Source organism: Mesorhizobium sp. B2-5-11 (genome assembly GCF_006440835.1).
Taxonomy (GTDB): Bacteria; Pseudomonadota; Alphaproteobacteria; order Rhizobiales; family Rhizobiaceae; genus Mesorhizobium.
The window spans coordinates 109,604-164,523 of sequence record NZ_VFUK01000004.1 but is presented as its reverse complement, the minus strand read 5'-3'; the positions used below and the strand labels follow the sequence as shown (position 1 = coordinate 164,523).

Here is a 54,920-nt window from a genome sequence, read left to right as displayed (position 1 = left end):
CGGCCAGCAACAACTATGCGTTCGCCGCTGGCTACGGATCCGTAGCAAGCGGGCTGCGCAGCACTGCGATTGGGCAGTTCGCAGGGGCGTCCGGGCTGGATGCTGTTGCACAAGGCACCAGCACCGTTGCGAACAGCCAAAATGCCGTCGCCGTCGGCTTCCAGTCGACCGCAACCGCGATAAACGCCGTCTATCTCGGCTCGCGCACCGCTGCCGGGACGGGAGCCTTGGCCCAGAGCGCCGTTGCTATCGGTACGGACGTGACGGCGTCTCAGGTCGACACCACCGCAATCGGACGCCAAAGCAAGGCAACGGGAACGGGCGCCACGGCGATGGGTAAGAACGCCAGCGCCTGGGGCAATCAGTCCATTGCATTCGGTGTGGGCGCGCAGGCAGGCGTGCAGGCCGACACGGCCGTGCCCAACAGCATCGCCATCGGCACCAGCGCGCTTGCGAATAAGAACAACGCGATGGCGCTCGGCACGCTGGCCAATGCCACGGAGGACGGTGCCATCGCCATGGGCTCCTCTACCAACGCGACAGCCACGCAGGCCGTGGCGCTTGGCGTTTCCGTCAACGCCACTGGCGCCGGCGCCACCGTGGTGGGCAGCGCAGGCTCCACTGCGTCCGGCGCCTACTCCATTGTGGTAGGCGCCACCAGTACCGCGAGCGGAGCCAATTCCATCGCCATCGGCCCCTCGACCAACGCGACGGCGGCTAACACCATCGCCTTGGGCGCCAGCGCCAAGGCGGATTCCGCCGAAGCGGTCGCCATGGGCACCAATGCGGTGGCGACCGGCGGCAAGGCCGTCTCCATCGGCTCCGGCAACACCGCCTATGGCGACGGCGCGGTGTCGATCGGCGATCCGAGCTATGCCAGCGGCACCGGCGCCTTCACCGGCGGCGCCAACAACATCGCCAACAGCGACGGCACGGCGACCGCCACCGCGGCCAACATGGCCAACGGCGCCGTCGCGATCGGCAACAGCAACAAGGCGATCGGGCAAGGTTCCGTGGCGCTGGGCAACGGCTCGACGGCGGGCGCGGCCGGCCTCGCCGGAAATGTCGCGCTCGGCGATGGCGCGACGGCGGCGGCAAGCTCCGGCGACGTGGCGCTCGGCTCGGGCTCGGTGACCACCACGGCGGTCGGCACGGCCAGCGGGGTGGTCAACGGCACCACCTACGCCTTCCAGGGCACCAACCCGACCTCGACGGTCAGCATCGGCGCGGTCGGCGCGGAACGCACCATCACCAACCTGGCGGCTGGGCGGATCAGCGCGCTCTCCACCGACGCCATCAACGGCTCGCAGCTCTTCGCCACCAACCAGGCGGTCGATGCCATCGGCGCCGTCGTCAACAACATCAATGTCGGCGGCGGCATCAAGTATTTCCATGCCAACTCGACGCTGGCGGATTCGCAGGCGCTGGGAGCCGATTCCGTCGCTGTCGGCCCGAATGCGGTCGCCAACAATGCCGGCGATGTCGCGATCGGCCTGAATTCGACGTCGGGCGCCACGACCAATGTCGGCGGCACGACGATCGGCGGCGTCAACTATACCTTCGCCGGCGGCACGCCGGCGGGCGCCTTCTCGGTCGGCTCGGCCGGCGCCGAGCGCCAGATCCAGAACGTCGCGGCCGGACAGTTGAACGGCGGTTCGACCGATGCCGTCAACGGCTCGCAGCTCTTCGCCACCAACCAGCAGGTGACCCAGAACACGACCGACATTGCCAATATCGGCGCTGGCGTGACCAATCTCGGCAACACGATCAACAACATCACCGGCGACACGTCGACCGTCTTCACCGACGCCAATGGCGAAGGCATCCGCTATGCCCGTACCAACGAGTTCGGGCTGGCGCAGACCGATTCCTTCGCCCAAGGCGTCGGTTCCACGGCGGTCGGCTACAATGCGACCGCGACCGGCGTCAGCGCGCTGGCGCTCGGCCGCGACAGCAATGCCAGCATCGACGGCGGCGTGGCGCTCGGCTCGGGTTCGCTCTCCGATCGTCCGATCGCTCCGGCTACCGGGCAACTGCCCGCCGGCCCATCCAACTTCATCGAGTACAACACCACCGACAAGGCGCTGCTCGGCGCCGTTTCGGTCGGCAACGCCACCTCCTACCGGCAGATCACCAATGTCGCCGACGGTACGCAGGACCAGGACGCGGTGACGGTGCGCCAGCTCGCCGGCGCCATCGCCGCCGTGTCGGCCACCTCGACCAAGTATTTCCATGCCAATTCGGTGGCGGCCGACTCGCTGGCGGTCGGCGCGGAATCGGTCGCGATCGGTCCGACCACGGTCGTCAACGGCGATAACGGCATCGGCATCGGTAACGGCGCCATCGTCGACCAGACGGCGCCCGGCGGAACCGCCATCGGCCAGAACGCCCATGTGATGCTGGCGGACGGCCTTGCCTTCGGCACCAATTCGCTCGCCTCCGGCATCCAGTCGGTGGCGCTCGGCGCCGGCGCCCAAAGCACCTTCATCAACAGCGTGGCGCTGGGCGCGCAGTCCATCACCTCGGTCGGTGCGCAGGCCGGCTACGCGGCCTTTGCCCTGACCGCTCCGCAGACCTCGGTGGGCGAGGTGTCGATCGGCGACGCCGGAGCTGAACGCAAGCTCACCAATGTCGCGGCGGGCTCGGCCGACACCGACGGCGTCAACGTCTCGCAGCTGCGCGGCGTGTCGCAAAACGTGACCAACCTGTTCGGCGGCACCACCACGCTCAACCCCGACGGCTCGATCACCGGGCCGACCTACACCGTCCAGGGCAACACCTACACGACCGTCTATGACGGGCTCACGGCGGTCGACAATGCCTTGACCACCATCAGCAATGGCGGCGGCATCAAGTACTTCCACGCCAATTCGTCGCTGGCCGACAGTATCGCCGGCGGCACCGACGCCGTGGCGATCGGGCCCGAAAGCGTGGCGAGCGGCAACGACAGCCTGGCCGCCGGCCATGGCTCTACGGCTACCGGGGCGGGCGCCGTCGCGCTCGGCCAGGGCGCGCAGGCCAACAACGCCAACGATGTGGCGCTCGGCTCCGGCTCGGTGACGCAGACCGCCGTCGGCACCTCCAGCACCGTCATCAACGGCAAGACCTATGCCTTTGCCGGCACGACGCCGACCGGGACAGTCAGCGTCGGCGATGCCGGCGCGGAGAGGACGATCACCAATGTCGCTGCCGGACGGATCGCCGCCGACAGCACCGACGCGATCAACGGTTCGCAACTCTTCGCCTCCAACCAGGCGATCGAGGCCCTGCAAACCGGCGTCGGAAATCTCAACCAGAATGCGGTGACGTATGACACGCAGGGCGGCGCCAAGACGAACACCATCACGCTGCAAGGCGGCGACGTCAACGCGCCGGTCGTCATCTCCAATGTCGGACCCGGCGTCGCCGGCACCGACGCGGTCAATGTCAACCAGCTGACCAAGGGCCTGGACACCGCCATCAGCACATCCAACAGCTATACCGACAAGGTGGCGGCCACGACCCTGCAACAGGCCAACGACTATACCGACCAGAAACTCGGCCAGCTGAATTCGGACATCAGCGGCATCCGCGACGAAGCCCGGCAAGCGGCGGCAATCGGCCTTGCCGCAGCCTCGCTGCGCTACGACGACCGTCCCGGAAAGCTGAGCGTCGCGGCGGGCGGCGGCTTCTGGCGGGACGCCAGCGCCTTTGCCTTCGGCGCGGGCTACACCAGCGAGGACGGCCGCATCCGCGGCAACGTCTCGGGCACGGCGGCGGGCGGAAATGTCGGTGTCGGCGCCGGCCTGAGCTTCACGTTGAACTGAGGCGGGAATGAACGGGGCAACCAGCCGTCATGCCCGGCTTTTCCTCCTGACCTGCCTGGCGCTTGCCGGCGGCCTGTCCTTGGCCGCCGCGCCAGCCGCCGCGCAAGCGACCGCGCCCTACAGGATCAAGCCATCCGACGTGGCGGTGCCGCCGGATGTGAAGCTGGGCCAATACCAGCGCACCATCCGGCCCTTCGAGAACTGGACGCTGATCTGCGACGAGAACCTCAAGGCGCGCAAGAAGGTCTGCAATGTCTCGCAGGTGATCGAGGACGGGGCCGGCAAGATGGCCTTCAGCTGGTCGCTCGCGGCCACGCAGGACGGCAAGCCCTACATGATCCTGCGCACCGCGCCGAACGCGAAAAGCGACGGCCTGGTGTCGCTGAAGTTCGACGGGCGCGACCCGATCGACGTCCACTTGAATGGCTGCAACGAAGTGGTCTGCGTCGGCATGCTGCCGGTGGGGCCCATCATGCGCCAGCAGATCGTGCAGAAAGCGACGCCGGCGATCTCCTACAAGACCGTCGACGGCCAGACGATTACCGTGACCGCAACGCTCAAGGGGCTGTCCGAGGCCCTTGCGCCAATCAAATAACCGAGGCAGCACCGTGAGCCAGCAAGACCCGTTCATCTCCCCAGCGCGCGGCCCGAGTGTGGAGCCGGACCGCAAGAGGATCGTCGAGCCCGATCGCAAGAGGGGCGCCGAGCCGCAGCGGCGGTGGCCGCGCGTCCTGGGCTTCTCGCTGCTGGGGCTGGCCATGATCGGCATCGGCTTCGCTGCCGCCAACTATGCCGCGATCGCCGGTCTCGTCGGCACCCCGACGGCCGCACAGGCCGGGACGGCGCCGCCCGCATTGCCGGACTCGCCCTTCCTCGAACATGTCAAACAGGCCGGGGTGCAGGCCTGCTCGACGATCTTTCCCGTGCTCGGACAGGTGCTGACGACGGGTTCTAAATACAGCGTCAAATCCTTGTGGAACGACCAGGCCGCCGACAAGCACGCCGTGCAGGCCCTCGTCGGCATGGATTATGCGACGGAAAAATACAGCGGACCGGCCGCCGGCGTGGTTTTCGCATCGCCCACCGCTTCCGGCTGCGAAGGCGCGATGGTGCGGGTGGCACCGTTCGCCAGCCCGTGTTCGGAGATCCCGTCCGTTCTTCCGCAAGGCAGCAAGATCACCGACCATCTCGGCCAGGTAGAAGTGTATGAGCTGGGCGGCAATTCGGGCGAAGCGCTTCTGCTGCCGACCGGCAATAGCTGCGTGGTGATTTCCATAGCGTCGGCGTCGAAGTGAGACACGGGATAGGCGAATGGGCGAGGGCTCCTGGAAAGGATTGCAGACCATGATATCGCGACGTCTGGCAGTTTTGTGCATGGCCCTGCTGTGGAGCGGGCAGGTTGTCTCGGCCGACCTTGTGGCGCCGCCGGAGCCGGAGCCGAAGGAGGAAAAGGGCATCTGGGGGGCGATCGCCTATTCCAGCATCGATACCAAGCACGGCTTCTTCTGGGGCGCCGACAAGCGCCAGGAGGCGAAGGACGCCGCGATGAAATATTGCGAGAACGCCGGCGGCAAGGGCTGCACTGTTGTCACGGTGTTCCGCAATCATCGCCATTGGACAGACGACGACGAGACCGGCTTTCCCTACAAGCACTGCGGCGCCCTGGCTGTGGCTAAGGAGAAGCAGGGCGACCGGCTGACGCCGTGGGGCGCGAACTCCGCCGAGACCCGCAAAGACGCGGAAGACCTCGCTCTGCATGCCTGCGAGGCGGCGGGAACCGAATGCAAGGTCCGCGAGTGGGTCTGTACCTGAAGCGCGCCGCGCTCACACGGCGCGCTTTGGAATTGCTTTTGCACGCTGCGTGAGGCAGATGACCATGCCCGCGGCCCCGAAAATCCCATCCGGTTTTCGGGTCACGCGCGTGAACCCCGAAAGAGAAGGTCGCCATCGTTGTTTGACAGATTTGTTCTTCTGAAGGCGGCCGCAATCTGCGCGGCGGCGCTGCCCGCATCGAGTGCCTGTGCGCAACAGCAGCAGGCGGCCACGCTTCCAAACGGCGCGTCGTCGCTCCAGGAGACCTATCAGGACTGGAGCCTGGCCTGCACCATCCAGGACAATGCACGCGCCTGCTCGGTTTCGCAGGACCAGACGCAGAAGAACGGCCAGAGGCTGCTGGCGGTGGAGTTGCGGGCGGGGCCGAAGGGTGGATTGACCGGAACCCTGCTTCTGCCGTTCGGTATCCTGTTCGACCCAGGCGTGACGATCCAGATCGACGACCAGCCGCCCCTCGGCCAGTTGCGGTTCCGCACCTGCCTGCCGAACGGATGCGTGGCGCAGTTTCCGATCGATCGGGCGCTTGCGCAGAAGCTGAAGGCGGGCGGCGTATTGACGCTCAACGTCATCACCGACGCCGAGACCAAGCTCAACTTCCCCGTCTCCCTGAAAGGCCTCGGCGCCGCCCTCGACCGCGTCGCGGCGCTGAGCGGGCGCTGAGGAGGGGCGAAGTCGGCTTTAGTCCAGCTCGCGCGGCCTTTGGGCCGCAGCGCCGGAGCCCCACAAGGCGCGCCTGAGCAGGTTCCGTCCGCCCTTGCGCGGGACAAGATTAATATCGCTGACAAGCTTTGCGCCGCCCTCGCGCCGCTCCAATGTGATCTTACGGCTGTGGAAGGCTTCCAGCTCGGCGCGATGCGCCACACTTATGATGGTCACCTTCGGCAATTCATGGATGACCGTCTCCATCATCTTGTCCTGGCTCTTCTCATCGAGCGCCGAGGTCGCTTCGTCCAGAACGACGATATCGGGATGGTGCAGCAGGAGGCGCGCGAAGGCGAGCCGCTGCTTTTCGCCACCCGACAGGGTCTGGTCCCAGGGCGCGTCTTCCTCGATCCGGTGCTTGAGATAATCGAGCCCCACCTTGTCGAGGGCGGCGTTGATCTTCTCCAGCGTCCAGTTGTCGGCGGCGGCCGGATAGGCGACCGCGCGGCGCAGCGTCCCGGAGGGGATGTAGGGACGTTGCGGCAGCATGAACAGCCGCCTGCCGGGGTGGAAGTCGACGCTGCCGCCACCCCACGGCCAAAGGCCCGCGACGGCCCGCACCAGCGTGCTCTTGCCCGAACCGGATTCGCCGGCCACCAGCACCCGCTCGCCAGGCTCGATCTCGACCTCGGTTTCCTTGACCACGCCGGTGCCGTCGTCGAGCGATACCGAGAGATTGTCCAGGCTGAGCATCGCACCGTCTTCGGTTTCGCCGTGCCTGATGCGGCCCAGCGCGTCGCTGCGTTCGGCGCGCTCCAGCCCGTCAAGCGACATCATCAGCGAGGCAATACGCCGTGCCGAGGCGTTCCAGTCGGCGAGGCGGGGATAGTTGTCGACCAGCCATCCGAACGCGGCCTGCACGATGGCGAAGGCTGAGGCAGCCTGCATGATCTGTCCAAGGGTCATGCTGCCTTCGAGAAATTTTGGCGCGCAAAGCAAGATCGGCACGACCGGCGCAAACAGGCTCGACCCCTGCGACACCAGCGCTGTGCGCATGTGCTGGCCTGTCAGCAGCGCCCATTGCCGGAGCACCGTGCCGAACGTCTTGTCGATGCCGCTGCGCTCCTCCTCCTCGCCGCCGAGCAAGGCGATGCTCTCGCCGTTTTCGCGCACGCGCGTCAGCGTGTAGCGGAAATCGGCTTCCGCCTGGTTCTTCTGCTCGGAGAGCCGCACGAAATGGCGGCCGATGACCACCATCGAAGTGGAGGTGATGGCGGCGTAGATCACCGCGGTCACGACCAGGAAGCCGGGAATGGTGACGCTCCAGCTTCCGATCGGCAAAGTCAGCGCCCCGCCGATCGTCCACAGCACCACGATGAAAGTGGAGGCCGACAAAAACGCGTTGATCACGCCGGAGATGAAATCGACGGGCGATTCCGTGGCGATCCGCAAATCCTCCGCGATGCGTGCCTCGGGGTTCGTGTGGTCGCCGCCCACGAGGTTCAGCTGATAGTAGCGGCCGCTTGCGAGCCAGCGCGCGATGATGGCGGTGGTCGACCAGGAACGCCAGCGGCGCTGGATCGTCATGCGAAGGTAGACTTGCGCGACGACAAGGCTTGCGCTTCCAACCACGAGCGGCGGGAACACGGCGCTGAGCACATAGACGGTGTGGGCGTTGCGCTGCTCGATGGCGTCGAAGATCGAGCGGTTCCAGATGTTGATCCCATACTGGAAGCCGACATTGATGCATATCAGCATCAACAGCCCGAGCGTGAACGGCCAGGCCAGCTTGTCGCCGCGCGTGCTCCAGTAGCCGCGCGCGCTGATCCAGAAGCGCCTCAGCAGGTATCGCTTGCGCGCCTGCTCGGCCTCCTGCGGCGTCAGCTCCGGACCGGGTTCGATGGCCCCGGGCGGTGGCGCAGCCTCGCCCACGACCTCGGACGCAACTTCGACTGTCGAGGCCTTCTCCTGGTGCGACTTCTCTGCCTTGCGCCGCCTGGCGCCGTCGACCGTTTTCGGCATGAGTTCAGCCTCGGATGTAACGGCGACAACGGCCTAAAAATCAAAAAGTTTCACCAGGCCCGCTCCAGACGGCGCCATGGGTCTCCCCGTGCTCCCCTGCTCGACCCGCGATGCCGCCAGCCGCCGCTGGACAATTCGCCAGCCGGCGGGCCCGTTTCGCGACGGTCTCCTCGCAGCCGGAACGAGACCGTGTGCTTGGAACCAATGATGGGCGAGACTGTTTAGCCATGAACTTCGATGCGACGCCGACGTCCCGGCCCGGTCGGGTGAGCAGCGACCTTGAGGAGCCCGTTGTCATGAAGATTTCGTCCAGATTTCGTTCAGTCGCCATCGCCGTGATCACTGCCGCGGGCGTTGGCTTTGCCAGTGTCGCGCACGCCGACACCGGAACGATCCGCTTCTCCATCTACAAGGCGGCCTTCTTCATCGGCGGCGCCGGAGGCGAGGGCACGCTGACCTTCCATGGCCGCCGGTATCCGATCTCGGTCGGCGGCATTTCGGGCGGCCTCGCCTTCGGTGCCTCCAAGACCTATTTCCGGGGCACCGTGCGCCATATCAAGCGCGCCCGGGACGTGACGGGTGTGTACGGCGCGGCGGGCGGCGGCGGCGCGCTCGGCAAGGGCGCCCAGGTGATCGTCATGACCAACGACAAGGGCGCCCAGCTCGAGCTCACGGGCAGGCAGGTAGGGCTGCAAGTCAACGCCGATCTCAGCGGCATGAGCATCACGGTGAAGTGAGGGCGGTCACTGCGTCGGTGTTTCGAGGGATGAGCCGGCGGCCCCTCCCTACCGCTCCTCCACGATCCGCAGATAGGCCGCCGTCACGAACAGCACGATCAGGCCGAACAGGATCCTTCTTGCCCCCTCCGGCATCTGCAAAATCGTCAGCAGCGTCGTCAGCACGGTCAGGATCAAGGCACCGATGATGGTGCCGGTATAGCCGCCGCGGCCGCCGAAGATGGAGGTGCCGCCGATGACGGCGGCGGCCACGGAGGGCAGCACCAGCGGTTCGGCGAGGGACAGGGAAGGGGCCTTGATCAAGCCGATATAGAGCAAGCCGGTGATGCCGGCGAGCAGGCTGGAGAGGACGTAGAGCGCGGTGATGACCTGCCAGTAGCGCACGCCGGAAAGGCGGGTCGCGCGCTCATTGTCGCCGACGGCGTAGAGCAGGCGGCCGAAACCGGTGCGGTTGAGGCCGAAGACGATCAGCACCGCGACGGGGACGAACAGAAGCAGCGCGTTGGGAAACCCTGCGGTCACGCCGGTGCCGAGCCAGGCGAGGAAATCGGGGATCTTGGCGCCCGAGGCGATCACCGTGCGTTGATAGACCTGCAGGAAGCCGGTGCCGATCAGGCTGGTGCCCAGCGTCATGATCAGCGGATGGACGCGGAAGACGCCGACGCCGATGCCGTTGACGAGGCCGATCAGCACCGCCGGCATCATCGCCAGGAGGAAGGCCACGGCTGGCTCCTGGTTGACGGCTTGCGTAGCCATGATGAAGGCGCTCATCGTCGCCACCGTGCCGACAGAGAGATCGATGCCGCCGGTCAGCATGGTCATGGTCTGGCAGCCGGCAAGGATCGCCAAGGGAATGGCGAATTTGATGGTGTTGGCGATCCAGCGCTCGTTGACGATGCCGGGGCGCAGGATCTGCAAAATCACAACCAGGATGACCAGCAGGATGACCAGCGGAATCAGCGGCCGGTCGGCCATGAAGCGTTTGACACGGCGGCCGAAGGGGACGGGTTGGGGCGTGACCGCTGACGTGCTCATGGGGTGGCTCTTGTCTGCAAATGTAGCACCCTACGGCGCCCCCCTCTGTCCTGCCGGACATCTCCCCCTCCAGGGGGGAGATCGGACGGGGTGACGGCTTTCGCAAATTGTCGGCGTTGCAAGAATGAGCGAGACGCCGAAGCTGCCAATCTCCCCCCTTGAGGGGGAGATGTCCGGCAGGACAGAGGGGGGCCTCGTAGAGCGCTGCGCCACATTTCACGCCCACTCATCATTGCCGCCCCCGCATCGTAATGAAAGCCCCGAACATCACCACGGCGACCATGATCAGGCCCTCGATGATGGCGGTGACGTTGGGATCAATGGCGAGCAGGGTGAGATCGGTGCGCACCAGGCGCAGCACGAAGACGGCGACGATGGGGCCGAGCAGGCCGCCCTTGCCGCCGCCCAGCGCCACGCCGCCCAGCACCACGGCCGCGACGCTGGCGAGCAGATAGGGGCCGGGAATAGGAGCGCCGATGCCGGTGCTCATGGTCAGCGCCAGGCCGCCCATGGCCGCGAACAGGCCCGACAACGCATAGGCGATGATGCGGGTGCGCTTGACTGGCACGCCGCTGCGGAACGCCGCCAGCTCGCTCGAGCCGATGGCGTAGATGGACAGGCCGAGGCGCGAGCGCCGCAGCGGTATCCAGACGATGCAGAGACAGATGATCAGCACCAGCAGCGCCTTCGGCAGCCAGGCGTCGATGCTCTGCGGCAGGCCGGGTATCGGGACCGTGCCTGAAATCATCGCCTTCAGCCATTCGGCGGCGGCGCCGCCCGGCGCGCCGAGCACCAGAAGGGCCGCCCCTTGCAGCACGAACAGCATGGCGAGCGTCACCACGATGTCGGGGACGCGGGTGACGACAATGAGCAGGCCGTTGAGCGCGCCAAGCACAAAACCCATGGTCAGCACGAAAGGCACCACGAACAGCGCGTATTCTTCCGAGGCGCCGGCCATCATCGAGGCGGCGGTGACGCTGGTCAGCGCCATCATGGCGGCGACCGACAGGTCGATGCCGCCGGCGATGACGACGACGGTCTGCGCGGCCACGGCAAAGGCGTAGGGCAAGACGGCCCGCGCGAGCGAGCCGAAATCGCCGCTGCCATAGCCGGGCTGGATCAGCTTGGTGACGACGAACAGCACGACGAGGAGGGCGAACAGGCCGGCGACCCAGCCCTGGCGGCGCAGGAGATGGCTCATGGCGTCGCCTCCGGTGCATCCGGGGTATTTGCTGTGGGGTCCGCCAAAATGCCGACATCGGCCTTGGCGCCGCGCGGCAGGCCGTAGGCGGCGCGCATCAGTGCCGGCTCGTCCGCCTCCTCGACCGGGAAGATATCGACGACGCGGCCGCCGAAGATGACGATGACGCGATCGCAGACGCGCTGCACCTCTTCGAGTTCCGAGGTGTAGAACAGCACCGACTTGCCGTGGCCGGCGAGCTCGCGCAGCAATTTATAGATCTCCTGCTTGGTGCCGACATCGATGCCGCGCGTCGGGTCGAAGCACAGGATGGTGCGGGCATCCGCCGCTATCCAGCGGGCGATGGTCACCTTCTGCTGGTTGCCGCCGGACAGGCGCTGCACCTCGCCTTGCGCGCGGGTGTCGATCTGGAGGCGCGCGATGGCGCTCGCCACCGTGGCGCGCTCCTTGCGCATGGCGATCGGCCCCCAGTTGCGCAAGGCGGCGCTGAAGGGCAGCGCGATGTTCTCGCGCACCGAGCGCTGCATGGCGAGGGCTTCGGAACGGTCGCCCGGCACATAGGCGATGCCGGCGCGGATGGCGTCGATCGGATGGGTGAATTTCGCCGGCTGGGCGTCGACCTCGATCGTGCCGCCGGACGGTTTGATCGAGCCGGCAAGGGCGGCGAACAATTCATCCTGGCCCTGGCCTTCGAGCGCGACGACGCCGGCGACCTCGCCGTCGGCGAGATCGAAGGAGACGTCGTTGAGCTTGGTGCCGACGCGCAGATTGCGCACGGCGAGACGCGGGCGGGCAGGGGCCGATGTGGCGGCCTGGCCGGCGGCGCGGGCGGTCACCTTGGTCTTCTCGATGCGGGCGCCGAGCATCAGCTCGACGATCTTTTCCTCCACGCCGGGCTCGATGTCGAGAACGCCGACGGTCGCGCCGTCGCGCAGCACGGTGGCGCGGTCGCAGAGCGCCGAGATCTCGACGAAGCGGTGCGAGATGAAGATCACGGCGCGGCCGCTGTCGCCCTGGCGACGCACGACTTCCAGTACCTTTTCGGCAAGATTTGCGGGGAGCGCCGCGGTCATCTCGTCGAGCAGCAGCACGTCGGGCTCGACGGCGAGCGCCCGCGCCAGGTCGAGCACGCGCAGCACCGCCAGCGGAATGTCGCGCGCGGTGTCGCGCAGGTCGAGGTCGGGAATGCCAAGTTCGCGCACCCAGGCGCGGAACGGCTCGACGGGCGTGCCGGTCAGCCGCAGATTGGACAGTATGTCGAGATCGGGGATCAGCGACGGTTCCTGGTACACGGGCAAAAGGCCAGCGCGACGCGCGGCGGCGGGCGAGCGTATGTCGCGCGCCTCGCCACGGATCAGCACGCGCCCGGCCGAGGCAGGAACCGCGCCGGTCAGGATCTTCACCAGCGTCGACTTGCCGGCGCCATTGGCGCCCATCAGGGCATGCACCTCACCCGGCAGCACGGACAGCGACGCGTCGCGCAGCGCGGCAACCGCACCGTAATTCTTGGCGACGCCGGAGGCGTCGAGGAGGGGACTGGTGGTCAAATTGCTGTCCGTATCAGAAACTGAATTGCTGGCGCTCTACGGCGCCCCCCTCTGTCCTGCCGGACATCTCCCCCACAAGGGGGGATTGGCCGTAACTTCGGCTTTCGCCAATTTTCAACGTGGCAAGACGAGAGCCGGCGCCGAAACTGCCAATCTCCCCCCAAATGGGGGAGATGTCCGGCAGGGCAGAGGGGGGCGCCGTAGAGCGCTAACCTATCAAACCTTTGGTTGGCGGGGACGGCAAACGCCATCCTCGCTAGCCAGTCAAAATAGCCCTTACTCCCCCGGCCCCTTGCACGCTACGATCTGGTCCTTGGTGTAGGTCGTCCAGTCCGGGATCGAGATCGAGACCGGCCATTCCGGGCTGAGCGACGGATCGGCGGCGGCCTTCAGCTTGGCCTTGCCTTCCTCGGTGGCGTTTTCCCAGAGCTGCGGCTCGACCAGAACGGTCTGCTGCGCCGGCTTCTTGCCGTCGAGGATCTGGAGCGCGAGCGTCACGCCGGCGCCGCCGATCGAGCCGGGATTGGTCACGGCGGCCCCGACCAGGTCCTTGACCGAATTCAGCTGGCCGACGAAGCCGGCATTGTCGGCGCCGACCACGGGCACCATCGGCGCCTGCGATTCCACCAGCGCGTCGACGATGACGTTGTCGATGCCCGAGGTCCACACGCCGTTGAACGGTGTGCCGGTGGCGAGGAAGGACAGCATCTGCTGCTTGGCCTGGTCCTGCTGCCAGCCGGTGAACACTTCCTGCGCGACCTTCACGTCGGGGAATTCGGCCAGCGCCTTCTTGAAGCCCTTGTCGCGATCCGAGTCGGCGGAGGCGCCGGCGGCGCCGCGCATGTAAAACACCTCACCCTTGCCGCCCATCTGCTGGAACAGCCATTTGGCGCCGAGATAGGCATATTGTTCCTGGTTGTTGGAGATGATGTAGGCCGAGGGTTCGGTGACCGCCTGGTCGACGGCGACGACAACGATGCCGGCCTTGGTGGCTTCCTCCAGCCCCGCCTTGATGCCGGCGGGATCAGCCGGATTGACGACGATGGCGTCGACCTTGGCGCTGATCAGGTTGCGGATGTCCTCGAGCTGCCCGGCGGCGTCGGTGTTGCGGTGGGCGATGTTGAGCTTGGTCACTTCGCCGGAGGCCAGCGCCTGCGCCTTCATGGCGCAGACCATCTCCTCGCGCCAGCCATTGCCCTGCACGGTGTTGGAGATGCCGATCGTGTATTTGCCCTCGGCGGACGAGGCGCCCATCGAGGCCAGCAAGGCAGCACCGGCAAGGAGCGGAACAATGGGCAGCGGCACCATGGTCAGGTATTTCTTCATTTCAGATTTCCTCCACTTTGATTTTCATTTCGATTCCAAGTCGTTACACGGGGCCGCGCAGAAAGAGATAGGCGGCGCCTCGATGTTGTTTTTCCGCCTTCATTTGACGAAGGGACGCAGCACGTCGCGGGCAAGCAGGAAACCGCGCTTGACCTTATCGTCGCTGCCCTCGAACCACCGGTCCTCGTGCTCGATGATGATCGGGCCGTCATAGCCGGCACGGTAGAGGCCGGAGAAGAAGCCGTTCCAGCCAACATCGCCCAGCCCCGGCATGCGCGGCACCTGCCAGCCTATGCCAGACGAAAGGATTCCGCGCTCGTACAAACCATCATGATCAATCATCAGGTCCTTGGCGTGGACATGCAACATGTAGGGGCCGAATTCCCTGATGAAGCGGGCCTGGTCGATCATCTGCCAGACCAGGTGTGAAGGATCGAAATTCATCCCGACATCGCCGCCCCAGGTTTCGAGGATGCGGCGCCAGACCAGCGGCGAATAGGCGATGTTGTGGCCGCCCGGCCATTCGTCATAGCTGAAGATCATCGGGCAGTTCTCGAAAGCGAGCTTGACGCCGTGATCGCGCGCATGGGCGACGATATCGGGCCAGATTTCGAGCGCGTGCTGCCAGTTGACGTCGACGGTCTTCGAGGCATCGCCACCGCAGAAGGTGTTGACCAGGGGCACGCCCATATTCGCGGCCAGCACGATCACCTGCTTCAGATGGTCGATCACCGTCTTGCGGTGGGCGGCATCGGGATGCAGCGGGTTGGGATAATAGCCGAGACCGGAAATGGTCAGCCCCTTGCCGGCAAGGTTTGCCGCGATGTCCCTGGCCTGCGCCGGCGAGGTCGCGGCGGTGTCGATGTGGCTTGTACCGGCATAGCGGCGGCTGGCGCCGGAGGCTCTCGGCCAGCAGGCGATTTCCAGCGCCTCGAAGCCGGCCGAGCTTGCCCAGTCGGCGACCGCGTCGAGCGGCGTCTCCGCGAACGGTGCGGTGAGCAGTCCAAGCCTCATAGTGCCTCCCCTGGTCGTGAATTCACGACCGATTCCTACTATGCAGATCGTGCCGGTTGCTTCAACCGCTCATCTGCCGGTTGCGCGCATGCATGCCTGACGGTTGCCATCGGATCGTCCGACAACAGCCCGTCGAGCGCCGATGTGACGGCCTTGCGGAACATGTCGTTGGCGGCGAGGGCGGGATCGAAGATGGCGTCAATCGCCAGGATGCCCGCAGCCAGTACCGGGACGTCGCGTCCGCTTGCCTCCGCTATGCCAGCGATCTTGCCGGCATAGGGGTCCGACACCGGCCAGCGCCGGCCGAACCGGGATGAAGCCTGGATCAGATAGGCCATCCAGCCGGCGACGGATACCGACAGCAGCGCAATGCTTTTTTCCTCGCCCAGCCGATCGCGGATCGGGTTGAGTAGGCGCTGCACGATCTTTTGCGAGCCGTCGGTGGCGATCTGGTGGTTGCGGTGGCGGATCGCGGTATTCTGCAGACGGCCAAGGCTCTGCTCGACATAGGCTGATGGGTCCATGCCGGGCACCGGCTTCAACGTTGGCAGAGTCTCCTCGACGAGCATGCGGCGCACGAAGGCCGACAGCAGCGGGTCCGCCATCGCATCGAAAGTGTGTTCGAGGCCGGCCAGCACGCCGAGATAGCTGAGCGTCGTCTGAGCGCCATTCAGCACACGCATCTTGAGATGCTCGAACGGCGTGACGTCGTCGACGAAGGTTGCCCCCACCAGGTCCCAGCGCGGCACGCGGCCGGCGAATTTCTGCTCGATCACCCATTGCCGGAACGGCTCGCCGGCAACGACGGCTCCATCGCGGTAGCCGAAAAGCTGCTCCACACCGTCGAGATCGGCCTGCGTGCTCGCCGGCACGATGCGGTCGACCATGGCGCTGGGGAAGGCGGCATTGGCCGCGATCCAGCCGGCAAGGCCGTTGCCGCGCCGTTCGGCAAAAGTCCGCACGACATTTTCCAGGATGGTGCCGTTGGCCGGGATATTGTCGCACGAGAGCAGCGTCAGCGGCCGGCCGTGCGTGGCCATGCGTTGCTCCAGCGCCCGCGCCAGAATGCCGGGCACGCTGCGCGGCGTCAGCGGGTTTGCGAGATCGTCGACGATGTCGGGATGGTCGAGGTCGAGCGCGCCGCTGGCCGGAATATGGCAATAGCCCTTTTCGGTAACGGTCAGCGTCACGAATTCGATGTCCGGGGAGGACAGCACTTCGAGCGCGGGCATAGCGCTCGCCTGGCTATCGACAACGCGCACGATGCTGCCGATGACGCGCGCCTCGACTTGGGAATCCTGGCGGATGAGCCTGGTGTAGAGCCCGTCCTGGGGGCCGAGCGTATCGGCGAGCGCCGGCGGACGGATGTTGATGCCGACCACGCCCCAGCGGCCGAAGCTCCGCGCCAGGAGGTCGTCGGTGTATTCGGCCTGGTGGCAGCGGTGGAAGGCGCCGACGCCGAGATGCGCCATGCCTGCCTGGAGCAAGGCACGGTCATAGCCGGGCCTTTGCACCGTCGCCGTCAGGCGGCCGAGCAAGGCCGGACCGAGCGTCTCGGGCGCGGCTGTGCTCACCGGTTGGCTCCGATCACCCACTGTTCCTGGTCGATCAGCGAGCCGGTCATCGGTCCCGCGGCGTCGGAGAGAAGGAAGACGGCGAGCCTGGCCACGTCCTCCGCCGAGAACAGCCGGCCGAAGGGCTGCGCGGCGTTGGCGGCATCGAGCCAGCCGGCGCCGTGGCCGAGCGTCTCGGCCTGCATGACGCGCTCGGCGGGCGTATCGGTCCAGCCGACATTGATGCCGTTGACGCGGATGCGGTCGAAGCGGTGGGCGTTGGCTGCGTTCCTGGTCAGCGTCGCCAGCGCGCCCTTGGTGGCGGAATAGACGGCGAGCTCGGGCGAGCCGCAATGGGCATTGATCGACAGGATGTTGACGATCGCGCCGCCCTGGCCCCGCTTCCGCATGTCGGCAATCGCCGCCTGCATGAGGAAGAAAGGGGCGCGGGCGTTGACGGCGAACAGCGAGGCCCAGTCGTCGGGGGTCGCATCGAGGAAGGAGGCCCGGTCGGTCAGGCCGGCGGCATTGACGAGACCGTCGATACGGCCGAAGCGGTCGATGCAGGCTTGCGCCAGGAGGGCAGGGGCTGCCGGGTCGGAAAGCTCGGCGGCGATGAAGTGTGCCGGCGTGCCCGCTTGCGAAAGCTCCGCAGCAACGGCCTCGCCGCGCGTCCCGTCGCGGCCGGTGACCAGCAGGCCGCCGGCGCCGGCACGCGCCAAGGTTTCGGCGACTGCCCGGCCGATGCCTTGCGTCGCGCCGGTGACCAGCACCATCTTGCCGTCGAGCTGAAGCTCCATTCCTCCTCCCGGAACAAAGTTTCTATTTCTGAAGATATGGAATGTCAGTTCCCGTTAGTCAACCGCGCAATCATTCTGCCCGTTGGGCCACGACACCATGGACCAAAGCCATGCCGACGGCGAGCGACGCCGCCAGCGAGCGGAAGCCTGCGAAGTCCTGTTCCACAACTTCCAGCCAGGTGTCCGAGAACTTGACCAGCGGAGAAAAAGTGCTGTCGGTGATGGTGACGATCCGCGCGCGCCGCTCGTGGGCGACCGAGACGAGGTCGGGCGTGATCGAATTGTAGGGACTGAAGGAGACCGCCAGCACCGCGTCGCGTCTGCCGATGCAGCCGACCTGGTCGAGCGCGGTGGAGCCGACATTGTCGACCAGCACATTGCGCACGCCTTGCTGCGACAAGGTCAGCGAGAGATAGCTGGTGACGGGAAAGGCGCGCTTGGAGCCGATGACGTAGATCAGCTCGGCGGCCGAAAGCAACGCCACCATTTTCTCGAAGCTCTCGATATCGAAGCCGGTTTCGATGCGGCCGAGCGAGGCCTGCGAGGCGCCGACCATGCCGCGCAGGAAATGCAGGTCGGCATTGGATACGCGCGGCGTGCGTTCCTGGCCGCGCCCTTCCGGCCAGGACGCCTTGACATGGTCCTTGAATAGGCCCTGGAAATCGGAAAAGCCGGCATAGCCGAAGATCTGGGCGAAGCGCACCAGCGTCGAAGGCTGCACCCCTGCCTGCGCGGCGACCTGTGCGATGGTGCCGAGCGCGACGTCGCTCGGATGCTGCCACAGGAAGATCGCGACCTGGCGCAGCCGCTTGGGGAAATGGACCGTGCCCGACGACAGCACCGCGCGCAGTTCCTCGTAAGTCTGCGGCTTGATATAGCCGAGCGCCGCCAGCGAACGCCCGCGCTTGCGGGTCGCCGCCTCGTCGGCGCTGGACCGTCCGGATGATTTGCGCGTCCCGCTCATGATTTCAGGCTAGCGCGATACGATCGTTTTACAATATGAAAATTGGAAATCCTGTTCGAGGGTGGTAGCTGTTCTGCAGCGAAGAAGTTCGATGCATTCAACATAGCACCCTATGGCGCCCCCCTCTGTCCTGCCGGACATCTCCCCCACAAGGGGGAGATCGGATGTCACGCCGGCTTTCGCCAAATTGCCAGCGTTGCATGAAAGGCGTCGCGGTCGACGCTGCCAATCTCCCCCCTTGTGGGGGAGATGTCCGGCAGGACAGAGGGGGGCGCTACAGAACTCGACGGTGGGTGCTGGCTTAACATCCTTAAATCGGAGGAGACAAACATGGTTTATGCGACATCGGACGGATCGGCGGGCAAGCGTTTGCGCGTCGGCATGGTGGGAGGCGGGCAGGGCGCCTTCATCGGCGCGGTGCATCGCCTCGCCATGCGGCTCGACGACCAGATCGCGCTGGTGGCCGGAGCGCTGTCGTCCGACCCCGGGAACGCCGCCGCCTCGGCCGCCGAGATCGGCATCGCGCCGGAGCGCAGCTATGCCGATTACCGCATGATGGCCAAGGCGGAGGCGGCGCGCCCGGACGGCATCGAGGCGGTCGTCATCGTCACGCCCAACCACCTGCACGCGCCGGTCGCGACAGCCTTTCTGGAAGCCGGCATCGATGTGATCTGCGACAAGCCGCTGTCGACGACGCTGGGCGAGGCGCAAGCCCTGGTGGCGCTGACGCGGGAGAAAAATCGCCGCTTCGTCGTCACCCTCAACAACACCGGCTACGCCATGGTGCGCCAGGCGCGCGAGATGGTGGCGGCGGGCGAACTCGGCCGCATCGTCTCCGTGCACGGCGCCTATATCCAGGACTGGCTGACCAGGCCGATCGATGCCGACGGCCAGAAACAGGCGGAATGGCGCACCGACCCGGCGCGCGCGGGCCAGTCGGCGGTGCTGGCCGATATCGGCGTGCATGCCTTCAACCTGGCGAGTTTCATCAGCGGCCGCGAGGCCGAGACGGTGTCGGCCGACCTGTTCACCGCCGTGCCGGGACGGCGGCTCGATGACAACGCGCATGTGCTGGTGCGCTGGGCGGGCGGGGCACGCGGCACGATCCTGGCCAGCCAGACGTCGCCCGGCCACTATAATGATCTCTCCGTGCGCATCTATGGCGACAAGGCGGGGCTTGAATGGTCGGGCACGCGGCCCGAGGAACTGCGTTTCTCCAGATATGGCGAGGAAAGCCGCACGCTCGTGCGCGGCGGCCATGGCTCGACCGAGCAAAGCCGGCGCGTGTCACGCATGCCGGCCGCCCATCCCGAAGGCTATATCGAGGCCTTCGCCAATTTCTACCGCGACGCCGCCGACATCATCCGCGCGCATCGTTCGGGCGCTGCTGTCGATGCGGCCCGGGCGGCGCAGGTGCCCGATGTGGTCGACGGCGCGCGCGGCGTGAAGTTCGTCGCTGCGGCGGTGGAGTCGAACGCGGCTGATGGGGCGTGGACGGCGGCGAGGTTTGGGTGAGGGTGTGCCATCCAATGTGAAGTACGCCATCGCGGCCACGTCGACGGTGCCGCGCGGTTGATGGCGATCAAGAGTTGGCCGTCCATTCGGGCCGCGCTGAGTTCCGCCATTTTTCAGCTCGTTGCGAGGCTGGTTTCGAGGGCAGCAGCCGGTTGACTCTGCTTCCAAATCGTTGCCGCCGACCTTGCGCGAGGTGATTGCGACGCTATGTCAGGCGCATCCGCGTTGCTCCCCGCCCGCGCATTCGGCAATCTGTCGCTTCTTCGGCGTTGAAGGCTTGCTCCGATGGAACTCGGTCTCATTGGATACTACAGCGACTTCGTGGTTTACCCCCTGGCGATCGCCCTGCTGGCTGTGGCCGGGCTTATCGAGGCCGGCGAAGAGAGCGCGCCAGGCTGGCTGGCGACGGCGCTGGCGTGCCTGTGTCTGTGGACGCTGATCGAATACGTCATGCACCGCTTCGTCCTTCACCACATTCCCTGGATCAGGGATCTGCACGCCCGCCATCATGTCGAGGAGCGCAGTCCGGTGGGCACGCCGACCTGGCTCAGCCTCGGCGTGCATGCGCTTGTCGCGTTCTTTCCCGTATGGATGGTCTCGGATTTCGCGGTCGCCAGCGCGGCGAGCTGCGGGCTGATGCTGGGCTACCTATGGTACGTCAGCATCCACCATGTGATCCATCACTGGCATCCCACTCATCCGAGCTATCTCTACACGCTGAAGCGCCGCCACGCGCTGCATCATCATGTCGACGAAAACGTCAATTTCGGCGTGACGTCGCTGTTCTGGGATCGGGTCTTCGGCACGATGCGGCTCTGAAGCCAACTGGTGTGCGCCATTCGGGAAGCGCAGACAGCCATTCCCGCTTACAATTCCTTCTGCGCCAATTCCCTGAACTCGTCGGGCACCGAGCGGGCCGCCTCCAGCGCCACGGTGCCGTAGCCGACGGCCTGTTTGCCGAAACGCTCGCGGATCTTGTCGATGGCGCGGTCGGCGCCGAAGCGTGCGAGGCCCTTCCTGGTGCCGGGGCGGCGCTTTTCGTCGGCGAGGCCGAGCGGCAGTTCGAGCTGCAATTCGGCACTTTCCTCCAGATGCGAGACCGAGATCGCCAGCAGCGAAATCGTCCTGTCATGCGGATGATCGGCAAGCACGCCCCGCACCAGGTCTGTCGCGATCTCGGCCAGCATCACCGTCGCCGAGATCGGCTGGTCGAGCGTGATCGAGCGGGTGACGGCGCTGAGGTCGGCGAAGCGCACGCGCACCGTCACCGTGCGGCCGGGGCGCGCCTTGGCGCGCAGCCGGCTGGCGACCCGGTCGGCCAGATGCAGCAGGACGGGTATGTAGACGCATTCCAGTGCCGGCTTGCGGCCAAGCGCCGACTGGGCACCGGCCGAATGGGCGCGGCGACGTGTTTCCAATTTGCGCGGATCGCGGTTCCACGACAAGGCGGCAAGCTTTTCGCCGGCGGCAGGGCCGAGCAGCCGCGCCAGCGCGCCGCTGTGCGTCCTGGCCAGTTCGCCGATTGTCTGGACGCCGATCTCGGCCAGCCGCGCGCTGGTCGCCGGGCCGACGCCCCACATCAGGGAGACCGGCAGGTCATGCAGGAAGGCGATCTCGGTGCCGGGCTCGACCACCACCAGCCCATCGGGCTTGGCCACCTGCGAGGCGATCTTGGCCAGGTGCTTGGTGCGCGCCACGCCGATCGAGATCGGCAGGCCGAGTTCGCTTCGCACGCGGCGGCGAATGGTCGAGGCGATCTCCCGCGGCTGGCCGAACAGATGCGTGCAACCGGCGACATCGGCGAAGGCCTCGTCGATGGAGATGCGCTCGACCAGCGGCGTGAAATCGTCGAGCACCTTCATCGCGGCGTCGCCGAGCCGCTGGTAGTCGCGGAAATTTCCGCCGACGAAAATCAACTGCGGGCAGAGCTCGCGCGCCTTGCGCCCCGGCATGCCGCCGCGCACGCCGAAGGCGCGGGCTTCGTAGGAGGCGGCGAGCACGACGCCGCCGCCGACCGCGATCGGCTTGCCGCGCAGCGAGGGGTCGAGAAGCTGCTCGACCGAGGCGTAGAAAGCGTCGAGATCGGCATGCAGGATGGTGGGCTCCATCCCCGGTTCCTCGCGACGTTGTAGAGTATGGAACATAAAGAGAACAAACATTGCTCGCTGTCAAGCGAGGTCGCGATCCGCCGGAACATTGTCGCTCACAATCGCGTTGACGGCCGAAGGGCGCCGCGTGCGGAGGCTAGCATGGGCAACTTTGAAATGATCGATCTGGTTTGCGTCGTCAACGCCTGCTCGACCGACCGCGCCGCGGGGCGGCTGGTTTCGATGGCCAAGGCCGTGGAGGAATTGCGGGTGCTGACCGGCGATTTCGTCTCGGCCGACGAAACAGTCGCGAATGCGCTGAGTGAAGTCGCGCTGCAGTGCGGCTGCGCCGTGCTGTTCGATGAGCAGGCGGGCGCCGACATATTGCGCACGCCATAGCTCGTCGCCGGCGTGCTGCAATGCATCACGCAACCGTTCCAATTGCTTGTTTTTGCGCTATTCCGAACAGAGGGCCGTGACGCGCTTTCTGAGGCGCGTTGCCTGTGCGGGTCGTTGTCCCCGAGGCCGCCTTGGCGACATCCATCAACCGAGATGCTCCGCCCGCAGCGCCTGCTTGAGGCGCTCCAGCGCCGGCTCGCCGTCGGCAGCGAGCTTATCGGCGATCCTTGCCAGATCATCGTCGGCCTTGCGGTGCTTGCTGCCCCAGGCGCCGAGCGTGGCCAGCACGGGCACAAGGTCGATGCCGGCCTCGGTCAGGCGATAGATCGCCTTCAGCCCATGCGTGGGATCACCGCTGCGGGTGAGGATACCTTCGTCCTGCAATGTCTGGAGGCGCTCGGCCAGCGTACGCGAGGAAATGCCCTCATCGGATTGCAGGAATTCGCGAAAGTGCTTTTTTCCGGCGAAGACCAGGTCGCGGATGATGAGCAGCGTCCAGCGGTCGCCGAGCAGTTCGAGCGACAGGTTGATGGGGCAGCCAGACCGGTCCTGTGTCGACATGTGTATGGTTCCATTTTTAAATCGCTTTACTATTGACATCGTTTTCATCTCAGGTCAATAGTTCCAAATGTAAACCATCGGCAACCGTGCCGGCCGGACGGGTAAAACGAGCCGCTCGGCCCTTGACTGGGAGAACCATAATGAAAAAGCTGATCCTCCAGATGCAGATGTCGGTCGACGGTTTTGTCGGCGCCGCCGGGGATCATCGCTGGCAGCTCTGGGAATGGGGCGACGACAGCGCCTGGGACGAGGAGCTGAAGCGGGACTTCAACGCCGTCTTCGCCGGCATCGATACCATCCTCTTGAGCCGTAAGATGGCCGAGGAAGGCTACCTCGCCCATTGGGGCAATGCGGCGAAGAGATATCCGCGCGACCCGTTCTATGCTTTCGCCCAGCGCATCGTCGAGGCGAGGAAGGTGGTGCCGAGCGACAGGCTCAAGGCCTCGCGATGGGAGGGCACGACAGTGGTCAGCGGCGACCTGCCGCGGGAGGTCGACTTGCTGAAGAGGGGTGAGGGCGGCGACATCGCGGTGTTCGGCGGCGCCGGCTTCGCCTCGGCGCTGATCGCGGCCAGGCTGGTCGATGAGTTCCAGCTGTTCATCAACCCGGCCGTCCTGGGCGCCGGCCGCCGCATCTTCGACCAAGGCGGGTTCGGCAGGCTGCGGCTGCTCGGCTCGAAGGCCTATGCGAGCGGCATGGTGGTGAGCCGCTACGCGCCGGCCGGCTGACCGAAAGGCATCGCGCAATATTATACCTGCCTTGAGTTTTGGGCATGGTAGTCGGCGATGCAGGACCAAGCGCGAGGCCACTTTCTCCCAGGGGAGAAGGGATGACGCGCCTCAATGTACCCATTGGTCCACGCCTTGACCTCCCAATTCACTTGGCATCGTGAAAAATAATGCCGAGCGTGTGCCGCATGCCCGAGCGCAGGCGGCTGACGCCGTGGCGCAGATTGACGCGGTAATTGCCCTTGGTGCCCTGCACCGGCCGATTGTGGACGGCGAAGGAGACGGCATCGCCCTGGCGCAAGGGCACCACTTCCACCCGGCTCTGCATGCGCGGCCGCTGTTCGGTCAGGGCGAACTCGCCGCCGGTGAAATCCTCGCCGGGTTCTGAAAGCAGAACCGCCACCTGCAACGGAAAGGCGAGGTCGCCATAGAGGTCCTGGTGCAGGCAGTTGAAGTCGCCGGGCACATATTGCAGCAGAAGTGGCGTCGGCCTGACCTGGCCGGCGGCATGGCACTGTTCGAGAAAGGCGGCATGCGTTTCGGGATAGCGCATGGCGATGCCCATGCGCTCGTTCCACCGGTTGGCGACCTCGGCGAGCCTGGGATAGAGCGCCGTGCGCAGCCCGCCGATCAGGTCCGGCAAGGGGTAGCGGAAATAGCGGTATTCGCCCTTGCCGAAGCCGTGCCTGGCCATGTGGATATGGCTGCGGAAATGTTCTTCATGCGGATAGAGCCCGGCGAGTTGTCGGCACTCCTGCGGCGTGAGCAGCTTTTCCATCACCGCACAGCCGAAGCCGTCGAGTTCGGCGGCTAGGGCTGGCCAGTCGTAAGCGGCAACGCGTTCCTCGGCGGCTTTCACCACCGATGCCGCAACCTTGGCATGGGCGTTCATATCGCGGCCTCTTTGTCGAGCAAAGCGTGCTTGCGCTCAGTGCCCCAGCGGTAGCCGGAGGGCGTGCCGTCGGCGCGGACGACGCGGTGGCAGGGAATGCCGAGCGCGATCGCGTTAGCGGCGCAGGCCGTCGCCACGGCGCGGGCGCCGTTCGATTGGCCGAGACGCTGGGCAAGGGCGGCGTAGGTGATGGTTGCGCCGCGGCGGATGCTGCGAAGCTCGCCCCAAACTTTTTGCTGGAACGGCGTGCCGTGGCTGATGTCGAGCGGCAGGTCCAGGCCGGCGGCGGGCGTTTCGATGAAACATGCTATCGCCGCGAGATCGTCATGCAAGGCGGTCTCGTTCTCGACCAGCATCTTGCCGGGAAAGCGGCTGGCGAGGTCCTGCGCCAGCGCCTCTGCGTCGTCGCCGATCAGGATGGCGCAGACGCCGAGGGAACCGCGCGCGGCGAGGATTTTGCCGATCGCGGATTGGGCGATGGCGTAGGTGATGGTGTCGGCGCCGGAGGCTGTCGCCGGCGTGTGGGTTTGCATGAGGTTCATTGCTTCACTCCTTCTGTGTGCCTGAACCCTAGCCGCGTGCCTTCCGTTCCTCACTCCGATGGTTGCTTTCAAATTCAATTTCCGGAACGGTGCGGAGGTAAGTACCCTACGGCGCCCCCCCTCTGTCCTGCCGGACATCTCCCCCACGAGGGGGGAGATTGGCAATTTCGGCGCCCCACTCATTCCTGCAACGTCGTAGATTGGCGAAGGCGGTTGTGACAGCCAATCTCCCCCCAAGTGGGGGAGATGTCCGGCAGGACAGAGGGGGGCGCCGTAGAGCGCTGATTTATGCGATACGAATGACAGCAACCTCGCCAAGCAAAAAAACCTCGCCTGATAACAGCCGCAGTTCGATCTCGCCTGTCGCGCCACGGCTCCACTCGGCCTTGCCGCTCTCGACAAGCTCCCCGAGCGCAGCCATCACCAGCGACCGCGCATCTTTGGCGCGTCTGACGGCGCCGCGATGGGGGATCCCAATGTCCGCATCGGTGGTGGAAGATCTTGCCATCGCGCCCATTGCCGCTCCTCCTCAGGCCTCGCGGCCGAGCAGCGCGCGCTTGCGCTCCGCGCCCCAGGCGTAGCCGGACAGGGCGCCGTCCTTGCGGATCACGCGGTGGCAGGGAATGGCGACCGCGAGCGCGTTGGCGGCGCAGGCGCCGGCAACGGCGCGGGTCGCCTTCGGCGCGCCGATGCGCCCTGCTATCTCGGCATAGGAGACGGTGCGGCCGGCCGGGATGTCCCGCAGGGCCTGCCAGACGCGCTGCCGGAACGCGGTGCCGCGCAGGTCGAGCGGCAGGTCGAGACCAAGCCTTGGAGCCTCGACGAAACCGACGACGCGGGCGACGAGCGCCTCATAATCGCGGTCGGCGCCGATCAGGCGCGCCTTGGGGAAACGGTCCTGCAGGTCGCGCACCAGCGCGTCCGGGTCGTCGCCGAGCAGGATTGCGGCGACGCCCTTCCTGCTCGATGCGACAAGGATGGCGCCGAGCGAGCATTCGCCGACGGCGAAGCGGATCTCCTCGCTGGCGCCGCCGGCGCGGTAGCGCGTCGGCGTCATGCCGAGCATGCCGGCCGACTTCTCATAGAAGCGTCCGCTCGAATTGAAGCCGGCATCGTAGATCGCCGCTGTCACGCTGGCGCCGTCTTCCAGGCCCCGGCGCACCCTTTCGGCGCGCCGGGCGGCCGCGTAGTCCTTTGGCGTCAGGCCGGTGACGGCCTTGAAGGTGCGGTGGAAATAGCCGGCGCTGCGGCCGGCGGCGGCGGCCAGTTCACCGAGCGACGGTTCCTCCTCGCTCTGTTCGATCCTGCGGCAGGCCTCGGCCACCATCGCGGCGTTGCCGGCCTCGAGCGAAGGTCCGTCGGGATTGCAGCGCCGGCAGGCGCGAAAGCCGGTCGCCCTGGCCTCGTCCAGCGTGTCGTGGAGCTGCACGTTCTTCGGGTTGGCGCGCCGCGACGGGCAGGAGGGCCGGCAATAGACGCCGGTCGTCGCCACCGAATACCAGAAGCTGCCATCGGCCGATTTGTCGCGCGCCACGACTTGCGTCCAGCGCGGATCGTCGGCGACCGGCAGCGGCGCGGGTTTGAGATACTTGGCAAGGGTGATGAACATGGCCGGCATTGAAGCCGCAGACGACCCGCGTCGCCACCCGTTTCCTGCCAATTGAGAGGTGGACGCGAGCGTATTCGTCGGGACACACAAAGGATATGACAAGATTGATCCGGAGAAGGTGTGATGGAAAACATTCGACCTCTTAAGACCGAAGCCGATTACGATTGGGCAATTGCCGAAATCACCCAATATTTCGAGAACGAGCCGGAAATCGGCTCTCCCGATGGCGACCGATTTGATGTTCTCGCAACCCTGATCGAGGCCTATGAGGACAAGCACTATCCCATTGAAGCACCCGATCCCGTTGAAGCCATTCAATCCCACATGGAGTTGTTCAACTTGCCGCGAAAGGCTCTGGCCGAGGTGATCGGATCATCACCCCGGGCAACGGAGGTGCTGAACAGGAAGCGGGCCTTGACCCTGGACATGGTCTTCAAACTGAACAAGGAATGGAACATTCCGGCCGAAATCCTCGTGCAACCCTATCATCTTGCAAATGATCGGGGTCGAAAGCGCGCCTAACGGGCTCCAGAATCCTACGCCGCCCGTTTGGGCTCGACCGCGAACGGGCTGAGGCCGAGCCAGGTCTGCATCTTCCTTGCGATGTGCTGATCGCCGGTCAAGGCGACCTTCGCGCCGGCCTTCTCGACGGTGATCAATCCCATCCAGATCGCCGTCATCGTGTGCAGGTCGGTCGAGACGTAGAGGTCGATATCGAAGCCCGGATCGTACCAGCACAGATCGACCTCGCCATGCTTTTCGACGATCAGCCACCACGACCGTTTGGACGCCGGCAGCTCCTGGTACAGGAATTGTATCACGGTGCGCCCGTCGGGCAGCGGCGAGGGGTTCAGATTGCGCCGCATGTCCCACATCAGCAGCGACGGATCGAGGTTCTTGAGGGACAGCCGGGACTCGACCCATTTCTGTCCCCAAAAGCCCATCGCCTCGACGACGGGGCGCAAATCCCGGCCGGCCTCCGTCAGCCGGTATTCGGAGATGCCCTTCTCGCCCGGCACCTCCTTGCGCTCGACGATCCCGGCGAGCTCGAGCTCCTTCAGCCGTTGCGACAGAAGGCTGGGCGACATTTTGGGGACGCCGCGACGCAGGTCGTTGAAACGGGTCGAACCCGCCACCAATTCGCGCATCAGCACCATCGTCCAGCGGGTGCACAGCACCTCGGCGGCCATCGATAGCGGGCAGAACTGCTTGTATCCGTGCTGGGCCATGATCCGACGTCCTCCCTCGAAACTGGGCTGAACATTAGGCCTTCATGAAGGAAGCGGCCAGTACGGAAACTGTACCGGCCCGGTACAGATCGCGGACTGGCCGGCGCCGGCCCTGCCATGCGAGCCCTTTGACCGGCCGCGGGGATCTCCCCTGTGCGCCGTAACAGGGAGAATACCATGACCACATACGTGATCGCAGACATCAAGGTGAAGAACCCGCAGTGGATGCCGGCCTACGCCGTATCGGTGCACGACCTCGTCCACAAGCATGGCGGCAAGTATCTGTCGCGCAGCGGCAATGTGAAGACGCTTGAAGGCAAGCCGCTCGACACCACTCTGATCGCGCTGATGGCATTCCCGTCGGAAGCGGCGGCGCGCGCCTTCGCCAACGATCCGGCCTACGCGCCCTTCGTCTCGGCCCGTCAGGACGGTAGCGACAGCCGCTTCCAGATGATCGACAACACCGACCTGGCGGGGACGATCCCGTATCTGCCGAAGGGATGAAGCTTTCCTCCATCCGTCGCATCGCTTTCGGGTGCTCCGAGCAACGACAATCACGGCGCTTGCCTGCCGCGCCTCCGTATTTCCGGCGGTCAGCGCGCTGGGCCTTTTCAAGAAGAATGGAATGAACATGATACGCAAATTCCGCAACGGGCTTCTCATGGCGGGGGCCATGCTGGCCGCCTGCGCCACCTTCGCCCACGCCCATCAGCAAGAGGCCGTGCCTGCATCCGGCGCGAATCCACTGGCCGGCAAGGTGCGGGCGGCGAACAGCCGGTTCCTCGACGCCAAGGTCGCCACGGACGAAGGCTATGCGCCCATTCCCTGCGCCAGCGGCATCACCGGCGGCGCGATGGGCATTCACTATGTCAACGGGCAATACCTGAAGGACGACAAGATCGACATCGCGCGTCCCGAGGCCGTGATGTACGAGCCGATGGCCGACGGCACACTGAAGCTGGTGGCGGTCGAATACATCACCGCCAAGGGGCCGGCGTCACTGGACGGCCAATTGTTCAACTTCAACAGTGCGCCCAACCGTTACGGCCTGGGCGAATTCTACGAGCTGCATGTCTGGGCCTGGAAGGGCAACCCGACCGGCACCTTCGCCGACATGAACCCGAAAGTGTCGTGCGAACACGCGGCGGCACCCAGCCAGTAAGCAATGAAGCCAGGCGGTGCAGGCCGCCTGGCTCGACGCTGTCCGCTCCGGCCGTTATCGCGGCGCGGGATTAGGGGCCGCCAATCCCGTATCGGAAGTCTGTTGGGCCACGTCGGAAGCCTGCCGCCCGGATGCCGGTAGAACGAAGCGTCCGGTCAGGTACCAGAGCAGAGAGACCACGAGGATCGACAGGTAGCCGTCCACGGCATAGTGCCAGCCGGTATAGACCGAGCCGAACAGGATGAGTGCGGCGAACGACCAGCCTGCAACGGCCCAGCGGCGACCAAAGCCGGTGAGGAAGAAGGCATTGAGCGTGACGATGGCGACATGCATGCTTGGCATCGCCGTGATGCCGCTGCCCAGCGCGGAGCTGCCGCTGTCGTGTGCATCGAGCAGATAGCTGGCGGCGAACCGCACCGGTAAGGCATACGGGTCTGCCATCAGCGCTGCGAGCACCCCGGCAAATCGGCTGCCGCCATAGAACCGGTCGTAGAATATCGGCCCGCTGGATGACAGCATGATTGGAAGAACGGTGCCACACAACACCATGGTGAGCGCGAACGCCCAGAGATAGCGGATGCGCCGGGCGGGACTGTTCCAGAAGGCGACGAAGAGCACGACGCCAAGCCATTGCATGAACCACCAGGACATATAGGCCTTGAAAACCAGCATGGAGGCGGGCTCTGAAACGATGCCGTGCGTCCATACCCAAGGATCGACGCCGTGCAGCCAACGATCGAGGTCGGCCAGCATGGGATCGGCATAGTAAGGCACGATCTCCGGTATGGTGATCCTGAATGTCGTGAAAGCGATGATGCCGAGAAAGAATAGCAAGACGACCCGCGCGGCCGCCGGCCCGCGTTCCTTGAGTATGTGCACCATGAATCTTGTCGGCCTGGGCCCGCCATACACCAATGCCGTCAACCCGAGGCCAACCACCAGCAGCACCGGCAGCAAGCCGAGGAATGTCCCGAAGTACTTTATGGACAGCAGAAGATATCGCTCAGGCCGCAGGCAAAGCGCCGTCGCGACGCAGACCAGGCACAGGCCCGTCAGCAGCCAGCTGCTTCTGGTTGTCGCCACGCCAAGATCAACAGTGGAAACCGATCGGAGATCGCCGCCCTGTGTTCCGGTGTGCCCACTCATCAGGGAGGTCCCGCCAGCTTTCGAACTTGTTATGATTGTTCTGGCGGCAACGTATTAATATCTTGTTGCACCCGTAATGGTGTCTGGTTTCCAATATAATACTCAATAGTGTAGTATTGTATTCAAATACGGGCTGAGGTCGATGGCGGTGCTGGCCCTGTGTTGGGTTGCTGCCAAGAGGCCTTTCGTCACGCACGTGCAATCGAGAGGGACCACTGCCTGGACGGCGATGGTCCCTCTCATTCAAGCCGCCTTGATCAGGCCGAGCTGGGTCAACGCCGCGACGCCGTCGTCGAGGCCGATCTCCTCGACGATCCTGCCCTCGATCACCTTCAGCACCGTGGTGCCGGTGAAGCGCATGGTGCGGCCGGTGGCGGCGGGCAGCGAACCGACGAGGAAATCGCTGAAGGCCGGACCGGCATGGGTGCCGCCGCCTTCCCACTGGCCGACGACATAGTCGCCTTCGGCGATGAGGTCGGCGGTGGCCCAGAAGTTGAGGTCCGGGAAGGCAGCGCGGAAATCGGTCATGAAGGCCTTGATGTCGTCGCGGCCGCGGCGCGGTTCGTGCAGCGAATATTTCAGGAGCATGTCGGGCGCGGCGATGGCGTCGACGACGGAAAGATCGCAGGTTTCACCCCAGAAATCGGTGAACCATCTGACGACGACGGCCTTGTTGTCTTCCTGTTTGGTCATGGGGAAAGTCCTCTTATGTTTGCACGAGATCGCCAGGGCGGGCGGCGACCCCGCGCAACCACTAGGAGGATCGGCGGGCGGGCAAACTCCGCTTCTTGCCCGCCAATCGAAAGTCGGGACCGCAAGCGAGGAACGCGGCGGAGCCACCGGCGCGGTAACGCTTTCTTCTCTGGTTTTGCCGCAGATTGCCCCGCGGCGGGGTTGGACGAAACGGAAGATGGCGGGTCAGGACAAGAAAAGCCGTGATGGAACGTTCTGGGAGAAGGCCCTGGAGCGCGCCCAACTTGGCGTCTGGGACTGGGACCTTCGGACAGGCGAGTGTTTCTATTCCGCCACCTGGGCGCGGATGCTGGGCTATGACGAAAGCGAGCTCGCCAACAGCAGCGACCTCTGGCTGCGGCTTACCCATCCCGACGATCGCGAGCAGGCGCTGGCCAGCGGCGACCGTCACATCGCCGGCCTGACCGACACCATCGAGACCGAGCTCAGGCTCCGGCACAAGCAAGGCCACTGGGTCTGGGTGCTCGACCGCGGCGGCATCGTCGAACGCGACGGCGACGGCCAGCCGATCCGGCTGATGGGCGTGCAGACCGATATTTCGAAACAGAAGGCGGCAGAGGCCGCGCTGGAACAGGTCAACATCCGCTTCCGCCTGGCGCTCGCGGCCAGCGGCACCGGCATCTGGCACTACGACATCGCCAGCAACAAAAGCTATTGGGATTTCCGCACCAGGGAAATTTTCGGCCTTGTCGCCGTTACCGACGAGGTGACGGCCGACCTGTGGCACAGCTACCTGCATCCCGACGACAAGCAGGCGGCCGAACGCGCCCACAGGGCGCCGCTGGAAACCGACGGCGTCATTGCCGCGCAATACCGCATCATCAGGCGCGACGGCGAGATCCGTCATGTCGAATCGTTGGTGCGTTTCGTCGCCGCCGCTGGTGCCGCCGGCCAGATCCTCGGCACGGTGCGCGACATCACCGAGGACAAGCTGCGCGAACAGGAACTGGCCTATGCCGCCCGCCACGACGCGCTGACCGGCCTGTGGAACCGCGCCGCCTTCGACAGGCTGCTTGGCGAGCATATCGCGGCGGGAGCGCCGCTGGCGGTGTTCTATGTCGACCTTGATTACTTCAAGGCGCTCAACGACTTCGCCGGGCATGCCGCCGGCGACCTGGCGCTGAAGAGCGTCGCGGGGGGCATACGCGGCTGCCTGCCGCCGTCGGCGCATGCGGCGCGCCTGGGCGGTGACGAGTTCGCGCTGCTGGTGCCGCATTGCGACGCGGTGCAGGCCGAGCGGATCGCCGGCGCCGTGCTTGGGGCGGTGCGCGAGGCCGATCTCGGCCCGGCCGCATCATCGCGCCGACTGGCGGCCTCGATCGGCATCGCCTTCATCGATGATGCCACGACCACCGTGGCCGATGCGCTGGCTTGCGCCGACGACGCCTGCTACGCGGCCAAGGCGGCGGGACGCAACCGCTTCGCGGTGTTTTCGGCCGCGGCGCGATCGGGGGCAGCCGGACTCAACGCGGCGCGCATCGCAGCCGACACCGTCGATGCCATGGACGACGGGCGGCTGAAACTGTTCGGCCAGGAAATCCATCTCCTGGGAAAGCCATGGCAAGAGTGCCGGCACGTCGAGGTGCTGGCGAGGCTCGCCGCGCGCAACGGGCGGCTGGTGCCGCCGGGCGAATTCATCCCGGTGGCCGAGCGTTTCGGTATCGCCTCGAAACTCGACCGCTGGATCATTCGCACGGCGCTGTTGCGGCACGGACCGGCGCTGCGTGCCGGGGCGCTGACGCTGGGCTTCAACCTGTCGGCTCAGACATTGAGCGATCCGGGGCTGTGGGATTTCGTCGACAACACCATCGAGGAAACCGGTGCGCCGCATTCCGGCATCGGATTCGAGATCACCGAAACCGCGGCCGTCACCAATTTCGATGCCGCGGAGGACTTCGTGCGCAAGGCGCGTGAGCGACGCTGCCGGGTCAGCCTCGACGATTTCGGCGCCGGCATGAGCTCGTTCGAGTATCTCAGGCGCTTTCCCGTCGATGCGATCAAGATCGACGGCTCGTTCATCGAACATATCACCGACAGCCGCTTCGACCGCGAGATCGTGCTGGCGATGACCGGCATTGCCAGAAGCCTCGACTTCGCCGTGGTAGGCGAGAAGATCGAACGGCACGATACGCTGGCGATGCTCCAGGACATGGGGGTCGCCTACGGTCAGGGCTTCTTTCTGCATCGTCCCGAGCCGCTGGAGGCGATCGTTTCGCGCGCGACGGCCGGAACGCCCGACAGGCGGCGCGCCTGAAGCGGGCAAGCCGCCCGCCAGAATCGCCGAGCCACTCCAACACTCCATTAGGCAATCCCGAAGAGCTGTTAAGCACGGCCCTGGAACGGCTCCGGGAGGTCGGCCGGGCGCGGTGGAACGATCACTGGCGGTCGGCGAACCGTGCCGATCGCGGAAACTCCAACACCTCTGCCTCCGATCGCCTGTGCTGCGCCTCCGCGACCGCTTCGATCAGCAGGTCGAGGGCTTCGCATGCCGAGCGGCTTGTCTCGTCGTCGCCGCGCAAATAGTGATAGGCGCGTTCGAGATGCACCCGGGCGGCTGAAAAATCGCTGGTCAATGATCCCTCCATTACCTCGCCCTAATATACCTTGGCCGGTCCGGCGGAACGCAGGGTAAATATCCACAGGCGGATTTTATTCAAATGCCGGGGGATTCCGGCAAGAAGGGCGAGGCGGTGGCTGTCAGGAGAGACAACGCCCAACCCCTTTGCCATGCCTTGCCACGCGGCTAGAATGCTACTCCCTTGTCCGAGGATGGCAGCCATGATCGTCCAGGCCTGCATCAATGGCGCACGACCGCGCGATTTTCATCCGAAATTGCCGCTGACGGCGCAGGCGATGGCGAGCGATGCGGCCGCCTGCGTCGTCGCGGGCGCAGCCGAGCTGCACATCCATCCGCGTGGCGCGGACGGGCGCGAGAGCCTGGCCGCCGTCGACGCGACCGTGCTGGCGGTGCGTCGGGCCTGTCCCGGCACGCCGATCGGCGTGTCGACAGGCGCCTGGATCGAGAATGACGTCGAGCGCACCCGCGCGGCGATCGCCGGCTGGCGCGAACTGCCAGATTATGCCTCGGTCAATCTTTCGGAGGCCGACGCGCCCGGCGTGATGGAGCTTTTGCGCCAGCGCGGCGTCGGCATCGAGGCCGGCCTTGCCACAACGGAAGATGCCGAGCGGTTCGTCAGTCTTGCCGATCACGACCGGGTGCTGCGCATCCTGATCGAGATCGACATACAGGAATTGCCCGCCGCACTCGCCGAGGCGCACGGCATCGTCGCCGCGCTGGACCGCGCCGGGGTGCGGCGGCCGATCCTGCTGCACGGCGCCGACGCCACGGTCTGGCCGTTCGTGGAGCTGGCGCGTCGAAGGCGCTGGTCGACGCGGGTCGGACTGGAAGACGGCAGGACGCTTCCCGATGGAAAGGTGGCGCTGGACAATGCGGAGATCGTCGCGGCGACGGCGGCGGTGTTTTGGTCGAAAACCTGAAGGGTCTCAAGCGCCTTGGCTGTGCAGCCGGTGCGACAAGCCGACCCGACCTGCTCCGCCATAAATCGTTCTCACTCGAGGCGCAGCTAAATAAAGGCAAATTCGGCCTGGCGCGGGGAGCCTTGTGCAACTGCCGCGGAGTTCCTGCATGTCACTGTCCGGTACCACAACTCGCTACGGAAGCCTTGCCCAGGCATTCCACTGGTTGACGGCACTGCTCGTGCTCATCGCCTTCCTGGTCTCGGCAGGCGGCCCTCCTACGCGCGTTTATTCAGCGCCCAGGGCCTCGATGCTGCTGCTTCATGAATCGCTCGGCTTCGCGGTTTTCTGGCTGCTGGTGATCCGCCTGGCCTGGCGGCTGTTCGATCGCATTCCCGATGCTCCGTCCATGCCCGCCTGGATGTATGTCGGGTCGAAGGCGGTACATTGGGCGCTCTACGCATTGATGTTCGCTGTGCCGGTGACCGCCATGCTCGGCGCATGGTTTGGCGGCCATCCGGTCACGGTGTACGGCTTCGGTCCGATCGGTCCGCTTTTCGCCCCATGGGACGTCGGCGCTTCGCTGGCGGAAATCCACGGCACGCTTGGCGACATCCTCATGTGGCTGGCCGGCCTGCACGCCGCGGCGGCCGTCTTCCACCACGTTCTTCTGCGAGATCGCGTGCTCAGCCAGATGCTGCCCGGCTTGGCTGCTCCAGAATGATCCGGATCGCCTGATCCACCACGGGATGCAGGCCGCTGGCCTGGAAGGACAGGCGGTTGCCGGAGCCGACATTGCTGGTCATGGCGATGGTAAGACCGGTCGCCGGATCATGCAGCATGACCGCGACATAGCCCGGAATGCTGCCCTGATGGCCGTAGAAGGCGCGGTCGGCATAGGCGCTCTGGAACATGCCGGCGCCGGTCTCGCGCATGCGGGTGCCCGGGAAGCTCGCCGGCACGCGGCGTTCGAACATCTCGGCGAAGAAAGGCGGCGACAAGAGCTTGCCGGAGAACAGGCTGCGCATGAAGCTCACCATGTCGGACGGCGTCGACACCATGTCGCCGCAGCCATAGGCGGCGCCGAATGGGAAGGAATCGGAAGAATCCTGCAATTCGTCGGAGTAGGGCAGCACGCCGTCCATGCGCCACATCTCGCCGCCGGAAGCGATGTCTGTCGGTGCGCCCGGCGCCAGCGGCGGCCGGTGGTAGTAGCCGCGCACCATCGACCTTTCCGGGAATGCTTCGGTGGCTGGCGACCAGGTGTTTTCCAGGGCGAGCGGCCGCAGGACCGCGCTTCTGACATAGGCGCCGAGCGACTGGCCGGTGACGGCCTCGATCACCATGCCGGCCAACACATAGCCGGTGTTGTTGTAGACAGCGGGTCCGCCCGGTGCCTTCTGTTTGTCGGAGGCGAAGGCGATGTCGACCAGCTGCTGCGGCGTCCATTGCCGGCCCGGATCCATCGGTATGTAATATTCGAATTCCGGCAGGCCGCTGCGATGGTTGATCAGCTGGCGCACCGAAATATTCCCGGCGCCCGGCAGATCCGGGAACCAGGAGGAGATCGGCGCGCCGAGCTCGAGCTTGCCGGTCTCGGCGAGCTTGACCAGGGCGGCGGCGACGAAGGTCTTGGTGCAGCTGCCGATCTTGAACAACTGGTCCGGTGTGACTGATGTGCCATGTGCGCGATCGGCTAGGCCCGCGGTGAGGGCGATTGGCGCGGCGCCTGTCGAATAGGCCAGCGAGGCACCCACCGCGCCGTCGGCGAGGTAGCTGTTGAGGAGGGAGGTCAGGTCTTTCGGCATTGATATCGCTTTCTTTTTTCCTTCTCCCCCTGTGGGAGAAGGTGGCCTCGCGAAGCGAGGTCGGATGAGGGGTGCTCCAGGGAACACCAACGTCTCATTCCGCTGGAACACCCCTCATCCGTCTCGGCGCTGCGCGCCGATCCACCTTCCCCCACAAGGGGGGGAAGGACAGGGAGCGCCTGCCCTCACTCAGCCACATCGACCGCGGCGAAATTCTGCCGGCCGAAGGGGTCGAGGATGTAGTTGAGCACGCTCTTGCGGATCGGGATCGCCACCAGCGAATGGGCGATCGGCGCCACCGGCACCTCGGCCTTCAGGATTGCCTGCGCCCTGCCGTAGATCGCGGCGCGTTCTTTCGGGTCGGCGGCGACGCGGCCTTCATCCAGCAGCTTCTCGAAATCCTTGTCGCACCAGCGCGACCGGTTCGAGCCACCCTTCACGCCGTCGCAGGACAGGAGATAGCTCAGCATGTTGTCGGGATCGCCATTGTCGCTGCTGCCGCCGAGCAGGAAAGCGTCCTGCTCGCCCGCTGCGGTGCGCTTGAGATATTCGCCCCATTCGAAGCTGACGATCTCGGACTGCACGCCGACCTTCGCCCAGTCGGCCTGGATCATCTCGGCCATGCGCTTGGCGTTGGGGTTGTAGGGGCGCGACACCGGCATCGCCCACAGGCTGATCTTGAGACCGCTTTCGTGGCCTGCTTCCTTCAGCAGTTTCTTCGCGCCGTCGGGATCGTAGTCGATGCCGGCAACGGTGCCGGCGCCGAGCTGCGCCGGCGGCACGACGCTGCCGGCAACGGTGCCGGCGCCGGCATAGACGGCATCGACGATTGCCTTGCGATCGACGGCCTTGGCAAGCGCGGTGCGCACGCGGACATCGCCCAGCGGCTGATGTTCGACGTTGAAGCCGAGGATGCCGATATTCTGGCCCTTGAGGTCGAGGACCGTAATGTCTGGATCGGCGCGCAATTCGGCGACGGCACTGGGCGGAGGCGGGGCCGCCACCTGGCATTCATTGGCCTTGAGGCGCTCGACGCGGGTGGTCGGCTCGGGCGTGACGGCGAAGACCAGCGTGTCGATCTTCGGCGCGCCGCGCCAGTAATCCTTGTTGGCGGCATAGCGCACCTGGCTGTCGGGCACATAGGCCTCGAGCATGAACGGGCCGGTCCCGACCGGCTGGCTGTCGATTAGCTCCGGCGTGCCGGCGGCCACCATCTTTTCGGTCTGCTCCAGCGACAAGATCGAGAGGTAGTCGAGCGCCAGCCCGGCCAGGAAGGTGACGTTGGGGGCCGTCAGCGTGAAGCGCACGGTGTAATCGTCGACCTTGTCTATTTTGTCGATCAGCGTGCCCATGCCCAGCGCGTTGAAGTATTCGTAAGAGCCGCCGCCGAGCTTGTGGTAGGGATTGTTGGCGTCGCGCTGGCGGTTGAACGTGTAAAGGACGTCGTCCGCGTTGAACTCGCGCGTCGGCGTGAAATGCTCGTCCGACTGGAATTTCACGCCTTGGCGCAGGTGGAATGTGTAGGTCTTGCCGTCCGGCGAGACATCCCAGCTCTCGGCCAGCGCCGGTCCGACTTCGGTCGTGCCCGGCTTGAACTCGACCAGCCGGTTGAAGATCGTCTTGGCGGCCGCATCCATGGTGGAGTCGGCGATGCCGATCGCCGGGTTGAAGGTCTCGGGATTGGCCTCCGAGCAATAGACGAGCGTCTTGGCATGAGCCTGCCCGCCGAGAAGGACGGACGAGGCCAGAAGGGTCGAGCCAAGCACTGTGCGCAGAACGGTGGATTTCATCGCAAACGCTCCTGATGACGCTTTTTCTGGTTGAGGGAAGGGCATGAAATTCATGGGGTCGCCGCCGGCGCCAGGAAGCGGTCTGGCGCCAGCCCCGCGGCGGTGACGCCAAGCGCGGTGACATCGTCGGGCAAGGGGTGGCCGCGCATCAGCGCCGAGCCGAGCCTCGCCAATGTCAGCGACACCTGGAAACCGTAGCCGCCCTGGCCGCCGAGCCAGAAGAAGCCGGGCAGGCGCGGGTCGAAGCCGGCGACCGGCGTGCGGTCTGGCGCGAAGGTGCGCAGGCCGGCCCAGGGCGTCGACGGGCGGCCTATGCGCATGGACGTCGCCTGCTCGATGCGGTCGACGGCGATGGCGACGTCAATGTCTTCCGGCCAGGCGTCGCAAGGCTCGGAATCGGTTTCGTCGGCCAGCGAGCCGATCAGCCTGCCGGCGTCTGGCTTGAAGTAGAATTGTTCGTGCAGATCGACCACCAGCGGCCAGCTGGCAATATCGGCGCCCGCGGGCGGGTCGAACAGGAAGGCGGTGCGCCGCTTGGGCTGGAAGCCGAGGCCGGTGAGCCCCGCCAGGCCGGCCACGACATCGACCCAGGCGCCGGCGGCGTTGACGACGATGTCGGCGGGATAGGCGCCGGCACTGGTGGCGACGCGCAGGCCATTGCCGGCGCGCGCGATCGCGCGCACCTCTTCGCTCGTGCGCATGATGCCGCCCCTGGCCTTCAGTGCCGAAGCGCAGGCCGCAAGCATCTTGCCGGTATCGACGTCCACCGCACCCGGTTCATGGACACCGCCGCATGTGGTTTGCGGATCGATGACGGGAACCAGCGCATGCAGCTCAGTGGCCGACAGGCGGCGTACGCTCGGCACCATGGCCTGCAATTCGCCGGCCAGCCGGTCGACGGCCGCGTCGTCATCGGCGCGGCCGACATGCAGCGCGCCACGTTGATGCGCGACGAAGCCGCCGTCGAAGATCGCCCGGCGGCTCGCCAGCGTCAGCGCGCGCACCAGGCGGTTGCCATAAGTCTCGGTGAACAGGGCGGCCGAGCGGCCGCTGGCATGATAGCCCGGCTGGCTCTCGCGCTCGATGAGGGTGACGTCGGCCCAGTCCGCCACCTCGGCGGCAAGCGAGAGGCCGGCAATGCCGCCGCCGATGACGACGATTTTCGGGAGTGAATTCGACTGCATCGTTCAGTCGTAAAAATAATTTCTTATCCAGTCAATATTTAGCGTATAAGAAAATTGTTGGCGTTGTTGATGACGGCGGGAAGTTCAATTACCTAGGATGGAGCGGCGCGATCCCGCGGCATGGAGCTGATATGTCGGAGCAACCGAAGCTGGGTGATTGCCTGCGCGGCTTGAGGAAGACGCATGGCTGGACCCTCCAGGAGGTGAGCAGGCTCACCGGTGTCGCGGTGTCGACGCTGTCCAAGGTCGAGAACGACCAGATGTCGCTGAGTTACGACAAGCTGCTGCAGATCTGCGAAGGGCTCGGCATCCATGTAACGGAACTGCTCAGCGGCGACCGCAAGCAGCCGGCGGCGCGCACCCGCCGCTCCGTGACGTCACCGTCCAACACACTGCGCCAACTGACCCGCAATTACGACTACCGGTACCTGGCCACCGACCTGGTGCGCAAGCGCATGGTGCCGATCCACGCCTATGCGCGCGCCCGCACGCCCGAGGAGTTCGGGCCGCTGACGAAACATGCCGGCGAGGAATTTTTGATCGTGCTCAAGGGCGAGATCGAGCTGCACACCGACCAGTACGCGCCGGTGCGGCTGAAACAGGGCGAGAGCGTCTATATCGATTCCACCATGGGCCACGCCTACCTCTCTGTGGGCGACGGCGACGCCGAAATGCTGTGCGTCTGCTCCGGCGACGAGCCCGACATGGAAGGCACGCTGCTCAGCGTGCTGGAGACGGTGGAAGGCTAGGGCGGTTGGCGCGTCGCATTTTTCTGCAGGTCGGTTCAGCCTTTCTGGTTCGAAGCGGCCGACGAAACCGGCTATATGACCGCTGAGACGAAATTCCCGCCAACCCGAGAAGGAAAACCCAATGAGTTCAGAAAAAGTGGCTGTCATCGTGGCCGGCGGCAGCGGCATGGGGGCGGCGGCTGCGAAGCGGCTGGCGGCGGACGGGTTCAAGGTCGCCATCCTGTCTTCATCCGGCAAGGGCGAGGCGCTGGCCAAGGAGCTGGGCGGCATCGGCGTCACCGGCTCCAACCAGTCGAACGAGGATCTGCGGCGCCTCGCGGACCTGACGCTGGAGCGCTATGGCCGCATCGACGTTCTGGTCAACAGCGGCGGCCACGGGCCGCGCGCGCCGATCCTGGAGATCACGGACGAACAGTGGCACGCCGGCATGGACGTCTACCTGCTCAACGTCATCCGGCCGGTGCGCATCGTGGCGCCGCAGATGGTCAAGCAGAAGGCCGGCGCCATCATCAACATCTCGACCGCCTGGGTGGTGGAGCCGAGCCCGATGTTCCCGACCTCGGCCGTGTTCCGCGCCGGCCTCGCCGCCTACACCAAGATCTTCGCCAACACCTATGCAGCGGACAATGTGCGCATGAACAACGTGCTGCCCGGCTGGATCGACAGCCTGCCGGCGACGGAAGAACGCCGCGACTCGGTGCCGATGCAGCGCTACGGCACGTCGGAGGAGATCGCCGCGACCATCGCCTTCCTGGCTTCGGACGGCGCTGGCTACATCACCGGCCAGAACATCCGCGTCGACGGCGGGATCATTCGCGCTATTTGAGGCGGGTCCGGGAGGGGAGGCCTGTCCGACGCGCGCCGCGGAGGGGGTCCGGCATCCCGCCTGGCGCGACGACATCTCGCACCAAGGAGGAAAAATGCGGCTTCTGATACTTGGCACCGGCTGGATGGCGCAGGAACATGCACGGCAATTCAGCGCCATCGATGGCGTCGACATTGTCGGGGCCGTCGACCTCGATCCGGCGCGCGTCGGCGAATTCGCCGACGGCTTCAACATCCCCAACCGCTTCACCGCGCTGGACGAGGCGCTCAAATGGGGCGCTTTCGACGCCGTGGCCAATGTCACGCCGGACCGCATCCACCACCCGACCACCATGCAGCTGATCGCCGCCGGCAAACCGGTGCTGTGCGAGAAGCCGCTGGCCGAGAATTTCGGCAAGGCGATCGAGATGGCCGAGGCCGCCGAGAAAGCCGGCATCGTCAACATGGTGAACCTCACCTACCGCAATGTGGCGGCGTTGCAGAAGGCCCGCCGGATGGTGCAGGCCGGTGAGGTCGGCACGGTCCGGCATGTCGAGGCGTCCTATCTGCAGAGCTGGCTGGTGTCGAAATTCTGGGGCGACTGGCGCAGCGACCCGAAATGGCTCTGGCGGCTGTCGCGCGGCCACGGCTCCAACGGCGTGCTTGGCGATGTCGGCATCCACATCCTCGATTTCGCCAGCTATGGCGCGGCCCTCGGCATCGATCATGTGTTCTGCCGGCTGCGTTCCTTCGACAAGGCGCCGGGCAACCGCATCGGCGACTACGGGCTCGACGCCAATGACAGTTTCGCCATGACGGTGGATTTCTCCAACGGCGCCTTCGGCGTGGTGCATGCCAGCCGCTGGGCGACCGGCCATCTCAACGAATTGCGCCTGCGCATCTATGGCGATCGAGGCGGTCTCGAAGTGGTGCACAATCTCGACGGCTCGTCGCTCAAGGCTTGCCTCGGCGAAAATGTCGACGACGGGATATGGGAAGAGCTCGACGCCGGCACGGTGGCGACCAACTACCGGCGTTTCGCCGACGCGGTGCGGACCGGCGTGCAGGCCGAACCGTCCTTCCGCCACGCCGCCGAACTGCAGAAGGTGCTGGATCTGGCCGTGGTGTCGGACGAGAAGCGGGCGGAGCTCGCGGCGAGCGCGCAGACGCGGTGAGGGTGGCGCCTTCCTCTCAGGGACCGGTCACGAGGCCAAAAACCAGTTTTTGCAAATTGCCGCCATTGCCGAATTCGACGCGGTCGAAATCGCGGCTTGCCCGCCGCTGCGCCTGCGACAATTCGGAGAGGCGCCTGGTCATCTCGGTCCGGATCTTGGCGCATTTGGGATCGTCGGCAACGCTGAGGCCGACGGTCGCCGCCTCGATCTTGCGCACCATGGCGATGATATCGGCGCCATGCACTTTCTCATGGGCGGCGACGCCGGCGATGAAGCTGTCCCAGCTCTTCTGCACGGCCGGCGGCAGGGAGCCTGACGGCTTCGGCAAGGCATAGGTGATGATCAGCTTCGGCCTGGCCGATGCCAGGACGCAATCGCCGCCCTTGTTCTGGTAGTCCCTGGTCCAGGTCAGCTTGAAATTGGTGTAGGCGATGGTGCGCGTTTTGGCGCCGCGGATCAGCGGTCCGTTCTCGCCGATCGACCGGTAGAGCTCCTGTCCGGTCCGGCCTGAAATGGCGTAGGGCTCGATCGTCTCGACCGGCTTCCATTGTGCATGGGCGGCAAGCGGCAAGGCGAGCACCGCGACCAGCGACAGGCACAGACGAACACACGCTCTCAACACCGCTCTCCGCGAAACCAGGACCGGCGCCGACGCCAATGCCATCTTGTGGCTTTTCCTATATGCTGCCGGCGGGTGCTGCAAATGTGTTGGAGGGAGGCGCTGGCGCCGTGCGGCAAGACCAGGATGGGTATGGGGTTGAAGAAGTTCCCTCGGTTCGTCATCCTAGGGCGGAGCAAGGAGCGAAGCGACGCGGCGCAGACCCTAGGATGACGAAGATAGGGTGAGGCTTCCAAACCAACGGCCTTGCCGGCGCCGGCGCGTCGCCGTAAGTCGTGCTCATGATCACCTTCCGCAAGGCCCTGGCCTCCGACCTGCCTGCCCTCGTGGCCATGCTGGCGGACGATCCGCTTGGCGCGGCCAGAGAGGATGCCTCGCTGCCGCTGGCGCAGGGCTATGTCGATGCCTTCAACGCCATCGATGCCGACCCCAACCAGTTGCTGGCGGTGGCGGTCGATGGCGCCGACGTGGTCGGCACCTTGCAGATCAGCTTCCTTGCCGGGCTGTCGCGGAAGGGCGCCTGGCGCGGTCAGATCGAGGCGGTGCGGGTCGCCGGGCACCGCCGTTCCGAAGGCATAGGCAGGCTGATGATCGAATGGGCTGTTGATCAATGCCGGGCGCGCGGTTGCGGCCTCGTCCAGCTCACCACCGACAAGACCAGAGCGGACGCGCACCGCTTCTATGAAAGCCTCGGCTTCACCGGCACCCATCTCGGCTACAAGAAGACCTTGTAGCGCAGGCGGGGCCGTCGCTTTCCGCTAAGGCGGGCGGCTGGCGCATGCGGGAAGGCTAGCAGGCCCTATTCAATTTGCGGCGAGACCAGATATAGGTCAGCTAAGTTGACCTATATTCGATGCGTCCGGGGAGGCGTGCTTGACCCTTATGAACCTGTTGGCGTCGCGCTCGTCGCGCATGAAGGCCTCGGAAATCCGCGAGCTGCTGAAGCTGCTCGACCAGCCGGACATCATCTCCTTCGCAGGCGGCATTCCCGATCCGGCGCTGTTTCCGGCCGAGGCGATCCGCGACGCCTATGCCGACGTGCTCGGCGGCGGCGAGGCGGGGGCCGCGCTTCAGTACCAGGTGAGCGAGGGCTATCTGCCGCTGCGGCGATGGATCGCCGGGCAGATGGGCAAGCTCGGCGTCGCCTGCGAGGAAGCCAACATCTTCATCACTTCGGGCTCGCAGCAGGCGCTCGATTATATCGGCAAGCTGCTGTTGTCGCCCGGCGACACCGCACTGGTGACGTGGCCGACCTATCTCGGCGCGCTGCAAGCCTTCAACGCCTATGAACCGCGCTACGACCGGCTGCGGCCGGAAGGCGGTAACATGACGCCGGATGCCTATCGCGCGGCGGCGGCGGCGAATGGCGGCCGGGTCAAGTTCGCCTATCTGGTGCCGGATTTCGCCAACCCGACCGGCAACACGCTGGACAGGCAGCAGCGCGAGGCGGTGCTCGACCTTGCCGGCGAGCTCGACATCGCAATCGTCGAGGACGCCGCCTACCGGGCGCTGCGCTATGATGGCGAGGGCGTGCCGCCGATCCTGGCGCTCGACTGCGCGCGCTCCGGCGGCATCGACAAGGCGCGCACGCTCTATTGCGGCTCGTTCTCGAAAATCCTGTCGCCGGGCATGCGCGTCGGCTGGGTCTGCGCGCCGCGCCATGTCGTGGAAAAGCTGGTGCTGATGAAGCAGGCTTCCGACCTGCACAGCCCGTCGATCAACCAGATGGTGATGCACCGGGCGGCCGAAGCGGTGTTCGAGGCCCAGGTCGAAAAGCTGATCGGCGCCTATCGCGAACGCCGCGACGGCCTGCTCGGCGCGCTCGCGGCCAACATGCCGGAAGGCGTGACCTGGAGCCGCCCGGAAGGCGGCATGTTCGTCTGGGTGACGCTGCCGGAAGGCGCTGACGCCACCGCGCTCCTGGCGCGCTCGGTGAAGGAAGCGCGCGTCGCCTTCGTGCCCGGCAGCGCCTTCTTCGCCGATGGCACCGGGCGCAACACGCTGCGGCTGTCCTTCACCTTGGCCGACCGCCGCGCGGTGACCGAGGGCATCCCGCGGCTGGCGGCGCTGCTCAAGGCTTAAGGCGCCGGCCAGACGACGGTGCATCGCCCCAGCGGCGAACAAACCCGGGTTGCCCTGACTTGTTGCGGGTGCAAAATAGCCTTGTGTCCACGAACGCGGGTTCATGCGCCATGACCGACCTTTCCGGTATCTACCGCGACTACATTGCCTGCCTCAACCGGCAGGACTGGCCGAACCTCGGGCAGTTCGTCGACGATGACGTGTCCCACAATGGCAGGCGGATCGGTCTCTCCGGCTACCGCGCGATGCTGGAGAAGGATTTCGACGACATTCCGGATCTTCGTTTCGATATCCGGCTGCTGGTCTGCGATCCGCCTCATGTCGCGAGCCGGCTGATGTTCGACTGCACGCCCAGGGGGAATTTCCTCGGGCTTGCGGTAAACGGCAGGAAAGTGTCCTTCGCCGAGAACGTCTTCTATGAGTTTCGCGGCCCGAAGATCCGGCTCGTGTGGTCCATCATCGACAAGGCCGCCATCGAAGCCCAGCTTTGAACCACGAACCTCTCCTGGCGTGCTCGGTGAAGGAAACGCGTGTCGCCTTCGTGCCCGGCAGCGCCTTCTTCGCCGATGACACCGGGCGCAACACGCTGCGGCTGTCCTTCACCTTGGCCGACCGCCGCACTGTGACCGAAGGCATTCCCAGATTGGCCAAGCTGCTGAGGAACTAGCAACCGACCGGATTCCTGCCCCCGGGGCGTCAGGCCGGCTTGTCGGCAGCCCTTGTGCGCCTGGCAAGGCGTGCGGTAAATGCGGGCGTGCCTTTGCCGGTCGAATGAGGATGTCATGGTCTCCGCAACGCCCAGAGTGACGCTGCTTCTCGGCAGCGCGCCCGATGTCGTGCGCTGCGCCGCCTGGCCGAAGGAGACCTTCGCCAGCATCGTCGCCATCAACAATGCCTGGCGCGTGCGCCCCGACTGGGACGTGCTGGTGCATGCCGGCGATTTCCCGTCCGACCGGATGCCGCCTCTGGAACCGCTGCGGCAGGCCGAGATCTTCAGCGCCGCGCATTACGTGCCGGCCCAGAATACTTTCGGCGGCTTCGTCTATGCCGGCGCCACCATGTCGCTGACGGCGGCCTATTGGGCCGTCCACAGCCAGAGGCCGGACGTGCTCGCCTTCCTCGGCTGCGACATGATCTACGACACGGCCGGCGACACCCATTTCTACGGCGTCGGCCGCGCCGACCCGCTGCGCGACGATGTCACGCTGCAGAGCCTCGAGGCCAAATCCGCCCGCCTGCTCATTCATGCGCTGCGACGCGGCACACTCTGCATCAACCTGTCGGACCTGCCGCAAAGCCGCCTGGTCTTCCCAAGGCTGTCCTTCGAGGAATTGCGGTTACTGTCCCCCGAGCGCCTCGCCGGCATGAAGATGGATGCGCGTGCGGGCATCCATCAGCATAGGGTCGAAGTGGCCGAGCAAATCGAGCGCGAGCTCGGCTATTTCTACGAGGATGGCATGTACTGGAACCATCTCGACGAAATCGACCGCGCGCAGCTAGCCGACATCGACCGGCTCTGGATCTCGGCGATCGGTCCGGCTGAGCCGACCGAAGAATGCAGCGCGGCGGAATAGCGCCGTCCGGCAGCTTTTGTTGCAGGGACCAGCAATTCCCGCGGCTCCCACCAGCAGTTTCGCGCCAAATTGCCTAATTTCGGGCCGCTTTTCGGCTAAACTTGTCGGCATCTTGGCTGGAAGTGGAGGAAGCCATGAGCTTGCGCCTCGGTTTCGCCGTGCTGGTGCTGTTCGGCCTCGCCAATCAGGCGGCGGCTTTCGAGATTTCAAGCCCGTCGGTTTCCAACGGCAAATGGGCCGAAAAATATCTCGGCGACAAGGCCGGCGGCTGCAGCGGGCAAAGCGTATCGATCGCTTTGAGATGGAAGGACCCGCCGGTCGGCACCAAGAGCTACGCGCTCACCATGTTCGACCCCGACGCCGGCGGCGGCAAGGGTTTCTGGCACTGGCTGGCCTGGAACATCCCGGCAAGCGCGAAGGGCTTGGCCGAAGGGGCGGGCTCGAAGCGCGGCAAGGGCTTGCCCAAGGGTACGGTGCTCGGCAAGGGCGGCATCGGCCGCGCAGGCTATTTCGGGCCATGCCCGCCGCCCGGCAGCGGCACGCATCACTATGTCTTCACGCTCTATGCGCTCGGCGCGCCGAAGCTGCGCGCGCCGGAAAATCCCTCTCCGGAAATGGTGGCAGTGGCCGCGAAGAGCCAGGCGCTCGGCGAGGCGAGCGTGACGTACACCTATGGGCGGTAGGCAAGACCGGTTCAGGCAATCGCCCTGGCCACCAGCGCATTGACGGCGCTGTTGGCAAACACGTTCCAAGAGATCGTTTGAATTCCGTTCCGGTGGCCATCTGGCGCTTCGCGCGCGCTTCGGCCGGCGCGTCAGCGCGTCCAGAAATCGCGGTGCGGCGCGATCAGCTCGTCCTCGATCTCGGGGAAAGGGCCAAAGACCTCGATCTTCTTCTGGCCCGAGGCGAGGACTGTACGCGAGGGCAGGCTCATCGTCGGATTCTCGGCGTGATCGCCGGTGAGCGCCAGGAGCTTCGTCTCCTCGAAGCCGTAGACCAGGCGGCCGATATTGGCCCAGTAGAGCGTTCCGGCGCACATCGCACAGGGTTCGCCGGTCGAGACCAGCGTGCAGGACCAGAGGAAATCCGGCTCGTAGGCAGCCGCGGCGCGCCGGGCGAGCTCCGTCTCGGCATGGCGCACCGTGTCGAGATTTCCCTGGCGCATAAGCACGCGATCGTCCGGCCCGACCAGCACGCAGCCGAACGGATGATGGCCGTGCACGGCCGCCTCGCGAGCGACGGCGTCGGCGGCATGGAGGTGGGCGAGCATCTGGTCGCGGGTCATTGCGCAATCCTAACACGACGGGCGAGGAGAGGAACCGACACCCGGCGACCGGCTTCGTAGGGCTGAGAGTGCGCCGATCGGCGGGCATTGGCAAGCTTCGCCCGGCGGGCAAAACCCGAGCGCGGGCCATCGCCTGATCAGGCGAATGAGGTTTGAAGCACTGTTCTCCGCTCTCGTATCCCTGTATACGAAATTGAAATGATCTGTTTGAGGAATTGATGAGCCCACCGCCTGGAACCGTGCCGTTTTTCAGCCAGTGGGAGACGCCCGATATGACTTTGGCCGTCCTTGCCGATGGCGCCGAGGTGGCGCTGCGGCGCGATCCGCTGTGGGAGAACTCGGGCGCGCGCACACTCGACGAATACGCGCTGTGGGCCGCCAATGTCTGCGGCATGGCGTGCCTCAAGATGATCCTGGCGACGCGCGGCCAGATCGTGCCGACCATCGAACTGGCCAGGCGCTGCACCGGATATGGCGGTTATGTCGTCACCGAACGATCGATCAAGGGCCTGATCTACGCCCCCTTTGTCAGGTTCGTGAAGGCGGAATTCGGCCTGGAAGCGAAGGTGATGACCAGTGTCGCTACATCGGATATTCCGGCGATCCTCGGGCAGTCGCGCTTCTTCATCGCCTCGGTCAGCAGTTCGATCCGCTGGCCCGAACGCGAGCCGCCGTCCAAGGGCGGCCATCTGGTGCTGGTCATGTCGGCATCGGATGAAGGTTTTCGCTTTCACAATCCGTCCGGCCATACCGGCGCCACACAGGCGAACGCAGTGTTGGCGGCCGCCGATTTCGATCGCTTCTTTGCCAATCGCGGCATTGCCGTCAGCATTTGATCTTGTGGGATTTCGATGAAGGACAAGGCTTTTCAATGAAGAACAAGATTAGGGTCGCCGTCCTCTATGGCGGACGTTCGGCCGAGCATGACGTATCGCGCCTTTCGGCCGCCAATGTGCTGAAGGCCATCGACCGGACGCTTTACGAGGTGGTCCCGATCGCCATTTCCAGGGACGGAAGATGGCTGCTGCAACCATCCTCCGAGGCTGGCGACGACAGAGCCGGGGCACCGGTGTCTGAGGACGGCGTGGAGGTCGCATTGTTGCCCGGTGGCAGAGGCAGGCTGGTGGCCGCACGGGGCGGCGGAGCACAGCCCGACCTGCCGCCGGTCGACGTCGTCTTTCCCGTGCTGCACGGTCCTTTCGGCGAGGACGGCTCGGTGCAGGGCTATGCCGAGGTCGCCGACGTCGCCTATGTCGGCTGCGGCATTCTCGCCTCGGCCGCCGCCATGGACAAGGATGTCGCCAAGCGGCTGCTGCGCGAGGCCGGGCTGCCGGTTGCCCGTTCCGTCACCGTGCATCGAAACGATGTCGGGCCGTTCCAGGAGATCGCCGGCGCGCTCGGCCTGCCTTTCTTCGCCAAGCCGGCGCGCCAGGGCTCGTCGTTCGGCGTCAGCAAGGTGAACGACCGGGACGGCTTCGAACGGGCCGTCGAGACGGCTTTCCGCTACGACGGCAAGGTCCTGATCGAAGAGTTCGTCGACGGCCGCGAGATCGAATGCTCGGTGCTGGAGCGGGCCGACGGAACGCTGACCGTATCGCTGCCCGGCGAGATCATCCCGGCCGGCAAGCACGGCTTCTACACCTATGAAGCCAAATATCTCGACGCCGACGGCGCCGTGGTGAACGTGCCCGCCGATGTCCCGGCCGCCGTCGCCGACAAGGCAAGGGAGATGGCCGCGCGGGCTTTCCAGGCGCTCGGCTGCGAGGCGATGGCCCGCGTCGACTTCTTCCTGCGGGCTGACGGCTCGCTGCTGGTCAACGAGGTCAACACGCTGCCCGGCTTCACCGACATCTCGATGTATGCCAAGGCGCTGGCGGCGATCGGCATCGGCTACAGCCAGGTCATCGACGTGCTGATCGAGCACGCACTGGCGCGGCATGCCGCGCGAAAGTCCTGACGTTCGGCGCGGCATTGACGGCGGATCACGCGAAGCTAGTTAGATTCGAGCCCTTGGCGAGAGGAGAGCTTGCATGGAAGAACTGCATCGCGGCCGGCTCATCGATCATATCCAACTGGTGGTCAGGGACATCGCCGCCAGCCGCCGCTTTTACGAAGCAGTATTTCGAGTGCTCGATATTCCGATCGGCGGCAGCGCCGCCGATTATTTCTGGGCCGACGAGCTTTTCATTTCAACCGCCGACAGCCGCGCGGCTCGGGGAGAGTTGACCGGTCGCCATCACCTGGCATTCCAGGCGAAAGACCGCGCCATGGTCGATGCGTTCTATAAGGCCGGGCTGGACGGCGGCGGCAGGGACAATGGTGGGCCGGGTGAACGCCGGTACCACCCCGGCTACTACGCCGCTTTCCTTCTCGACCCGGACGGCAACAACATCGAAGCGGTGCATCACGGGGCGGCCAACCGCAGTGCCGCCTCGGTGAAGATCACGTTCTAGAATGCGCCGACAAGAGGCGGGTGGTTTTGCCTTGATGTGGCCCGTCCCGGCTTGATCCCAATCGGGTGGAGGAACTCGATCGATGCCAAGGCGACCCCACGCGGGGCGGGCCTTGAAGGCCATGTGAGGCATAGTTACATCAACCATTAAGCGTGCGTTTGCACGCGAATACAACGCTTTGGCCAAGCTTCATCTATGGAGGTTGTCATGGCAAATACACTCATGGAAGGAAAGAAAGGCCAGGACTGGCTCAATCTGGTCCTTGCCGTCTGCCTGTTCATCTCACCCTGGATAATCGGCTTCGCTGCTGAAACCGCTCCCGCATGGAACGCCTGGATTGTCGGCGTCGTGCTGGGCGCGGTGGCCGTGGCGGCGCTTGCCGCCTTCGCCGAGTGGGAGGAATGGGTAGGTGTCGTTCTCGGGCTCTGGCTGATCGTGTCGCCCTGGCTGCTCAAATTCATGGCGAACACGAATGCGATGGCCACCCACGTCATTCTCGGCGTGCTGGTGGTTGCCGTATCGGGTTGGGCCGTCTGGGACGTCCGTCACCCGCACGCACATGCGTGACCGCTGACCAAGGACGGGGCCGGCGCGCGAGCGGGGCCCCTTCCGGCTTTGAACGTCTGCCCATTGCGTTTGCCGCCGGCTGCGAAGGGCAGGGTCGCCGGCTTGCAATCTGAGGCCAGGCCATGGATCTCGACGGACCGAACGCCATATCCTGCACAGCATATCCTGCGTAATTCAGGGAGTTTTGAGCGTGACCCTCGCGCGGATGGCGGTTCTGGCAGCGGCCTTCATGGCCGCCGCGGCCGCCAGTCACTCTTCCGTGACCGCGGAGGCTACGGAGAAGGTCGCGTTGCGCGTCGTGATCGACGGCGCCATCGGCCCGGCGAGCGCCAGGCAGCTCAACGAAGCGCTGGCCAAAGCCGCCGAGCGGCACGCCGAAGCCGTTGTCCTCGAGATCGACACGCCGGGCGGGCTGGTCACCTCGATGCGCGAAATGATCGCCGATATCCTTGCCTCGCCGGTTCCCGTCATCGGCTATGTCGCGCCCGCCGGCGCGCATGCGGCAAGTGCCGGAACCTATATCCTTTATGCCACCCATGTCGCGGCGATGGCGCCCGGCACCAATCTGGGCGCCGCCACGCCGGTCGAGCTTGGCGGGTTGCCGTCCCTTCCCGGTGGCGACGAGAAGGACAAGGGCGACCAGAAGAACGCCACCGGGCCTCCGGCCGGCGACCCGATGATGACAAAGGTGACGAACGACGCGGTCGCCTTGATCCGTTCGCTCGCCGAACTGCGCGGCCGCAATGCCGACTGGGGCGAAAAGGCGGTGCGCGAGGCAGCCAGCCTTTCCGCCAATGCGGCACTTCAGGCACATGTAGTCGACCTCGTCGCCCGCAACACCGCCGAACTGCTCCAGCTTGCCGACGGCCGCACGGTCGAGGTGGCCGGCAAGCAACAGGTGCTGGCGACCAAGGGCGTGGCGGTCGAGACGCTCGATCCCGGCTGGCTGATCCGGCTTCTCGCCGTCATCACCGATCCCAACATCGCCGTCGTCCTGATGCTGGCCGGCGTCTACGGCCTCGTCTTCGAGTTCACCAGCCCAGGCGCCGTGGCGCCCGGCGTGATCGGGACCATCTGCCTGCTGCTCGGGCTCTATGCCCTCAATCTGCTGCCGATCAGCTATACCGGCCTCGCCCTGATGCTGCTTGGCATCGCCTTCCTCGTCATCGAGGCCTTCAACCCGACCGTGGTGCTCGGGCTTGGAGGCGTGGCAGCCTTCCTGCTCGGCGCCGCCATGCTGCTCAAGGTCGAGGGCCCGGGCTTCGAGATGTCGTGGGCGCTCATCGGCACCGCCGCGGCGCTGACGCTTGGCCTGGCGCTGCTGGCCGGCAGCTATCTGTGGAGGGCGCGCAGGAGCCTGCCGCGTGTCGGCGCGCAGGCCATGCACGGGCTGCCGGCCAGGATTCTCGACTGGTCGGGTAGCGAAGGCCATGTGCTCGCGCAGGGCGAGCGCTGGCGGGCGAAAGCCGATGAACCGCTCGCCCCCGGCGACAGCGTCGAGGTGGCCGACGTCAGGGATCTCGTGCTGACGGTCCGGCGCAGGAACAATGGAGCAAGGCAATGATCATCGGTTACGTCGCCTATCTGGTGCTCGCCCTCATCGTGCTGATCTTCCTGTCCGCCGCCATTCGCATCCTGCGGGAATATGAGCGCGGCGTGGTCTTCACGCTCGGCCGCTTCACCGGGGTGAAGGGCCCCGGCCTCATCCTCCTCGTCCCCTTCGTCCAGCAGATGGTGCGGGTCGACCTGCGCGTGGTGGTCCAGGACGTGCCGCCGCAGGACGTGATCTCGCGCGACAACGTCTCGGTGAAGGTGAACGCGGTGCTGTATTTCCGCATCGTCGACGCCGAGCGGGCCGTCATCCAGGTCGAGGACTTCATGGCCGCGACAAACCAGCTCGCGCAGACCACGTTGCGCTCGGTTCTCGGCAAGCACGAACTCGACGAGATGCTGGCCGAGCGCGACAAGTTGAACAGCGACATCCAGGAGATCCTGGACCAGCGGACCGACGCATGGGGCATCAAGGTGTCCAATGTCGAGATCAAGCATGTCGACCTCAACGAGAACATGGTCCGCGCCATCGCCAAGCAGGCCGAGGCTGAAAGGCTGCGGCGCGCGAAGGTGATCAACGCCGATGGCGAGCAGCAGGCGGCGGCAAAGCTGGTCGAGGCCGGCAAGATGCTGGCGCAGGAGCCACAGGCCATGCAACTGCGCTATTTCGAGGCGCTGCACGACATCGCCGGCGAGCGCTCGTCGACCGTGGTGTTTCCGCTGCCGATGGACCTGCTCACGATTTTCAACAAGCAGCCGGGCGCCGGGAAATAAGCTTGGGAGGGGTTTGGCAGCCCGGCCGCGGGCCGGCGAGCTCGGGACCGGCACGATCACCCGGCGATTCCCCGAAGTTGCGATCTCCACGCCAAGCGCTGCCGGTCCTTTGCTGTCAATTTTAGGAGTTTTATTCAGAATTCGGCAATATATAGCGGGCTTTTTAGCGGATTCATTGTTTTTAATTAGCTTAAGCTTTCGCTATGGATTCTCGACTAGGGTGACGGCGAAATGATCGAGAGCCCTGACGGCGTGGCGGCTTGCCCGGCCAGTCAGGTCAATCGCCTCCTGCAAGTCAAGCTTCGGTTGCATAAATGAGTGGGCCCATGTCGATTGCCGGCATCATCGAAAGGATCCTGGACAAGTTGTCCGGCTCCAGCCTGCTTGCGGCCGGCCTCTTGCTGCTGACCGCGCTGGGCAGCGCCCTGATCGCCTATTGGCGGACGGCGGAGCGCAAGAGCTTCAGGGAATTCTTCGATTTCGTCTTTCCCAACGAGATCGTCACGCATCCCTCGGCGCGGGCGGACCTGCTTTTCTGGATCACCCGCAAGGCGATTATGCCCTTCCTGATGCTGCCCGCGGGCGTGACCTTCGTCGTCGCCGTCGGTTACGCGACGAATCGGACGCTGGCGGCACTCCTCCAGATCGAGCCGCCGCTGCTGCCGGGACCGCCGGGAGCGGTGACGATCGTCATCTTCACGGTGACGATGCTGATCGCCTACGACATATCCTATTACCTGTACCATGTGGCCCAGCACCGCTTCCCGTTCCTGTGGGAACTGCACAAGGTGCATCACTCGGCGGAGGTGATGGTCGGGATCACCAAGGATAGGGTTCATCCGCTCGACGAGCTCATGAACCGCGCCTGGGACGGCGTCATACCCGGGATCTGCTTCGGCATCTGGACCCTTTTGTCGCTTAACCTCGTCGAAGTGACGATCTTCGGCGTCAACGTCTACGTCATGCGCAATATCCTGATGATGGATTTCGTCAGGCACACCCATTTCAAGATATCGTTCGGGCCGCTCAACAACATCGTGCTGTGCCCGCATTGGCACCAACTGCACCACAGCGTCGATCCAAGGCACTACGACAAGAATTTCGGCTTGCTGTTCTCGTTCTGGGACCGGCTATTCGGAACGTTGTGCGTGCCCAAGCCCGATGAGGATTTCAGGTTCGGATTGATGGAACGCGGCGCGCGCGACTATCAATCCCTGTCGGGGCTTTACGTGCTGCCGCTCAAGAAGATGTGGGGGCACATCGCCCGGCGGTTTCGCCGCCGCGCTTCGTCCGAGCCGACACGGAGCCCGCAGCCATGAACGCTCACGCCGCGATCGAGGGCCCGAAGGCCGGCGCTTTGGAGATCGTCACCTCCGAGGAGCGCCTCGCGTCGGTCGGGCCGGCCTGGACGGAGCTGTGGCGCCGGGCGGAGGGGCTGATCTTTCAAAGCCACGCCTGGGTCACGGCGTGGTGGCAGACGGCCCCGGACCGGGAGCTGCGTGGTCTCAGGATCGGCCTCGTCTGGAACGGTGACCGGATCGACGCCGTCATCCCGCTGGCGACGGTGCGGCGCAAGGGCGTCAACGTCCTGGAATGGGCTGCCAAGGACCACAGCGACTATGGCGACGTGCTGGTCGCGCCGGACTGCGATCCGGCGGCGGTCGCGGCGCTATGGCAGGAAATTTCGGCCGCGGGCGGCTTCGATCTCGTCTATCTGAACCGCCTGCTGCCGGACGCCGCGATGCGCACGCTGCTTGCTCCCGCTTCGGCGCCCAAGATGGCGCTGCGCCCGAACCGCCGCAGCGAAACCAGCTTCCGGGTCGCCGGGCCATGGCGTACGGGCGCGGACTGGTTCGGGGAACAAACGAAGAAGATGCGCCAGAATTATCGCCGTGGCCGCAAATTCCTCGAGGAAGGCGGCGAAG

The 54,920-nt window shown here is 65.5% G+C and carries 56 protein-coding genes and 1 pseudogene (2 of these 57 running past the window's edge); 33 read left to right on the top strand and 24 right to left on the bottom strand.

The window, feature by feature from the left end:
* The 5 genes from FJ490_RS14680 to FJ490_RS14660 all read left to right on the top strand — a co-directional run.
* Positions 1 to 3,806, top strand: the 3' portion of a protein-coding gene (locus tag FJ490_RS14680) for a YadA-like family protein (RefSeq protein ID WP_140728441.1). Its footprint begins 598 nt before the window's first position; only the last 3,806 of its 4,404 coding nucleotides appear in the window; its start codon lies off the left edge, out of view; the stop codon is at positions 3,804 to 3,806.
* A gap of 7 nt (positions 3,807 to 3,813) precedes the next feature.
* Entirely contained in the window at positions 3,814 to 4,401 is a 588-nt protein-coding gene (locus tag FJ490_RS14675) for an invasion associated locus B family protein (protein ID WP_140728442.1), read from the top strand.
* Positions 4,402 to 4,414: 13 nt separating this feature from the next.
* Complete coding sequence (locus FJ490_RS14670; protein ID WP_140582424.1) at positions 4,415 to 5,101, top strand: hypothetical protein; 687 nt, start codon at positions 4,415 to 4,417, stop codon at positions 5,099 to 5,101.
* Positions 5,102 to 5,150: 49 nt separating this feature from the next.
* Positions 5,151 to 5,618, top strand: coding sequence for a DUF4189 domain-containing protein (locus tag FJ490_RS14665; protein ID WP_140728443.1), 468 nt, complete (start codon positions 5,151 to 5,153; stop codon positions 5,616 to 5,618).
* A gap of 174 nt (positions 5,619 to 5,792) precedes the next feature.
* Complete coding sequence (locus FJ490_RS14660) at positions 5,793 to 6,299, top strand: invasion associated locus B family protein (protein WP_224519123.1); 507 nt, start codon at positions 5,793 to 5,795, stop codon at positions 6,297 to 6,299.
* 18 nt (positions 6,300 to 6,317) lie between these two features.
* Here the strand turns inward: FJ490_RS14660 and FJ490_RS14655 are convergent, their stop codons facing one another.
* Positions 6,318 to 8,303, bottom strand: coding sequence for an ABC transporter ATP-binding protein/permease (locus tag FJ490_RS14655; RefSeq protein ID WP_140728444.1), 1,986 nt, complete (start codon positions 8,301 to 8,303; stop codon positions 6,318 to 6,320).
* 296 nt (positions 8,304 to 8,599) lie between these two features.
* Here FJ490_RS14655 and FJ490_RS14650 point away from each other — a divergent pair, with 296 nt between their 5' ends.
* Positions 8,600 to 9,040: a hypothetical protein gene (locus tag FJ490_RS14650; RefSeq protein WP_140500175.1), complete on the top strand. Its 441-nt coding sequence runs from the start codon at positions 8,600 to 8,602 to the stop codon at positions 9,038 to 9,040.
* Positions 9,041 to 9,088: 48 nt separating this feature from the next.
* Here the strand turns inward: FJ490_RS14650 and FJ490_RS14645 are convergent, their stop codons facing one another.
* The 8 genes from FJ490_RS14645 to FJ490_RS14600 all read right to left on the bottom strand — a co-directional run bounded on the left by FJ490_RS14645 (position 9,089) and on the right by FJ490_RS14600 (position 18,480).
* Entirely contained in the window at positions 9,089 to 10,075 is a 987-nt protein-coding gene (locus FJ490_RS14645) for an ABC transporter permease (protein ID WP_140657676.1), read from the bottom strand.
* Positions 10,076 to 10,304: 229 nt separating this feature from the next.
* Positions 10,305 to 11,276 (bottom strand): ABC transporter permease, encoded by a 972-nt coding sequence (locus FJ490_RS14635; protein ID WP_140728445.1) that lies wholly within the window; start codon positions 11,274 to 11,276, stop codon positions 10,305 to 10,307.
* Positions 11,273 to 12,823 (bottom strand): sugar ABC transporter ATP-binding protein, encoded by a 1,551-nt coding sequence (locus FJ490_RS14630; protein ID WP_140728446.1) that lies wholly within the window; start codon positions 12,821 to 12,823, stop codon positions 11,273 to 11,275. Before FJ490_RS14630 ends, FJ490_RS14635 begins: the two co-directional genes overlap by 4 nt.
* A 276-nt stretch (positions 12,824 to 13,099) precedes the next feature.
* On the bottom strand, positions 13,100 to 14,149 hold the full coding sequence (locus tag FJ490_RS14620) for an ABC transporter substrate-binding protein (protein WP_140516043.1): 1,050 nt from the start codon (positions 14,147 to 14,149) through the stop codon (positions 13,100 to 13,102).
* A gap of 99 nt (positions 14,150 to 14,248) precedes the next feature.
* The gene (locus tag FJ490_RS14615; protein WP_140557833.1) at positions 14,249 to 15,163 is read right to left on the bottom strand and encodes a sugar phosphate isomerase/epimerase; all 915 of its coding nucleotides are present in this window, start codon (positions 15,161 to 15,163) and stop codon (positions 14,249 to 14,251) included.
* A gap of 38 nt (positions 15,164 to 15,201) precedes the next feature.
* Positions 15,202 to 16,737 (bottom strand): mannitol dehydrogenase family protein, encoded by a 1,536-nt coding sequence (locus tag FJ490_RS14610; RefSeq protein ID WP_140557835.1) that lies wholly within the window; start codon positions 16,735 to 16,737, stop codon positions 15,202 to 15,204.
* Positions 16,734 to 17,516 (bottom strand): SDR family oxidoreductase, encoded by a 783-nt coding sequence (locus FJ490_RS14605; protein ID WP_140500072.1) that lies wholly within the window; start codon positions 17,514 to 17,516, stop codon positions 16,734 to 16,736. The genes FJ490_RS14610 and FJ490_RS14605 overlap by 4 nt, the downstream gene beginning before the upstream one ends.
* A gap of 70 nt (positions 17,517 to 17,586) precedes the next feature.
* Positions 17,587 to 18,480, bottom strand: a complete 894-nt coding sequence (locus FJ490_RS14600; RefSeq protein ID WP_140670998.1) for a MurR/RpiR family transcriptional regulator — start codon at positions 18,478 to 18,480, stop codon at positions 17,587 to 17,589.
* A 330-nt stretch (positions 18,481 to 18,810) separates the two neighbouring features.
* Between FJ490_RS14600 and FJ490_RS14590 the strand changes: the two genes are divergently transcribed.
* Both FJ490_RS14590 and FJ490_RS14585 read left to right on the top strand, forming a co-directional pair.
* Complete coding sequence (locus tag FJ490_RS14590) at positions 18,811 to 19,995, top strand: Gfo/Idh/MocA family oxidoreductase (RefSeq protein WP_140728506.1); 1,185 nt, start codon at positions 18,811 to 18,813, stop codon at positions 19,993 to 19,995.
* 285 nt (positions 19,996 to 20,280) lie between these two features.
* Positions 20,281 to 20,814, top strand: coding sequence for a sterol desaturase family protein (locus tag FJ490_RS14585; protein WP_140500066.1), 534 nt, complete (start codon positions 20,281 to 20,283; stop codon positions 20,812 to 20,814).
* Between the two features lie 47 nt (positions 20,815 to 20,861).
* On the opposite strand, the gene dinB is transcribed toward FJ490_RS14585, so the two are convergent.
* Positions 20,862 to 22,103 carry a DNA polymerase IV gene (gene dinB, locus FJ490_RS14580; RefSeq protein ID WP_140500065.1) on the bottom strand — a complete coding sequence of 414 codons (1,242 nt, stop codon included), beginning with the start codon at positions 22,101 to 22,103 and terminating at the stop codon, positions 20,862 to 20,864.
* A gap of 141 nt (positions 22,104 to 22,244) precedes the next feature.
* Here dinB and FJ490_RS14575 point away from each other — a divergent pair, with 141 nt between their 5' ends.
* Positions 22,245 to 22,481: a hypothetical protein gene (locus tag FJ490_RS14575; protein ID WP_140500063.1), complete on the top strand. Its 237-nt coding sequence runs from the start codon at positions 22,245 to 22,247 to the stop codon at positions 22,479 to 22,481.
* Between the two features lie 144 nt (positions 22,482 to 22,625).
* Here the strand turns inward: FJ490_RS14575 and FJ490_RS14570 are convergent, their stop codons facing one another.
* Positions 22,626 to 23,042 (bottom strand): helix-turn-helix domain-containing protein, encoded by a 417-nt coding sequence (locus FJ490_RS14570; RefSeq protein ID WP_140657689.1) that lies wholly within the window; start codon positions 23,040 to 23,042, stop codon positions 22,626 to 22,628.
* 140 nt (positions 23,043 to 23,182) lie between these two features.
* Here FJ490_RS14570 and FJ490_RS14565 point away from each other — a divergent pair, with 140 nt between their 5' ends.
* Positions 23,183 to 23,770, top strand: coding sequence for a dihydrofolate reductase family protein (locus FJ490_RS14565; protein WP_140657691.1), 588 nt, complete (start codon positions 23,183 to 23,185; stop codon positions 23,768 to 23,770).
* 148 nt (positions 23,771 to 23,918) lie between these two features.
* Here the strand turns inward: FJ490_RS14565 and FJ490_RS14560 are convergent, their stop codons facing one another.
* The 4 genes from FJ490_RS14560 to ada form a co-directional block, all read right to left on the bottom strand.
* On the bottom strand, positions 23,919 to 24,662 hold the full coding sequence (locus FJ490_RS14560) for a 2OG-Fe(II) oxygenase (RefSeq protein WP_140657692.1): 744 nt from the start codon (positions 24,660 to 24,662) through the stop codon (positions 23,919 to 23,921).
* Complete coding sequence (locus tag FJ490_RS14555) at positions 24,659 to 25,204, bottom strand: methylated-DNA--[protein]-cysteine S-methyltransferase (RefSeq protein ID WP_140557843.1); 546 nt, start codon at positions 25,202 to 25,204, stop codon at positions 24,659 to 24,661. Before FJ490_RS14555 ends, FJ490_RS14560 begins: the two co-directional genes overlap by 4 nt.
* A gap of 286 nt (positions 25,205 to 25,490) precedes the next feature.
* The gene (locus tag FJ490_RS14545; RefSeq protein WP_140500055.1) at positions 25,491 to 25,721 is read right to left on the bottom strand and encodes a hypothetical protein; all 231 of its coding nucleotides are present in this window, start codon (positions 25,719 to 25,721) and stop codon (positions 25,491 to 25,493) included.
* Positions 25,722 to 25,733: 12 nt separating this feature from the next.
* Entirely contained in the window at positions 25,734 to 26,813 is a 1,080-nt protein-coding gene (gene ada / locus FJ490_RS14540) for a bifunctional DNA-binding transcriptional regulator/O6-methylguanine-DNA methyltransferase Ada (RefSeq protein WP_181165265.1), read from the bottom strand.
* A gap of 123 nt (positions 26,814 to 26,936) precedes the next feature.
* On the opposite strand from ada, the gene FJ490_RS14535 reads away from it, so the two are divergent.
* Positions 26,937 to 27,335: a type II toxin-antitoxin system HigA family antitoxin gene (locus tag FJ490_RS14535; RefSeq protein ID WP_140561099.1), complete on the top strand. Its 399-nt coding sequence runs from the start codon at positions 26,937 to 26,939 to the stop codon at positions 27,333 to 27,335.
* A gap of 14 nt (positions 27,336 to 27,349) precedes the next feature.
* Here FJ490_RS14535 and FJ490_RS14530 read toward each other — a convergent pair whose 3' ends face one another.
* Positions 27,350 to 28,042: a helix-turn-helix domain-containing protein gene (locus FJ490_RS14530; protein ID WP_140500050.1), complete on the bottom strand. Its 693-nt coding sequence runs from the start codon at positions 28,040 to 28,042 to the stop codon at positions 27,350 to 27,352.
* 177 nt (positions 28,043 to 28,219) lie between these two features.
* Here FJ490_RS14530 and FJ490_RS14525 point away from each other — a divergent pair, with 177 nt between their 5' ends.
* A complete protein-coding gene (locus FJ490_RS14525) occupies positions 28,220 to 28,546 on the top strand; it encodes a DUF1330 domain-containing protein (RefSeq protein WP_140728448.1) in 327 nt (108 codons plus the stop codon).
* A 121-nt stretch (positions 28,547 to 28,667) separates the two neighbouring features.
* On the top strand, positions 28,668 to 29,204 hold the full coding sequence (locus FJ490_RS14520; RefSeq protein WP_181165266.1) for a hypothetical protein: 537 nt from the start codon (positions 28,668 to 28,670) through the stop codon (positions 29,202 to 29,204).
* A 54-nt stretch (positions 29,205 to 29,258) separates the two neighbouring features.
* Here FJ490_RS14520 and FJ490_RS14515 read toward each other — a convergent pair whose 3' ends face one another.
* A complete protein-coding gene (locus FJ490_RS14515) occupies positions 29,259 to 30,350 on the bottom strand; it encodes a phosphatase PAP2 family protein (protein ID WP_140728449.1) in 1,092 nt (363 codons plus the stop codon).
* A gap of 243 nt (positions 30,351 to 30,593) precedes the next feature.
* Complete coding sequence (locus FJ490_RS14510) at positions 30,594 to 31,043, bottom strand: ester cyclase (protein WP_140630666.1); 450 nt, start codon at positions 31,041 to 31,043, stop codon at positions 30,594 to 30,596.
* Between the two features lie 217 nt (positions 31,044 to 31,260).
* Here FJ490_RS14510 and FJ490_RS14505 point away from each other — a divergent pair, with 217 nt between their 5' ends.
* Positions 31,261 to 33,357 carry an EAL domain-containing protein gene (locus tag FJ490_RS14505; RefSeq protein ID WP_140728450.1) on the top strand — a complete coding sequence of 699 codons (2,097 nt, stop codon included), beginning with the start codon at positions 31,261 to 31,263 and terminating at the stop codon, positions 33,355 to 33,357.
* 121 nt (positions 33,358 to 33,478) lie between these two features.
* Here the strand turns inward: FJ490_RS14505 and FJ490_RS14500 are convergent, their stop codons facing one another.
* Positions 33,479 to 33,676 carry a hypothetical protein gene (locus FJ490_RS14500; RefSeq protein ID WP_181165267.1) on the bottom strand — a complete coding sequence of 66 codons (198 nt, stop codon included), beginning with the start codon at positions 33,674 to 33,676 and terminating at the stop codon, positions 33,479 to 33,481.
* 205 nt (positions 33,677 to 33,881) lie between these two features.
* Between FJ490_RS14500 and FJ490_RS14495 the strand changes: the two genes are divergently transcribed.
* Both FJ490_RS14495 and FJ490_RS14490 read left to right on the top strand, forming a co-directional pair.
* Positions 33,882 to 34,601, top strand: a complete 720-nt coding sequence (locus FJ490_RS14495; RefSeq protein WP_140516022.1) for a 3-keto-5-aminohexanoate cleavage protein — start codon at positions 33,882 to 33,884, stop codon at positions 34,599 to 34,601.
* Between the two features lie 148 nt (positions 34,602 to 34,749).
* The gene (locus FJ490_RS14490; RefSeq protein WP_140500038.1) at positions 34,750 to 35,304 is read left to right on the top strand and encodes a cytochrome b; all 555 of its coding nucleotides are present in this window, start codon (positions 34,750 to 34,752) and stop codon (positions 35,302 to 35,304) included.
* Here the strand turns inward: FJ490_RS14490 and FJ490_RS14485 are convergent.
* The 3 genes from FJ490_RS14485 to FJ490_RS14475 form a co-directional block, all read right to left on the bottom strand.
* Entirely contained in the window at positions 35,267 to 36,388 is a 1,122-nt protein-coding gene (locus FJ490_RS14485; RefSeq protein ID WP_140516020.1) for a serine hydrolase domain-containing protein, read from the bottom strand. The two genes, FJ490_RS14490 and FJ490_RS14485, sit on opposite strands and share 38 nt — an antisense overlap.
* A 185-nt stretch (positions 36,389 to 36,573) precedes the next feature.
* Positions 36,574 to 38,178: an ABC transporter substrate-binding protein gene (locus tag FJ490_RS14480; protein WP_140728451.1), complete on the bottom strand. Its 1,605-nt coding sequence runs from the start codon at positions 38,176 to 38,178 to the stop codon at positions 36,574 to 36,576.
* 50 nt (positions 38,179 to 38,228) lie between these two features.
* Positions 38,229 to 39,362, bottom strand: coding sequence for an FAD-binding oxidoreductase (locus tag FJ490_RS14475; RefSeq protein ID WP_140728452.1), 1,134 nt, complete (start codon positions 39,360 to 39,362; stop codon positions 38,229 to 38,231).
* A 131-nt stretch (positions 39,363 to 39,493) separates the two neighbouring features.
* On the opposite strand from FJ490_RS14475, the gene FJ490_RS14470 reads away from it, so the two are divergent.
* From FJ490_RS14470 to FJ490_RS14460, 3 genes are all read left to right on the top strand, one after another.
* Positions 39,494 to 40,111 carry an XRE family transcriptional regulator gene (locus FJ490_RS14470; protein ID WP_140516014.1) on the top strand — a complete coding sequence of 206 codons (618 nt, stop codon included), beginning with the start codon at positions 39,494 to 39,496 and terminating at the stop codon, positions 40,109 to 40,111.
* A 121-nt stretch (positions 40,112 to 40,232) separates the two neighbouring features.
* Positions 40,233 to 40,937, top strand: a complete 705-nt coding sequence (locus tag FJ490_RS14465) for an SDR family oxidoreductase (RefSeq protein WP_140516008.1) — start codon at positions 40,233 to 40,235, stop codon at positions 40,935 to 40,937.
* A gap of 94 nt (positions 40,938 to 41,031) precedes the next feature.
* On the top strand, positions 41,032 to 42,090 hold the full coding sequence (locus FJ490_RS14460; RefSeq protein ID WP_140728453.1) for a Gfo/Idh/MocA family oxidoreductase: 1,059 nt from the start codon (positions 41,032 to 41,034) through the stop codon (positions 42,088 to 42,090).
* 16 nt (positions 42,091 to 42,106) lie between these two features.
* Here the strand turns inward: FJ490_RS14460 and FJ490_RS14455 are convergent, their stop codons facing one another.
* A complete protein-coding gene (locus FJ490_RS14455; protein ID WP_140663723.1) occupies positions 42,107 to 42,754 on the bottom strand; it encodes a DUF922 domain-containing protein in 648 nt (215 codons plus the stop codon).
* Between the two features lie 236 nt (positions 42,755 to 42,990).
* Between FJ490_RS14455 and FJ490_RS14450 the strand changes: the two genes are divergently transcribed.
* The 6 genes and pseudogenes from FJ490_RS14450 (at position 42,991) to FJ490_RS14425 (ending at position 47,048) form a co-directional block, all read left to right on the top strand.
* Positions 42,991 to 43,443: a GNAT family N-acetyltransferase gene (locus FJ490_RS14450; RefSeq protein WP_140500024.1), complete on the top strand. Its 453-nt coding sequence runs from the start codon at positions 42,991 to 42,993 to the stop codon at positions 43,441 to 43,443.
* Between the two features lie 148 nt (positions 43,444 to 43,591).
* Positions 43,592 to 44,791, top strand: a complete 1,200-nt coding sequence (locus tag FJ490_RS14445; protein WP_181165279.1) for a PLP-dependent aminotransferase family protein — start codon at positions 43,592 to 43,594, stop codon at positions 44,789 to 44,791.
* Between the two features lie 110 nt (positions 44,792 to 44,901).
* Positions 44,902 to 45,282 (top strand): ester cyclase, encoded by a 381-nt coding sequence (locus FJ490_RS14440; protein ID WP_140670981.1) that lies wholly within the window; start codon positions 44,902 to 44,904, stop codon positions 45,280 to 45,282.
* A gap of 11 nt (positions 45,283 to 45,293) precedes the next feature.
* A pseudogene (locus FJ490_RS14435) lies at positions 45,294 to 45,458 on the top strand (PLP-dependent aminotransferase family protein); the annotation flags it as partial.
* Between the two features lie 115 nt (positions 45,459 to 45,573).
* Complete coding sequence (locus tag FJ490_RS14430; protein WP_140728455.1) at positions 45,574 to 46,365, top strand: hypothetical protein; 792 nt, start codon at positions 45,574 to 45,576, stop codon at positions 46,363 to 46,365.
* Between the two features lie 134 nt (positions 46,366 to 46,499).
* On the top strand, positions 46,500 to 47,048 hold the full coding sequence (locus FJ490_RS14425) for a YbhB/YbcL family Raf kinase inhibitor-like protein (RefSeq protein WP_140642872.1): 549 nt from the start codon (positions 46,500 to 46,502) through the stop codon (positions 47,046 to 47,048).
* A 131-nt stretch (positions 47,049 to 47,179) separates the two neighbouring features.
* Here FJ490_RS14425 and FJ490_RS14420 read toward each other — a convergent pair whose 3' ends face one another.
* A complete protein-coding gene (locus FJ490_RS14420) occupies positions 47,180 to 47,650 on the bottom strand; it encodes a nucleoside deaminase (RefSeq protein ID WP_140582381.1) in 471 nt (156 codons plus the stop codon).
* Positions 47,651 to 47,868: 218 nt separating this feature from the next.
* Between FJ490_RS14420 and FJ490_RS14415 the strand changes: the two genes are divergently transcribed.
* The 8 genes from FJ490_RS14415 to FJ490_RS14380 all read left to right on the top strand — a co-directional run.
* Positions 47,869 to 48,486, top strand: a complete 618-nt coding sequence (locus FJ490_RS14415; RefSeq protein WP_140728456.1) for a C39 family peptidase — start codon at positions 47,869 to 47,871, stop codon at positions 48,484 to 48,486.
* Between the two features lie 35 nt (positions 48,487 to 48,521).
* Positions 48,522 to 49,607: a D-alanine--D-alanine ligase family protein gene (locus FJ490_RS14410; RefSeq protein WP_140515992.1), complete on the top strand. Its 1,086-nt coding sequence runs from the start codon at positions 48,522 to 48,524 to the stop codon at positions 49,605 to 49,607.
* 73 nt (positions 49,608 to 49,680) lie between these two features.
* Entirely contained in the window at positions 49,681 to 50,103 is a 423-nt protein-coding gene (locus FJ490_RS14405; protein ID WP_140500011.1) for a VOC family protein, read from the top strand.
* 207 nt (positions 50,104 to 50,310) lie between these two features.
* On the top strand, positions 50,311 to 50,670 hold the full coding sequence (locus FJ490_RS14400) for an SPW repeat protein (RefSeq protein ID WP_140500009.1): 360 nt from the start codon (positions 50,311 to 50,313) through the stop codon (positions 50,668 to 50,670).
* A gap of 190 nt (positions 50,671 to 50,860) precedes the next feature.
* Positions 50,861 to 52,234 (top strand): nodulation protein NfeD, encoded by a 1,374-nt coding sequence (locus FJ490_RS14395; protein WP_140728457.1) that lies wholly within the window; start codon positions 50,861 to 50,863, stop codon positions 52,232 to 52,234.
* A complete protein-coding gene (locus FJ490_RS14390) occupies positions 52,231 to 52,995 on the top strand; it encodes a slipin family protein (protein WP_140623014.1) in 765 nt (254 codons plus the stop codon). The genes FJ490_RS14395 and FJ490_RS14390 overlap by 4 nt, the downstream gene beginning before the upstream one ends.
* A gap of 326 nt (positions 52,996 to 53,321) precedes the next feature.
* On the top strand, positions 53,322 to 54,314 hold the full coding sequence (locus FJ490_RS14385; protein WP_140500004.1) for a sterol desaturase family protein: 993 nt from the start codon (positions 53,322 to 53,324) through the stop codon (positions 54,312 to 54,314).
* Positions 54,311 to 54,920 carry the 5' portion of a GNAT family N-acetyltransferase gene (locus FJ490_RS14380; RefSeq protein ID WP_140728458.1) on the top strand. The gene runs 542 nt beyond the window's last position, so 610 of the gene's 1,152 nt are visible here — the first part of the coding sequence; the start codon lies at positions 54,311 to 54,313; the stop codon falls past the right edge of the window. The genes FJ490_RS14385 and FJ490_RS14380 overlap by 4 nt, the downstream gene beginning before the upstream one ends.

What these genes read in the sequence shown, in the direction of transcription:
- FJ490_RS14565 (WP_140657691.1), top strand. Translation starts at nt 23,183, where the DNA reads ATGAAAAAGCTGATCCTCCAGATGCAGATGTCGGTCGACGGTTTTGTC.
- FJ490_RS14675 (WP_140728442.1), top strand. Translation starts at nt 3,814, where the DNA reads ATGAACGGGGCAACCAGCCGTCATGCCCGGCTTTTCCTCCTGACCTGC.
- FJ490_RS14635 (WP_140728445.1), bottom strand. Translation starts at nt 11,276, where the DNA reads ATGAGCCATCTCCTGCGCCGCCAGGGCTGGGTCGCCGGCCTGTTCGCC.
- FJ490_RS14515 (WP_140728449.1), bottom strand. Translation starts at nt 30,350, where the DNA reads ATGAGTGGGCACACCGGAACACAGGGCGGCGATCTCCGATCGGTTTCC.
- FJ490_RS14590 (WP_140728506.1), top strand. Translation starts at nt 18,811, where the DNA reads ATGGTTTATGCGACATCGGACGGATCGGCGGGCAAGCGTTTGCGCGTC.
- FJ490_RS14605 (WP_140500072.1), bottom strand. Translation starts at nt 17,516, where the DNA reads ATGGAGCTTCAGCTCGACGGCAAGATGGTGCTGGTCACCGGCGCGACG.
- FJ490_RS14445 (WP_181165279.1), top strand. Translation starts at nt 43,592, where the DNA reads ATGAACCTGTTGGCGTCGCGCTCGTCGCGCATGAAGGCCTCGGAAATC.
- FJ490_RS14585 (WP_140500066.1), top strand. Translation starts at nt 20,281, where the DNA reads ATGGAACTCGGTCTCATTGGATACTACAGCGACTTCGTGGTTTACCCC.
- FJ490_RS14510 (WP_140630666.1), bottom strand. Translation starts at nt 31,043, where the DNA reads ATGACCAAACAGGAAGACAACAAGGCCGTCGTCGTCAGATGGTTCACC.
- FJ490_RS14470 (WP_140516014.1), top strand. Translation starts at nt 39,494, where the DNA reads ATGTCGGAGCAACCGAAGCTGGGTGATTGCCTGCGCGGCTTGAGGAAG.
- FJ490_RS14555 (WP_140557843.1), bottom strand. Translation starts at nt 25,204, where the DNA reads ATGAACCTCATGCAAACCCACACGCCGGCGACAGCCTCCGGCGCCGAC.
- FJ490_RS14440 (WP_140670981.1), top strand. Translation starts at nt 44,902, where the DNA reads ATGACCGACCTTTCCGGTATCTACCGCGACTACATTGCCTGCCTCAAC.
- FJ490_RS14570 (WP_140657689.1), bottom strand. Translation starts at nt 23,042, where the DNA reads ATGTCGACACAGGACCGGTCTGGCTGCCCCATCAACCTGTCGCTCGAA.
- FJ490_RS14665 (WP_140728443.1), top strand. Translation starts at nt 5,151, where the DNA reads ATGATATCGCGACGTCTGGCAGTTTTGTGCATGGCCCTGCTGTGGAGC.
- FJ490_RS14530 (WP_140500050.1), bottom strand. Translation starts at nt 28,042, where the DNA reads ATGGCCCAGCACGGATACAAGCAGTTCTGCCCGCTATCGATGGCCGCC.
- FJ490_RS14415 (WP_140728456.1), top strand. Translation starts at nt 47,869, where the DNA reads ATGAGCCCACCGCCTGGAACCGTGCCGTTTTTCAGCCAGTGGGAGACG.
- FJ490_RS14495 (WP_140516022.1), top strand. Translation starts at nt 33,882, where the DNA reads ATGATCGTCCAGGCCTGCATCAATGGCGCACGACCGCGCGATTTTCAT.
- FJ490_RS14465 (WP_140516008.1), top strand. Translation starts at nt 40,233, where the DNA reads ATGAGTTCAGAAAAAGTGGCTGTCATCGTGGCCGGCGGCAGCGGCATG.
- FJ490_RS14615 (WP_140557833.1), bottom strand. Translation starts at nt 15,163, where the DNA reads ATGAGGCTTGGACTGCTCACCGCACCGTTCGCGGAGACGCCGCTCGAC.
- FJ490_RS14390 (WP_140623014.1), top strand. Translation starts at nt 52,231, where the DNA reads ATGATCATCGGTTACGTCGCCTATCTGGTGCTCGCCCTCATCGTGCTG.
- FJ490_RS14455 (WP_140663723.1), bottom strand. Translation starts at nt 42,754, where the DNA reads ATGGCATTGGCGTCGGCGCCGGTCCTGGTTTCGCGGAGAGCGGTGTTG.
- FJ490_RS14545 (WP_140500055.1), bottom strand. Translation starts at nt 25,721, where the DNA reads ATGGGCGCGATGGCAAGATCTTCCACCACCGATGCGGACATTGGGATC.
- FJ490_RS14410 (WP_140515992.1), top strand. Translation starts at nt 48,522, where the DNA reads ATGAAGAACAAGATTAGGGTCGCCGTCCTCTATGGCGGACGTTCGGCC.
- FJ490_RS14525 (WP_140728448.1), top strand. Translation starts at nt 28,220, where the DNA reads ATGACCACATACGTGATCGCAGACATCAAGGTGAAGAACCCGCAGTGG.
- FJ490_RS14450 (WP_140500024.1), top strand. Translation starts at nt 42,991, where the DNA reads ATGATCACCTTCCGCAAGGCCCTGGCCTCCGACCTGCCTGCCCTCGTG.
- FJ490_RS14560 (WP_140657692.1), bottom strand. Translation starts at nt 24,662, where the DNA reads ATGAACGCCCATGCCAAGGTTGCGGCATCGGTGGTGAAAGCCGCCGAG.
- FJ490_RS14425 (WP_140642872.1), top strand. Translation starts at nt 46,500, where the DNA reads ATGAGCTTGCGCCTCGGTTTCGCCGTGCTGGTGCTGTTCGGCCTCGCC.
- FJ490_RS14420 (WP_140582381.1), bottom strand. Translation starts at nt 47,650, where the DNA reads ATGACCCGCGACCAGATGCTCGCCCACCTCCATGCCGCCGACGCCGTC.
- FJ490_RS14405 (WP_140500011.1), top strand. Translation starts at nt 49,681, where the DNA reads ATGGAAGAACTGCATCGCGGCCGGCTCATCGATCATATCCAACTGGTG.
- dinB (WP_140500065.1), bottom strand. Translation starts at nt 22,103, where the DNA reads ATGGAGCCCACCATCCTGCATGCCGATCTCGACGCTTTCTACGCCTCG.
- FJ490_RS14385 (WP_140500004.1), top strand. Translation starts at nt 53,322, where the DNA reads ATGTCGATTGCCGGCATCATCGAAAGGATCCTGGACAAGTTGTCCGGC.
- FJ490_RS14460 (WP_140728453.1), top strand. Translation starts at nt 41,032, where the DNA reads ATGCGGCTTCTGATACTTGGCACCGGCTGGATGGCGCAGGAACATGCA.
- FJ490_RS14645 (WP_140657676.1), bottom strand. Translation starts at nt 10,075, where the DNA reads ATGAGCACGTCAGCGGTCACGCCCCAACCCGTCCCCTTCGGCCGCCGT.
- FJ490_RS14575 (WP_140500063.1), top strand. Translation starts at nt 22,245, where the DNA reads ATGGGCAACTTTGAAATGATCGATCTGGTTTGCGTCGTCAACGCCTGC.
- FJ490_RS14485 (WP_140516020.1), bottom strand. Translation starts at nt 36,388, where the DNA reads ATGCCGAAAGACCTGACCTCCCTCCTCAACAGCTACCTCGCCGACGGC.
- FJ490_RS14535 (WP_140561099.1), top strand. Translation starts at nt 26,937, where the DNA reads ATGGAAAACATTCGACCTCTTAAGACCGAAGCCGATTACGATTGGGCA.
- FJ490_RS14520 (WP_181165266.1), top strand. Translation starts at nt 28,668, where the DNA reads ATGAACATGATACGCAAATTCCGCAACGGGCTTCTCATGGCGGGGGCC.
- FJ490_RS14655 (WP_140728444.1), bottom strand. Translation starts at nt 8,303, where the DNA reads ATGCCGAAAACGGTCGACGGCGCCAGGCGGCGCAAGGCAGAGAAGTCG.
- FJ490_RS14650 (WP_140500175.1), top strand. Translation starts at nt 8,600, where the DNA reads ATGAAGATTTCGTCCAGATTTCGTTCAGTCGCCATCGCCGTGATCACT.
- FJ490_RS14600 (WP_140670998.1), bottom strand. Translation starts at nt 18,480, where the DNA reads ATGAGCGGGACGCGCAAATCATCCGGACGGTCCAGCGCCGACGAGGCG.
- ada (WP_181165265.1), bottom strand. Translation starts at nt 26,813, where the DNA reads ATGTTCATCACCCTTGCCAAGTATCTCAAACCCGCGCCGCTGCCGGTC.
- FJ490_RS14620 (WP_140516043.1), bottom strand. Translation starts at nt 14,149, where the DNA reads ATGAAGAAATACCTGACCATGGTGCCGCTGCCCATTGTTCCGCTCCTT.
- FJ490_RS14430 (WP_140728455.1), top strand. Translation starts at nt 45,574, where the DNA reads ATGGTCTCCGCAACGCCCAGAGTGACGCTGCTTCTCGGCAGCGCGCCC.
- FJ490_RS14400 (WP_140500009.1), top strand. Translation starts at nt 50,311, where the DNA reads ATGGCAAATACACTCATGGAAGGAAAGAAAGGCCAGGACTGGCTCAAT.
- FJ490_RS14490 (WP_140500038.1), top strand. Translation starts at nt 34,750, where the DNA reads ATGTCACTGTCCGGTACCACAACTCGCTACGGAAGCCTTGCCCAGGCA.
- FJ490_RS14475 (WP_140728452.1), bottom strand. Translation starts at nt 39,362, where the DNA reads ATGCAGTCGAATTCACTCCCGAAAATCGTCGTCATCGGCGGCGGCATT.
- FJ490_RS14505 (WP_140728450.1), top strand. Translation starts at nt 31,261, where the DNA reads ATGGCGGGTCAGGACAAGAAAAGCCGTGATGGAACGTTCTGGGAGAAG.
- FJ490_RS14480 (WP_140728451.1), bottom strand. Translation starts at nt 38,178, where the DNA reads ATGAAATCCACCGTTCTGCGCACAGTGCTTGGCTCGACCCTTCTGGCC.